Genomic DNA, 57,671 nt, shown 5'->3' with positions numbered 1-57,671 from the left:
ATTATTTGGCGATGATTGGCATATCGACACTCTGTCAGACACCACATCGACGCCGCAAGCGCAGACACCGACCGCTATCAGCATCGCGGCGAACTGAGTTTGACGCAAAACTCGTGCGTGCCGCCTTTTTTGGCTGACCTATAAAGTCTGACAGATGATGAGAAACCACAAATGTGTGCGTGGCATTATCCTGACACTTTGATCTCGCAATGATCGAGCTATCCTCAACTATCGATGGATAAGAAAGCGATGCGATACATACCGAATCCTCAAGGCGAATTTAAATTGAGTTGGCACACAATCGCTCTTTGCACCAAGATCGCTTTAAATCCTCCCTGAAAAACATGGCCTACCCGTTGATACTGCCGATTGACATATTGGGTATAAGAGCCATTCAGCAATTTCATACCGTCAGACACACTGGCGCGATTTGTCTCAATCAAGAGATGATAGTGATTGTCCATTAGGCATCAGGCAGTAGGCATGGCAATGCCAGTCAAAGCGATCTACTGCGGTTTTTAGCAGAGATAAAAAGCGCTGGCGATCATCGTCATTACCATCAACATTCACTCGCGCATTATCGCTCGCAGTAACATGGTCAACACACCCGCAAACTCAATACGCGAAACGTAACGGCCTCGCCATCTCACTCTCCCTCTGAATTATTTACAGATACATCTAGGATGCTAGTGGATGAATGTCAAATGTATGGACTGACCTCGCGCTTGCGCTCTAAAAAAGACATGTTGGCAAATTTTCTTCGGTCTTCGAACAACAAAACCCATTTATAATCGCCCTATGTAAGTCTCAACCACAATCGCAAACACAACGATTAAGGAAAATAATAAAAATGATGAATACCAAAATCACCCTGGCAATAGCTACTCTTTTGGCTCTAAGTGGATGCGCAGTCAAAAACCTAGCAGCAGACACATTAACGATCAAGGTAATACCACCAGCCAATTACACTGCCAGCGAGCCGATTCACGTGGTGGGCAGTTTTAATGAGTGGGCACTGGATGGAGAAAAGGCGTATGAACTTAAAACCGAAAACGGGACACTAAGCGCCACAATTCCAGTCACTGAAAAAAATGTATTTTTCACCTTGGTAAAAAACAAAAACTGGCAATGGATGCCCGCCAACGAAATGGCTAAAAGCCAGTGCATTTATCTGCATCAAAACACAGGCGGCGCCGCCAAAATCAATGTGCATATTCCGCTCTGGACCGGTGACAAACCCCTAACAAAAGCCGCGCCGAGTTTAAGCGGCAACATAGTACAGCATAAAGATTTTACTCTGCCACAATTTGCCCGCAGCAGTGACATACACGTTTACCTGCCCAAGTCTTACCAACTAAATGCCAAAAAAACCTACCCGGTTTTATATATGTTGGATGGTCAAAATATTTTTGATGCCCACTCAGCACACAGCGATGAATGGCGTATTGATGAACAACTGGAAGAGCTAACTACCAAGGGAACGTTGGCCGAGATCATTGTGGTGGCGGTGCCAAATAGCGCCCAACGCTGGGCTGAATACAACCCCTGGGATTTTAAAGACCGCGATGGCAAGGCTAGCAAAGGCCAAGGTGAATTAACCATTCGCGCAATTAAGGACACTCTGAAACCGTTTATCGACAGCAACTACCGCACCGATCCACAACCCGCTGCCACCGGTTTGGCGGGCAGTTCCCTGGGTGGGTTAATGGCCATTTATGCCGCGCTGGAGCACAGCGACACCTTTGGTTTTACCGCCGCATTTTCACCAGCGTTAGCCATTGAAGATATGGACGGGAAAAATGTGTTATTCGAAGCCATCAAAAAACACAAAAATAGTGGCAATAGCAAAGTCTATTTTGATATTGGACAGATGGAATATGGCAATTACGATCAGATCGAACAGTTAAATAGTTTGCTGCTCAAGCAGGGATTTAAACCGGAAAATCTTAAGTTGGTAAAGGATGATCTGGGCCGACATTGCGAAGTCGATTGGTCACGCAGGTTCCCTGCGGCACTGGAATGGTTGCTGGCAGGTATCTAATATACAACCAGGGGAGATTATATTTCACACTTCAAATGCACTCCGCCTGTATGTCATATCAAGACTTGTTCCTCGGCCTTGCTCTTAATTTCATCACTAGAAATTTCTACACCAACATGACAATAGCAACAGAAATCACACCAACGCCAGCATTCTCAATGTGTCTGTTTATTGCGATACTTCACGTGTTTTAAAGGCTTATAGGTTTAAGATAGAACGTATTCATTGAGATAATCCTCATTCTTTAACTATGCGAATTAAATAATTTCGTTCAGTAATTCAATAGAATCGTGAGATAAATTGTGAATTTAAAGAGGCAGTTCTGTAGTTAGTTCGCTTGAAATACATCATCAAAATGGACAAGGATACTCAGTCTGGAAATGTATGAACAAACAAATGCTCTCGCTGGCGAATTTCACAGAAGATAATCTGCGAGCCATACTTCAAGCACTGCCCGCATTGATTTGGCTGAAAGATGCCGATGGTGTTTATCTTGCTTGTAACGAGCGCTTCGAACAATTTTTTGGTGCTTTGGAAAAAGACATCATTGGTCGTACCGACTACGATTTTGTCAGCAAAGAACTCGCAGATTCCTTCCGCGCCAACGACCTCTTAGCCATGCAAAAAGGCGGCCTAAACATCAACGAAGAATGGATAAGTTTTGCCAATGACGGACACCGCGAGCTAGTCGAAACCAGTAAAACACCTTTACACAATGCCGACGGCAAGCTCATCGGTATTTTAGGTATTTCGCACGACATCACCAAACGCAAACAAATGGAGAAATACGAGAAATTTCGCAGCTCCACCTTGGAACTGCTATCCAAAAATACCCCCTTACCCAGCGTTTTAGAAGCCATCGTGCGTGGTGTTGAGCAACTGCATACCGACATCCTATGTAGCATCTTATTGCTCGATAAAGAAGGCAAACATCTGGTGGATGGCGTCGCCCCCAGTTTACCTAGCTTCTACAACCAAGCCATCAATGGCATAGCGATAGGTTTGGGCGCTGGCTCATGTGGAACGGCTGCATTTTTAGGTCAGCGTGTGGTGGTGGACGATATCGCCAGCCATGCTTACTGGGTGCCGTATGCCGAACTAGCAGCACAAGCAGGTTTGGGCGCATGTTGGTCGCAACCGATACTCTCATCTGATTTCCAAATATTGGGAACCTTCGCCATCTACCACCGAGAAAGAAATGCACTCGCTGATTTGGATGTCTACATCATTGAACAATCGGCACAGCTTGCCAGCATCGCCATCGAACGCAAACGGATAGAATCAAAAGTGGAACGTATGGCCTTCTATGATGCGCTCACTGGCCTGCCTAATCGTAGCCTACTCAACGACAGGCTAGAACAAACCAAAGCCGCTTGTAAACGTCATCAACGTTTTGCCGCCGTGCTGTTCATCGATCTCGATAATTTCAAACCACTCAATGATGAATATGGTCACAACGCGGGCGATTTATTGCTGCAAGAAGTAGCGCAACGCATCAGCCTCTGCGTACGCGAAGTCGATACCGTAGCGCGCTTCGGTGGTGATGAATTTGTGGTGATCCTCAGCGACTTAGATGCCGAGCTAACGCAAGCCGAACAGCTAGCTTGCAGCATCGCAGAAAAAATACTCGCATCCTTATCCGCGCCCTATCAAATCAGCATTCCAAACGCGCACAAAAAAACCAGCATTCAACACCACTGCACCGCCAGCATCGGCGTCGCCCTCCTGCGCCACCTGCAAAACAATGACATCGACATCATCAAATTAGCCGATCAAGCGATGTACCAAGCCAAAGCCACAGGCCGCAATAAGATTTACTTCTTAGACAGCAAACCCTAAGTTCAAGGTCGGCACAATTGACGGGGCACACGATCGACAGGTCGGGCTTTACATTTGCCCACAATGCCATGTCCCCGTGCCTACTCCTATCGATCTACTCTAAGTGATATCCTGCTCCTGCGATTTTTCCTTCAGCATTGATTCTGAAATTCATAATGTACCTATCTTTTTTGAAAACAAGCCGATAGCGTAGGCGTTTCATTTCACCATCGACTTCTCTGCTTAATAATTCGAGTCGATCTAAACTACCTGAGGCTTTTAATTTTCCTCCTGCTTCTTTGATGAGATCTGGAAATAAGAATGCCGCCATTTTTTCATCAAAAACTGCCGCTTGTATGCTGCCGTCGCTAATTTGTTGGACTATCGTTTGAAGATGTTTTGTCAGAACGGGTTCTGGATCCTTTATCGCTTTTGGTGGTTCTACTTTTAAGCCCGGCACATAGTCAGCGGCAACGATGTTGGCAATTTTTTGAGGACTACTGCCAGAGCGATTGGTCAATACGATAACGCTCAGTTTATCGTCGACGTAACGATCAATCGACGTGGTGAAACCCTGCCATGCGCCGCCATGCTCTATTTTTTTGTGCCCATTCACCTGCACAATCTCCCAACCGTATCCGTAGGGATGCGTCTTACCATCATTGAGTTTTACGGGCGTCCAACTAGCGCGTTTTTGCGCTTCGTTCAGAGGTGAATTTCCCATGAGCGCAATGTCCCATTTGGCTAAATCACGTGCCGTTAAATACAAGCTACCATCGGCTGTCGTGTTTAGTTTTGGCGAGACCCATTCTTGGTTTTTCCATTCCCCTTTTACCAGATCATACCCAGCAGCGCGATGCATGATGATGTCGCGTTCATTAATGATGCGGGTACTCATGCCTAAAGGTTGAAAAATGCGTTCGCGTAGTTGATCACCATAGAATTTCCCACCCGCCTCATTGCAGATAAAACCAAGTAAGTGATAGCCCATATTACTATACGACCAACGTTCGCCCGGTTGAAATAACATAGGAATGGTGGCTTCTAAGTCGATCAATTGTTGATCACTATAATCTTTACGGAAATCGATTTTTTGGTAGGGATCACCCAAACCTGAGGTATGCGTCAAGAGATGTTCGATCGTAATGTTCCTCCACGCTTCCGGCGTATTAGAAAGATATTTGGAGACAGGATCTTTCAGAGACAGTTTGCCATCTTGTTCCAACAATAAAATCAAAGCGGCGGTAAATTGCTTACCGACCGAACCCGATTGAAATATCGTTTCAGGTTTGACGCGAACTTGGTGTTCCACATTCGCTAAACCATAGCCTTTTTCACGCACTATTCTTCCATCTTTCACCACGACTAAACTCACCCCTGGAATTTTTTGTCGTTTCATTTCGGCTTGAATTTTGTCATCCAATTGATCAGCGTGAACCCCTGCTGCCATTGCTATGTTCAAGCTAATACCCGCCAATATTGAATACATGACTCGCATAAAAATACTTTCTTAAAAAAGGTGGAGGCGATTTATCAAGAGGAATATCCCGTTGAATAAACCTTGCGCGTATCTTACATTTAACTCATGACGATAGTATCGAAAAAGCATGCATAAAGTTCGTGCCTACTCTTCTATAACTTAGATTACGCCTAACGCAATCACTTTGGTCAAATCATTAATGTGTCATGTCAGGACTTGATCCTCGTATTTCGTTGGACACAAAGCGGTACTGAGATGCTTCTGGAATAGCGGCACTACTTGGGCGAAAACAGCAACACCATTTTCGCTAGAACCACATGGTTGACTGGTGCGATTCACGCAGCCACACATTGAAGCAAAAGGCACGACAGCATTTTGAAACGAATGTGTGATGGCGCTAAAGGAAAAATTTTAATCGCGGTAATTTGCGAGTATTTGGTTCGACTTCTTGACTACCGGGGCTAATGGGTGACCCCGTGCTCTGAATGAATTGATTGAGTAATTGCGTCCAAAGAGAGTATCAGTTTAATTAAGCTTGGATTGTGATTTGCAGAAATGGCAAGCTTATGCTTGTTTTATTTTTATGGCTTTTTGGATTAGATGTCTTCAAATTTTTTTTGGGTTGAACTTACACTTACGATCAGGCGATTGGGGTAGGATATTTCGGCTAAATGCGTTAATATATTAACGGTATACTTACAACATGCTGATTGTGTTGGTTTAATTTCCTATCTTTCTTGGTTAAAGGAAATATGATGAGTGGGTGTCTGTTGTTCTGCGCTTGTTCTGCGCTTGTTCTGATATACAAGATAAAAGTGCGATCTCGATAGCAAAAACTTCAGAGCTAGGCAGCACAAATCAATGGAGAGAAGTTTTGCGCCAGAAGGTATTTTTTTCAACAGTAGGGTTATTGAAACTATCCGAAGTCAAAAGAAAAATGATGCGCTCAGGGATCAACCGATGTTTAGCAACTTTTGGGATCCAATAGGCTTTGAGTGTTAACTTAAGCCCTTTGGTGGCGTAAGCCAACAAGCCTCCAGCTTTGCCAAAGGTGGTTTAATTCATGATTTTTTTGTGCAATTTATACAATAAAGTTTTTAGATAATAGGAAATATGATGGAAACAAATAGTAAAGATTGGCGATATACGGTTATGCCGGCCGTGTTTACATGGCTCAAAGAGTCAGAATCCGGTGCCCTTGAAATTGACTTTGATATAACAAAAAAGCAAGCCGTATCTGTTTTAAAAGCTCAGGGTAAGGGCGGAAGCAGATTTGGTGGATTAGTCGCTTCTGGTACTCTGGGTGAAAATAGTTATCTGAGTCACGAACAGCGTCTCGCTTTACTGAAATCCCTATCTGACGTTGCTAAAGAAGCCGATGTTCCTTTGATCAGTGGCGCTGCAGCTGAAACCAAAGAAGAGCTTGCGACAATCATCGAAGGGCTTGCAGCGGTTGGGGTTGATACCGTCATGGTCATGCCGCCAAAAACCAAGGCAACGCCTTCCGATGAAGAAATGTATGCCTACTATGCGCTTGCTGCAGCCACTGCAAAAAGAGTAGGTATAACAATTATGCCGTATAACAATCCTGATGCAGCCGGATATCATGCACTGTCAACAGATCTGCTTAGAAGACTTTCTGCGCTACCTGAAGTCGCTGCTCTTAAAATATCGACTCTCGATGTTTCGACGATTGAAACGCTGATGTTAGAGAACGAAGATCTAAAAATTTTGGCAGGTGTTGACTCCGTCACTGTGCATGCAGGACTTGCTGGAGCATGCGGTGGAATTACAGGTGTAGGTACTATCTTCCCCAAAGCAAGTATCACGATGCAAGAGCATGTTTTAAAAGGAGAATGGGCTGAGGCAAACAAAATTTCTCGGGCTCTCAATTCCATATCCTATCTTGATGCTCAGCCTTTGCTTATGGAATACCTTAAGCTTGCAATGGGAATTCATCATAACGATACCGAAGGTGGGCTTCGTACCTATGGTAAGAAATTAACGCAACAGCAAATTGACGATGTCCGCGCAAGATATCTTCTTGCAAAAGAAAGACTGGAACTTCTCAATTTGGCAGACTGATCCTTTCAAATAGAGGACTTACGCAAAATAGCGCTAGCTAAAGCCTGCCCTCGAATGCTTGAATCGAGGGCGCGTCGCCGAAGATAGGCTACTTGTACGGCGAGGGTGTAGTGGGGAATTCAAGCAGCAAGCCGCTTGCCCACGAAACAGATAGCACATGCCTGTGCTATCGCGCCCTGCAAGGGACCGCAACGCCACAAACGTCTGTTTTGCGTAAGTCCTAAAATATTCAAAAAAATGAACGTAACGAAAGTCATGAGCAGAATGGGGGCCGAGCCTTACCTCGAGCTGTGACACGTTACAACGCTCTGGAAAATTCATTCCGAAAGACTTCGCCATTTCGCTTTCCCGTTGATTTATTGGTTGATAAATAAAGAATGATGGCGGGTGAATGTCAAATGTAGGCCTGACCCTAGATTTGAGTTCAAGCACTTTGGTTAGATCATTAAAGTGTTATGTCAAGACTTGCCCCCACGCTTTGAAAATCCCCCTTCCGCCGCTCCGCCCACCGTCATGTAATGCACATCAAAATAGTGCGCGTTTCCACCATCGTGTAGGCACCTGATTAGTAGGCTACGACTATTGCGGCATTGCGATTACGTGATATACCACTCCAGCAAATTCTAATCGTAAAGGTCTCGCCATTTGCTTAGCTTAAGCTAGGTTGTTGATGAATGTATTGATGTTAGAAGTGACCCCGCATGTGTTTAGGTAAAACCGATAGCAGCGCTGATGTTTGCATTTAGAGGTATTTAAATTGTCCGCTTAGCACTTTGGCGTCGGGCGTCTGACAAATAAATTTCTATTCAAGTACTATCTTAAAATGGAAAAAATCAGGAGAGATCAAATGAAAAATTTACTAGTTGGTTTAATAGTTTTTTGGGGTGTTGCAATGAATGCATTTGCGATTGAAGAGCCTACTTTTGAGGTAGTTAAACGCTATCCACAATTTGAAATTAGAAAGTACCAAGCCTATTTAGTGGCCGAAGTCATTGTACCCGGGCCAGCTGAGAAAGCTGGAAATACCGCGTTTGAATATTTAGGTGGTTATATCTTTGGTAAAAATAAGGGGAGCAAAAAAATCGAGATGACGGCACCAGTCTCGCAAACACCCGTGCCAATAAAAATAGCAATGACCGCACCAGTGTCGCAGACTGCAACTGATGACGGCTATTTGGTTCAATTCGCGATGCCGAGAGAATTCACGATGGATACCTTACCAGAGCCGAATAATCCGAAAGTGAAATTACGGGAGATGCCAGCAAAAACCTATGCGGTGATTACCTATTCTGGAACCTGGTCTCAATCTCTCTACGAAGAAAAATTAAGCTTGCTTAAAAAGTCTGTGGGTGAGGCTGGATTAAAAATGGAGGGAGAGCCTATTTTCTCACGCTACAACGCGCCATTTTCTTTACCATTTTTGCGTCGAAATGAGATTTGGATTTCTCTTATTCTGTGAGCGAAAAGAAGACTAATACTTAGGACTTAAGATTTAGGAAGGAAAAACGGGGTCAAGGAAAAACTGGGTCAGGTCTTACAATCGACATTCAGTAGTCAATCAACACCACGTTCTTTCTGTTTCACTGCCCGACTAACCGTTGCGTAACTTACCCCAAAATGGGTACCTACTTGCTAGAGTGTGTAGTGCCCACTTAAGTATGCCAGTGCGATGTTTTCATTTCTCGTGTTTTCCAAATTGACAAAGTAATCCAATGGTTTGATCGGGGCTTGTTTTTGTTTTTTGGGGATATTTTTTGAGTGATTGTTCGGGATCGAGCTTGCATTGCATAGTAAGTACAAAATCGTCGTCACCGAGATAAATTTGGTTCTTCAGGCACTGCCAAGAAAAAAAGTGGGGTCAATTCTTGTCATGGAACATCATCACATCTCACTCACAAATTGAGTTACCGCCAATGTATACAAAATAAAAAGTGAGGAAGTAATGAAGGCGCCTACTCTCCGACAACCTACATTACGCCAAATTCCACACCGTGATCAAATCATAAATGTGGCATGTCAAGACTTGACCCCGTGCATGCTAATATGCACCAAAAACTCTGACTAAGGCATCAAGTATCTCTGTTTGAAATGCTGCAGCGGTATCAACTTTTTCCTTCAACTCTATCAATGGAATTGCGGCCAGCTGCGGAGTGTCTAGCAAATATTTTTTGCCATTGATCGTAATGATAGGAAACAAATCTGCGGGCGCTTCTACGTTCTTAAATGCGGTCAAGTTGCGTAATGGGATAACGATACGTGTCGCCAATCCACTGATCACATTACTTTGTACGTCGATCAAAAAAGGCGTCGTCTTTTGGCTTTTGCCCATATTCCCATACACATCAAAGCGTGCCATTTAAAACCCCCGCCACTCTGCTAATGCCACGCCATCTTCTTCTACTTTTTGATTATAGACTTTGATAAATGCGGCATTTTTTTCATTCCATTCACGCTCTTGTTCAGCGCGTATCGTTTCACGCAGACTTTGTTCGCACACTTGTGAAATATTAATTCCTAATTCCTTTGCGCTAAGGTAAACATCCATGGGCAAGCTGATGTTCGTTGCTTTTTTTGGTGAATTTACTTGCTTCATATTTAACTCCAGAATAGCAGAATCCCACAGTGGAATACGCATTCATTATACACAAATCAATGCGCATAAATATTGTTAAAAGTATTCGAAAAATAGGGGCAAGTCTTGCAATGCAACATCACCACATCTCACTCAAAATTAGCGCCACGACCGATACATACAAATCAAGAAAGCTGAACAATGACACTGAGTTTAAGGCAATGTAGCGCGCCAATTCAAGCAGGTAGGATTCTTTCTGCACCAAGATCGCTTTAGATCGCTCCGAAAAAACATGGCCAACGCGTTGATACTGCCGATTGACATACTGGGTATAAGAACCATTGAGCAATTTCATACCGTCAGACAAACTGGCTCGGTTTGTTTCAATCAAAAGGTGGTAGTGATTGTCCATTAGACAGTAAGCGTGGCAATACCAATCATAGCGATCCACCACGATTTTCAACAGCGATAAAAACCGGTGTCGATCATCGTCATTGGCATAAATATTCGCTCGGGCATTCCCGCGGGCTGTGAAGTGGTACAAAGCTCCTGCATACTCTACGCGTAATGGTCTCGCCATTTCAATCCCCCGTCGGGTTAATTACGATAGAGTCTAGGATGGCGAAAGAGTGATGTCAAATGTAAGGTCTGACCCCGTGTTCATGACCCCGTGTTCCTATCATTTCCAGATAATTACCTGTGCCGGAGCGAACGGCTTGCTACGGTCTTAATATCCTTGGCAAGCTCTTTTGCCAAAGCTTTCAGGTTTCCTCTATCCATTACAATGTCCATCAGTAAATTCCTCGCAAGAGATTTATAGAACGTGGACATTTTCAAAGGGCTTCCATAATACCTAGCCCTTTTTTTCTCAAATATTCTCGAATTTACAAATTAAAACTAAGGATGAGTTGGTAAATATTTAGGCGCTTTTCTTACTCTGCTTGCTTGCTCAAACCCATAAGCAATTTCTATTAAAGTCGCCTCACTAAATGCGCGCCCAAAAAATGAAATACCTACCGGTAGCTCATGTATAAACCCTGCAGGCACCGTAATATTCGGATAGCCCGCCACTGCTGCATGGGTAGAGCTGCTTATTAGTGAGCCGCCATTATTAATTAAATCTGTTACCCAAGCAGGGCCGCCTGTTGGTGCGAATAAGGCATCTAGTTTATGTTTATCCATCACTGTATCTATGCCCTCTTGCGTGACCTTTTTAACTAAGGCTAAAGCGTCAATATATTCCTTATCGGTGAGCTCGCCAGTCGCTTGTGCTTGTTCAAAACGTTCTTGTGCAAACCAAGGCATTTCTTTGTCTGCATGGGCTTTATTAAAGGCGATTAAATCTGCCAAACTACGGTGCGGCACAGCAGCAGGTGCGTTAGCCAAGTAAGCAGCAATGTCTGATTTAAATTCATAATTTAAAACAGTGCTTGAAGCAGCCCCATAGGCAGAACGTGGTGGTAACTTAATATCCTCAACTACTTCTGCTCCTTGCGCTTTAAGCGTCACGATTGTGCTTTCTAATAAAGCAGTAACTTTAGGATGATTACCAAATAACTCCCGCACAATACCTATGCGTTTCCCCTTTAAACCATCTACTTTTAGGGCAGCCAAATAATTGCGGTTTGTACTGTCTGGCACTTGCAGAGTGATCGCGTCTTTATCATCCTTACCCATCATGGCATCAAGCAAAATAACGGCATCTTTCACCGTTCTTGTCATTGGCCCAGCTGTGTCTTGGCTATGTGCCAAAGGAATAATTCCCGAACGACTAACCAAACCCAAAGTAGGCTTAATACCAACCAAGCCAGCCAAAGTTGCAGGGCAAACGATAGAGCCATTAGTTTCCGTGCCCACCCCAACCGAGGCAAGGTTAGCGCTAATGGCAGTACCTGTACCTGCACTAGAACCGCACGTATTGCGGTTTAATACATAAGGGTTTTTAGTTAAACCACCAACGGCACTCCAACCACTTGTGGAATTAGAAGAGCGAAAATTCGCCCATTCACTTAAATTGGTTTTGCCAATAATAATGGCACCGGCATCGCGCATGCGTCTCACAATTTCAGCATCTTGTTTTGCAAAATTATGAATTAGGGCAAGCGAACCAGCCGTAGTCGCCATTTTGTCGCCCGTATCAATATTGTCTTTAATTAAAACCGGAATGCCATGCAAAGGACCACGAACCTTCCCTGCTTTACGCTCAGCATCTAATTGCTTTGCAATTGCTAAAGCATCAGGATTAACAATCAAAACAGAATTAAGCTGAGGGCCAGCTTGGTCAAGAGTTTTTATACGACTCAAGTAAATTTGGGTAAGTTGCGTAGCAGTTAGCCTGCCCAATTGCATCGCCAAAGAAAGCTCATCAATCGATTTCTCTTCTACATTCCAAGAATTAGCAGCTTGGTGCGGCTTGGCCTTAGATTGACCAACGGCAGCTTGGTTTAATGTCGTACTCAAAACAGCGAAGCAAATAAGTTTATACACATATTTTTTCACGTTCATATCCTTTGGGGTAGGCATCAATAAGCAAAACTTAATAAGATATGGATAGACCAATGAACGAAGGAATTGTTCAATTAATGTTTAACAGCAAAATAAGTCGTGCATAGATGCAAAGTTCATATTGGTATTTTTAGTGGCATTACCATAAGTATTCGCTCGCATTACCGCGAGCAATAACATAGTACAAGGCACCGGCAAACGCCATACGTAATACGAAAGTGCCTCGCCATCGCAATCTCCCTCTGATTTATTTACAGATAAATGTTGGATGCTAGTGGTTGAATGTCAAATGTAAGGCCTGACCCCGTGCTCTTGTGCATATTGGTATTTTTAGTGGCATTACCATAAGTATTCGCTCGCATTACCGCGAGCAATAACATAGTACAAGGCACCGGCAAACGCCATACGTAATACGAAAGTGCCTCGCCATCGCAATCTCCCTCTGATTTATTTACAGATAAATGTTGGATGCTAGTGGTTGAATGTCAAATGTAAGGCCTGACCCCGTGCTCTTGTGTGACCCCGTGCTCTTGTGGGTTCAAGCAATGCTGTCGTCTTTGTAGTCACCGACCGAGGCTTGTATGACTTCCTGTGCGATGGCGGTTTCTTGCACGGTGTTGGTTTGTGCGACGAGTACAAATTGCCCATTGGCGATGGCGTCTTCGATTAGTGTTGAGAGCCAGCCGGATTTACTTTCTTCGGTAGTGCCAACTTCTGGTTTCATCGCCCCTGCTGCTGCACCGATCAAAGCGCCTAAGCTGGCACCCCAGCCCATCATGACCAATGGCGCGACTAAGGGGCTGGCAATAAATAAACTCACACTGCCCGCCACTAGCGCCACTTGCGCCAAGGCGCCCAAACCAGTGCCAACTGCGGTGCCGATCGCACCATCGACCAAAATGTCCTTCAAAGAGGCGTCACTACCGACTTCGGTCGGTGCTTGATGCGGGGTTGATGCAGCCGGTGGCGCTGGTTGTAGATTGGTGTCGAATATTTGCAATTGTTCGCGTGCCAGACCTCTAGCTACGAGGATGGCGAGGGTGGCTTCGGCATCCTTGCGCTGTGCAAAAAAGCCTGATACGTGGTGACGATGGATGTCCATGTTTTTCTCATTGTTGTGATGCTGATGGGTTGCGACTGGTTTAAATTACTTGGGTCGTGGTCGTGATAAATGTGCCTGTGTGCTCTGCAAATGTCCGGCACGTAATTCGACTACCGCCTTAGCGACAGCTCGCGCCACATTGCGGGTTTCTTCCTGTACCGCCAGATCTTGATCGAGTGCCTCGTGGCTGTTGGCATACGATTCGTAGTAGCCGATATAGCGACCTAAAGAGGCGAGGCTTCCAGCATTAATCAAGCCCATCCAATCTAGCCAATCCGATAGCGCGCGCTTGGCTTCACCGACACCAGCCACATCGCCATGCACGACCAACCCATAGGCGCGCCCAGCTAAATGCTGCGGGTAGGGCCAGTCTGCCAGTTCCAATTCTTTCGCCTTGCTAGCGTTCTTGCCTGACGTTGCCGTCGGGTCGGGGTTACCGCCATCGGCGCACACCAAGCGGTCTATCATCAGTTTTAAGGGACTCGGACTTTGATACCAATACACGGGCGTGACGATGATCACCGCATGTGCGGCAGTCCAGCGTTCATAAATTTCTGCCATCTGGTCATTAGTTTGATTTAAGGCATGATTGGGATAACAGCTGCAAGGCCAATGGCACAAAGGCATCGCGGTGGAGGCGCAGCCTTTGCAGGGGAAAATGTTGCGACCATATTCAGAAGTGATCAAACTCAGATCAAGAACGTCGGGAACGATGCCAGCATGCTCTAGCGTTTCTTTAGCGATCTGTAGTAAACGAAAACTCTTGGACATCTCACCAGGGCAGCTGCCATCATTTCTGGCAGAGCCGCAAATTAATAATACTTTGCTTGGACTAGACGCCTCGGTCCAATTGGATTGCGCCGCCTCTATGCGCTGTTTAGTGGCGATCCATTCGCAAGATAGTTGGTATTCTGGGTCGGCATATCCGACCCCGGCTTGTTGCGTAAACGGTGCTTTGCGACCCGCGTGATAAGCCTGCCAAGCAATCTCTTCTAGTCTGGCAATGGCGAGGTCTTCCGCACCAAATGCAGGATCGATAAAGCTGGCGCGGTAGCGTCGACCAAACTCGGTGCGCGTGAGTTGATTATGTGCTTGACCGGTGCGTACTATAGGTACTATAGGTATGGTGATCGTTGTCGGCTCAGCGTTCGCTAGTGGCTCTACACCGGGAACAGAAGAAAAACTGCTCATGAAATACTCCTACTTTGCTCATCCAATTCTGATGATTGAATGTTGATTGGACCAGCGTAACGGAAGCTGTCAACAGCTTCTGTGCGTTGCCCAACCCACGGGCAGAATAGGATGCGATCTTGACCTCCGGCGTATTCATGTTGCGGCTCGTGCCCTCACAAGCATTACACACAAAGGTGCACGAATTGTTCTTGTAGACGCTGAGTTAGCGGGCGGCGTTGTCATTGTTCCAGCGTGATTTCTTTGAGGCGCGCAAAACCTGATTGAACTGCTTTGCAGTTGCCCACCAAAAGCGACACTTAGGTGCGACCATGTTTAACCGAGATGTTTCATTAGAATTTGCGATGTATTTGCGATGATAAGGGATGTATTTTTCGAGGCAGTTTTGACGAGAATGATGACAGCTCGTCGCTCGAAGGTTTTCAAGTCTGCGTGCAGCAAGTCGTCGTAGCTCGCGTGGCCAGTTTGCAGCACTAGCCAAGCAGTAGTTTGCCGTGGCAGGATCAGCGTGAAAGCAACGCCGCGCTTGGCGGAATCTATTAAGTCAAAAACCTATGATTCGATACCTGACCCCGCGCTTTTGATGTTAGAACTTACCCCGTTTGCACTAATTACCGGATGGGGCAAGAATTCTGAAAGTATCAGGAGATATACCATAGGTCACTTTGAATGCGTTTGCAGCCCAGACTTTAATCTCATCTCGAGAAAATTTGCTTGTCAACCAAAGAAAATCCATTTCAAATTCACCATCCTCTGTTATCCATTGTCGTGTGAGCTCATATGAGGCAACCCACTGATAAAAATCATTGAAGACCTCGTGAACTATTTGCTCGTCACGACAAGGGAGAATTCGCGGATAAACATCCCCGTCAGGTTTGTCAACAAACAGCGCTGCATGTTCGTCAAAAAGCTGCATTGCACGATCGAGGTCTATGGGACCTCGATGCGAAGTAGTGCATATCCCAGGCCAGCAAAAAAATTCAGGAGTCTTCAATTTGTCGCGTTGAAAGCTGAGAAATTTGGCTATGATTATGCGAATTGGAAGGTTGGTTCTATTAAATTCAAACGTCGCATCCTCTTTCAACAAACTTCCCCATCCTTCATGAGATGTACTCCATTCTAAAACTGTTTCCGCTATGAGTCGTGGACTAGGAGTTGCGAGGGCAGTGCTTAATCGATCAGTAACATCCCAATATTCTTCAGACGTGTAACTTTCTATAGCTGACTGAAGTGAGCTGTCACTTTTTACGGCTTCGCAGAATCGGACGAAGCGCCATCCTGGATCCGTTGACATTATTAGTGATGCAGGTGCTTTGAGTTCAGTGAGGAACCCGTCAGCTGGATTCATTGCAAGGTCGCAAATTACCAAGAAAAGACCCACAAGTGAATGATCGGGTGTAGCTGGCCATTCCTCTATTTCAAGTATGCTAAGAAAGCATATAAAAGCATCGATATATCCGCTATCAAGGAGTGCGCAGGATTCGAAATCAAGCCATGTCAAAGTCCCACCTGATCCCCCATATAGATATTGAATCTGAGAAAAGCGAGCCTGACCTTCTAGTATTTCAAGTGCTCCAAGCGGCGCGACTCGAACAGGCGAACCTTTATAAAATCCTTCGCGGCGCTCAGCCTTCAATCTTGCAAATACTTCCTCTAATGGACGTGGATCAGGTAGCCTTTCCAAAGTTTGGTCTACAGTGGATGCTAGGAGCCAACTAGCTGCACCGAGTGCTATTTGATAGGCATGCCCAACCGAGATGAAATATTCGTCCTGTACCACGGACTTCGTTCGCCTTTTTGGATCAATAACCAGCTGCCGGAAAAATTCCATGTCATGCCAATTATTTAGTACATAATTAAGTGACTCATCCTGTGGTAAATCGTCCTCAGCCAACATCTCCGCCAAGCGCTTGAGAGGCTTTATAGGGCCATGAATCTCGGTGACCTTTACCAGACGTTTACGATTGAGGTGCGAATGAGCCGGCTGCAGCAAACTAAGTACGAGGCCCATCGAGGTTCCGACATGTTGCCACCAGTGGATTGTTTCGTGAAGATAGGTAGAAAAGGCTTGCGCTTGTTCAAATGACGTCGACTTGATCTGAATTCGCCCTGAGTCCTCCAATAGCGCATGAATGTCAGGGCGAAGGCGAAGTACAAATCGAAGCGAACTATATGAGCCACGAGCGCTCCAGGCACTGGTCGACTTCCAGCTGGATTCGCTATCCTGAAGCAGATTCCGGTCTAATTTCAATTCGATCTTGCTCCAAAATAATTTGTAATTTTGAGTTCTTACAATCTAAGTGCCATGCGCCGCGATGTTTCGAATTTGCAAAAGAGATCACCCTCAACATTAGTAGCTTTTATCCGCAATGTTAGAACTGCCCCTTTTGCTCTTCCGTTCATGAGCACTTTGGGGTCAGGCCTTACGTTTGACATTTAACATCATCCAACGCCACTCTCCCTCTGATTCATTTACAGATGAATGTCAAATGTAAGGCATGACCCCGTGCTTGAGTATTTGGTTTGACTACTTGACTACCGGGGCCAAATGGGTGACCCCGTGCTCTTTTTATCTATTTATCAGATTTGTGGATAATTCGTGTTTCGACCTTTACCGTTCCAACTTGAAATTTCTGTCGGCTTGCGGCGATTCGTTCAGCCTCGGCGGCACTACTCGCGTCAATTGAATGAGTATTCCCATTTAATCTCCGACCATCTTTATCATAAGCGACTGCCTCAACTCCATACCTAGCCATAATCAATCTCCAAAAAATTAAATAGCAGTTAAAAATAAATAAGTTTAAGTAATATCATGAATTGCTCAACGTCAAAGCTGGCCAAAATTGATCAATCTTTAATTCTTACGTCAATAGCGACTGGTCCCTTATACGAAAATCCTAGACTAAATTCAATGATTGCGCCACTTGCGACTACTGACCAATCGGTTTTACTAAGTGATTTGGGTGTGAAAAAAATATGAAATCTTAATTCACTTGAATAAATAAATCCGTATCCAGCTTGCTTGCTTTGAACTGTGCCAAGATAACGTCGTAGCGCTCCGTCAGGTAAACGTACTTCATAGCCAACTCTATCTTTATTTTGCAAATATGTTTGACGTAAACTTTGGAACTCATCCTTTCCTTTAGAGACATCGCCATACAATAAATTACATCGCGCATAAATTAACCTTGCCTCATAATGACTATCACCATCAGAGAAGCTTCGTCGGAGATGCGACAAAATTGAATCTGGTGTTTCAAACTCATTTTTCTTAATGAGTAATTTGGCTAAAGATAGGCAAGCTTGTTTATCATTAGGAGATACGAGTACCGCACTTTTGAGGACTGCAATTCCTTCATCAATTTTGTCAGCTGAAGATAGCGCCTCTCCTAATACTCTAGTGATCGAAGTGTTTTCAGGATTTCGATCGTGAAATCTATTTAAGACATCAAGCGCTTGCGGTTGCTTACCCATTGCTTTTAAAAACTCTGACCTCAATATGGTCATCGGGCCATCACCGGTATTTAATTTCAAATAATTTTCAATTAGTTGTGATAGCTCGTTCGTGATTCGAATAATTGCTTGTTCTCTTATTTCGCGACGATCCTCAGTCTCCTTACTAAAATCTTGACTGAAATAGTCCTTTAGTTCATCCAATAATACCTGCCCAAGTAAATGCTCTGGATGCGAATTTTTTCTTTGCAATTGAGGCTTTAAAATACTTCTAGCATCCGCTCTATAACGTTCACGCTCCACACTAGACTGTGACGCAAGTGCTTTTTTCCTTAACAAGTTTGCTTTTGTATGTTGGATACCCGCATCACTGAATCCAGTTCCCTTATTCTCAATCTCGGCTTTTCGCAAATATTCAGATGCTAATTCAGTACTCCCCTCACGATGAAATAATTCCAAAATCGCGCGTTGATGCCAAAGGTACGAGGGAGATGGGTTTGCCTCCTCAGCTGCATCAAAAACTGCTATTGCAAATTGTTTTCTCTCGAAAAGATCTGCTAACCGCCGCCCCTTCACGAGTTCAAAATATGATTTTCTATCGCTAGAGTAATCTAAATCAATCTTAGACAAAATTCTTATCAACTGAAATGTTCTCGCCTCAGGATCTGCTATGGCAAGCGAAAATACCATTTTTGCAATCTCATTATGCCTACTTTTATAAACCAGATCTCGGTAGTGCCTATCAAAATTCGCCCGAATAACTCTTGCTAACGGTCCGTGTAAATATTCGTTTAATGTTGAAATTGGTAGGCCGCTTATTCTAGACAACAAACCAGCACGAACCCCAACACCGGATTGATGTAAAGAACAAATGTCTAAATAAAGTTGCTGGGCTTCGCGCGGTTGGATTTTCTCGAATTCACTAATTAAAATATCTTCAAAACTATCTCCAAAGGTTATTTCATGGAGCGCCACTAACAATTGTTGATCGTAGAATTTTTCAATAAATATTTTTCTTTCTGATTCGGAATACTGTTCCAGTGGGCCAAGTATTTTACTTTGTGATAGTTTATCTAAGAGGCTATTAACTTCGTTTTTCTCAAGATCATGAATTTCGAACTCGCGGGAGATCCTTCTCTGCAATTCTTGTCCATAAATATTTAATTCATTTGTTCGCGCACAAACGATAATTGTAATTAGGAGCTTCTGTTGAAACGCCATTTCTACAAATCTTACCAACGACTCTTGATGCTCAACAACATCATCAATGAAGAAATAGATTCGACTTTGCACCAATTTCTGTAGTTCGAATACTAGGCTTGGTCGAATTACTGCCCCCTCATTTAACCAAACCGTAAGGGGTGAATCAAGTAATTGTGATGTTTCAATTGCCACTCGCTTTGCCAACACTGATTTTCCACAGCCAGCATAGCCTTTGATGACAAAAAGTTTTGACTCAGTACTATTCAGACTATCCAATACAGCGTGATTAAGAACTTCGGTTGTCGCATTTCGTGTTATGTCTAGTCCTTCATATATGGGATTGAATGAGACGTCTAGGCCGCAATAAAAGTTTTTAGGGTTGATTGCACTTCCATTTTTAGAATCTGGTGTTACGTGCGTTAACTCGTTAGTTAAATATTCAAGAAGCTCTAGCGATGGATTATCATGCGATGGAATCCATTTGCTGATAGTCAAGTCAGATCTAGAAAAAAGAGATGCCAATTTTCGATTCGTTTCAGGGATTTTTGTATCTAGGGCGTCTAGGAAACCCTTAAAATCTGCCTGAAACGGCGTAATCCTCCTACCTTGCCAAAATCTCTTTTGAATTTCATCGAATGAAATATCTACATACAAATATGAGTCTCTACTTTGACTTGAATCACCTATATCAAAGAGAATTTCTTTAATGTTTTCATCACCCAAGCTGTAACCACAGAAGATGATAGGAGATTGTGTAGCCCACTCTTTAAATGTCCTTACTAGATTTCCACGCCCTTTGGTAAATTTTGCGTATTCGTTGGAATCAAGGACTATTGGGACGTCTTTATCATTGAAATTATTTATACAGCCATGCAGCTTTAAGTATGGCACTGTATTTTGTCCAGCCAATGCCTTTTCTAGTTCATCTCCATCTTTAGTCACTGCGACAAGGTTCTGAAGACGCTCCGGAGAGTTTTCGTAAGCACGTTCAACAACCAAATCGTAGTTTGTCGAAACTATTGCCCTCCAACGAAAGGTCGGTATTTTGAGATGAAATGGTGCTGGTCCTAAATCTATAAATATTTTCCTTATAAAAATCTGAACTTTTTCTAGAGATGCCTCACTTCGGGCATAATCAGCGACGGTCATTAAAGACTTGCTCTTATGTGAGCCGTCGAGAAATTCATCAGAAAGCCTATTTCGCACTATATCTGCAGTAATTCGTGTAGCGCTCCCGCCCAAGATTGCATCGTAAGATGCTCCTGCTCCTAAAAACAGTATTGCATTCCCAGATTCAATCGCTTTTATTATTGGTGACGGAAAATCGTTCGACATTTGTGCTCCTGAATTGAGATGAAGCCTGAAATTATTAGTTGTTATGTATTGAAACGAGACTGAATGCTAATTGAGAAATTTCAATACATCGGAAAAAATGGAAGCAAATCTTGAAATACAACATCATCACACATATTTCACACTGTGAATCTTTACCAATTCACAAAAACAAAAAGGGCGAACACACAATCCGTGCTCGCCCTTCAGGACTCAACAAACTCAAGCCAAACTACGCAACTCCCGCAAAGCCACAGACACCGGCGCCAAATCCGCACCCTGCGTGGTAATCGTCGCCAACAATTGATTCAACTTCACGATCGCTGCTGTGTGTTGTTCGCGCCATGTTGCGATGTCTTCTTGGCGTGATAGCAGTGATTTGGTGACTTGGCTGGCGATGGAATACACGTCGTCGCGGGCGCTGCCGCGGGCTTGTGTTTGCCATAGCGTGTCGGTTGGCAGGCGGTTGATTTGATCGCGCCATCCGGTTAAGCCTAATTCGGCATCGACGCCAAAATAGGTGCGGGCGGTTTTTTCTAAATCACTGCCTGTGCTTTGTGCCAGATCGACTAAATCCAAGGCTGGGAAGATGAATTCCAGCGCGGCTAAGTTTTCTGCTAGGCCTGCTTCGACACCGGCTTTGACCAAGGCTGCGCTGGCTTCTTGTAAGCTGGCGTAGGCGGCGGCTGGTAACCAGGTCGCTACGTTGGCGCGGAGTTCGCGTGCGCCTGGTTGGTAGCGTTGGATCAGCGTTGGTAAGTCGGCGTTCGCAGTGCGGGCGCGTAGCATCCAACGTGAGGCGCGTTGGGCGATGGCGGTCAATTTGCTGAGCAGGTCTAACTGCAATTTAGAATCGACTTTGTAATCGAGCGCATCGATTTGATCCCACAGTGCTTCCAGATCAAAAATCTCGCGTGCCAGCGTGAAGGCGCGGATCACATCGGCAGCGGAAGCGGCGGCTTCTGAGGCGATGAAATTGACGAAAGTTGCGCCAGTGCGATTGACCACGGTGTTGGTGATAAAGGTCGCGATGATTTCACGTTTCAATTGATGATTGGCGATGGCATCGGCAAACTTCTCAGACAAAACTTGTGGGAAATAGGCTTTTAAAGCGCGGCTAAAGAATGGGTCGTCTGGCAAATTGGAGGCGACCAATTCATCAAACACGGCCATCTTGGCGTAGGCTAAGACGACGGCGTTTTCTGGTGCGGTGAGACCTTGTTTATGCGCGCGGCGACGGGCGATTTCTTCATCGGATGGGAGGAATTCAATCGCACGGTTTAAGCGGCCTTGGCGCTCTAAAGTTTGCATCAAGCGTTGTTGACCATCGAGTACATACAAAGGACGGTGGCAAGCGATGTCGAGTGCCTGGCCTTGGTAGTAGTTGTCGGTTAAGACTAAGTGGCCGACTTCATCGGTCATCGAGGCTAACAAGTCATTGCGTTGTTTGAGCGTGAGATCGCCTGCTTCGGTGATCGCGCCGACCAAGATCTTGATATTGACTTCGTGATCGGAACAATCGACACCAGCGGAGTTATCAATCGCGTCGGTATAGATGCGACCACCTTTTTGCGCGAATTCGATACGGCCGTTTTGGGTGCAACCAAGGTTACCGCCCTCTGCCAAGACTTTGCAACGCAGCTCGTTACCATTGACGCGGAAGGCATCGCTGGATTTGTCGCCGACTTGGGCGTGGGTTTCGTAGGTCGCTTTGACGTAAGTACCGATACCACCGTTGTAGAGCAAATCGACTGGCGCTTGCAAGATCGCTTTGAGCAATTCGACTGGCGTGAGCTCTTCAGTCTCTATGCCTAAGACGGCGCGTGCTTCGGGTGTCAGGCTAATCGATTTGGCACCACGTGGATAGACGCCACCGCCCTTGGAGATCAGGCTCTTGTCGTAATCTTCCCAGCTGGAGCGTGGCAGATTGAACATGCGCTGACGTTCGGCGAAGGATTTAGCGACATCCGGATTTGGGTCGATGAAAATATGGCGGTGATCGAATGCGACTAGCAATTTAATTTGTTCGGACAAGAGCATGCCGTTACCAAATACGTCACCCGACATATCGCCGATACCCGCGACCGTGAATGGTGTGGTCTGCGTGTTGTGACCGAATGAGCGGAAATGACGTTTGACCGATTCCCAAGCACCGCGTGCAGTGATGCCCATTTTTTTATGGTCGTAACCGACCGAGCCACCGGAGGCAAATGCATCACCTAACCAGAAGCCGTAATCCGCAGAGACGCCGTTGGCGATATCGGAGAAGGTTGCCGTGCCTTTGTCGGCAGCAACGACCAAGTATGGATCATCTGGATCATGACGCACGACTTTGGTCGGTGGTACGACATTGCCTTTGACGATGTTATCGGTCACGTCCAACATGCCAGACAAGAAGATCTTGTAGCACGCCACGCCTTCGGCTTGATAGGCTTCGCGGTCGCTCATTGCCGGTGGGTTTTTGAGGACGAAACCACCTTTGGAGCCGACTGGCACGATGACGGTGTTTTTAACTTGCTGCGCTTTCACCAAACCGAGAATCTCGGTACGGAAATCTTCACGACGATCTGACCAGCGCAAACCACCACGAGCGACTTTGCCGCCGCGTAAATGCACGCCTTCGACACGTGGGGAATAGACCCAGATTTCGAATAGCGGTTTTGGTTCTGGCACGCCAGGGACTTCGCGTGGATTGAGCTTGAAACTCATGTAGGATTTGAACGCGCCTGTCTCTGTGGTCTGCCACAAGTTGGTACGCAGTGTTGCTAAGATCGTTGCGATGAATTGGCGCAAGATGCGGTCTTCGTCGAGGCTGGCGACTTGGCTCATCGCGGCTTCGATTTGTTCGCGGATGTGCTTTTGTGCTGCTTCACGATCACCGACATAATCTGGTTTGAAACGTGCGCCGAATAATTCTGCGATCAATTGCGTGATGCCACAGTTTTTGTTCAATGCTGCTTCGATATAGTTTTGGCTGTAAGCGAAACCGAGTTGTTTGAAGTAACGTGAGCAAGCGCGCAAGACGCCGATAGAACGTGCGTCGAGGGCTGTGTTCAAGACTAAGCGATTCAGATCATCGCTTTCCACTTCACCGCGCCAAGCTTGGCAGAATAATTCTTCAAAGCGGGCTTTCACTGCAGTCAAATCAGTGGCGACTGGCAATTGCAAACCCAGATCATGAATCCACAATTCGCTGTCGCCATCGGCCACGTGGTAAGGATGCTCGTCGAGCACGCGAGCGCCCATGCGTTCTAACACTGGCAGAGAGTCTGACAATGCCACTTTGGACGTGTTGTAAATCTTAAAGCGCAACAAACCTGCGACTGCGTCGAGTGGGCGATACAACTTGACCGCTAGTGGAGATGCTTTGGACAGATGCGACAAGATATCCGCATCTTCGGCACCGCCTTGCGGGGTGAAATCTTCGCGATAGGCGCTTGGGAAAGCATTGGCAAAACGATTTGCCAGATCCAGACCACGACCTTCGCCGTGCGTGCGCAAGAGCTCGGTGCTGCAATCGTCTTCCCAACGCTGGGCGAGTTTGGCGATGCGGGCTTCGAGTACGGAGACGTTCACATTGGTGCTCATCGGCGCATCGGTTTTGGCACGTACCAAATAATGGATACGCGCTAATGGGCTGTCGGTCAGCATCGGTGTGAATTCGATGGAATGCCCATCTAATGCTGCCATTAATTCGCTACTGATCTTGACGCGCAATTCGGTGTTGTAGCGGTCACGTGGTACGAATACTTGCGCGGAAGTGAAACGACCAAATGGATCACGACGCAAGAACAAACGTACACGCTGACGTTCTTGCAAACGCAAAATACCAATCGCGTGATCGGTCAGTGTTGCGGTATCGACTTGGAATAATTCATCACGTGGGTAATCATCGAGAATCGATTGCAAGGCTTTTGCTGCATGGCTCTCGGGCACGACGCCCGCTGCGCTCATGACTGCCGCTGTGCGTTGACGTACTTGTGGGATTTCGCTGACTGGTGCGGAGTAGGCTGTGGAGGTGTAGAGACCGAGGAAGCGTGATTCACCGATGACTTCACCGGCATCGTTAAAGCGTTTGACCGCGATGTAATCGAGCCAAGCTGGACGATGCACGGTGGCGCGCGTCATGGCTTTGGTGACTAAGACGGTTTCTTCGGAATCGATCAAAGCGACGACTTCTGGTGGCAAGAGCGTTTCGTTGGTTTGGACTTTGCCGCGCAAGATGCCGAGGCCGGAATCGGCTAAGGCGACTAGGCTGACTTGATTGCCACTACGTTTGAGTTCGTAATCACGCGCACCGAGGAAGGTGAAATGGCGGTCTTCTAACCAGCGCAGGAAGGCAATGCCTTCGCCATGACTTTGGTGTGTGCCTGTGAATTTTTCTGAGGCGGTGATCAGTTCTTTGACGCGGCTTAACATCGGCTGCCAATCGACCACAGCGCCACGCACGTCTGCCAAAATATGGGTCAATTCATCGACCAAAGCTTTTTGCTCGGCGGCGCTGACGATGCGGTCGCATTCGACCAAGATCAGGGATTCGACCGCATCATTGCGCCCTGCTGCTTGCGCTGCGGCGACGGTGCTGACGGTGTCAATACTGCCATCGGCATTGCGCGACACGCTCATTAAAGGATGGACAATCCAATGCGCGGTACGACCGCTGCGGTTAATCGCCATCGTGACGGAATCAACCAGGAAAGGCATATTGTCATTCACGATCTGCACGACGGTGTGATCACTGACAAAGCCATCTTCGGCCAAACTAGGATTAAACACGCGGATCTTCGGGCTATTCGCCGCACGGGGCGAATCTAATAAGCGCCAATGCGCGTTCGCCAAGGCAAACAAATTCGCCGCGCCACGCGTGGTGATTTCATCAGGATCGGTGTTTTCAAAATAAGCAGCGATGAAGCCGCCTTGACGTTTACTGGCTGTGCCAGAGTGTTCTTGGGCATATGCCATCAGTTCGGCAAAATGGGATGAGGTCATGCTTGTTCCTTACTTGTTTAAAGTTCAAGAAGTGCCAATTTGTTTTAGTTTTATCGGTTTCGCAGCAGGCGTCTTCTGGGTGAGAAGGCGTGCCACCAACCTTAGTGGAAAGTCTCTAGAAATTCCCATATTGCAAGTATCCTCCATTCGAGAAGGATTGACAAATTTGAGCGAGAAATTTCAATAGAAACCATGCCACTTTGGCGCGTGGCGCTAGTGTAGCTTTAATTGCATCTATCAGGCGGTAAGACCAGTGGGTGGAAGGACTTAGTTTGGCTTAGATCAAATTGCTGATCGGTGATTAGGTATTGCCATTGAAGTCAACATACGAATTGGTAGGGCGGGTGCAACCCGCGCTGCTCAGATGCTCAAGAGCTTGGCGGCGCGGGTTGCACCCGCCCTACGAGATCTGTTGGGGAGTTACAAACTACATTTGTCAAAAATATTGTTCTGGACAGCAGTGTGTCTACGCAGGAATGGCATACTTTACTTTTATTTCGCTGCTGCGCCTCTTAGTTCGGATTGGCTTAAGCCCGTCTTACAGCATCAAATTCCTGCAATGTCCGTCATCAAAAACCCATAAAAAAAGAGCCGCTTGCACATAATGCAAACAGCTCTCAAATGATAGCCGACACCCCCTCGGCTATCGATCACAACGACATGTCACAACTCGAACTCATTCAACCTTACAACCTCATAATTTCATGGGGTTTGGCGAAACTAACTTAAAACTTCTTGTTATATTCGACGCGCAACTTGACAGTCAATGGATCCGCATACTGACGCACGCCGCCATACGTGGAGCCTATTTTGGCGTTGGAACTGCCATAAGTTTCATTACGGGTTAGGGCAGATTGGTCATTCAAGACATTGAATACATCCACACCTAACACCATGCCTTGGAACTGCTGCGGTTTGTAGGTGAGGCTCAGATCTAAACGCTTTTCTGCTGGCATACGACCTAAAGAGCCGCGTGGCGCTGGTTTGCCATCGCAAAAACTATAGGCCGAACCGTAACCCGGGCCACCCCACTCTGCACCAATAGGATAGTTTGGATTCTCACCATGCTCGGAAACCAGATCGGTGCCACGGCAGGTTTTTGGACGACCGGATTGCAATAGCAGATTCGCAGCGATATTCCATTCAGAATTCAACTCATAGAAACCGAATGCTTTGACTTGATGGGTACGATCATTCGGCAAAACCCCGTTGGCGAAGGTCATGAACTCAGGAAAATCCCAATTGGCTGTCACGGCAACGTCGAGCTGGCCTGTATCAGAATTGGTTTGACCTTCCATATTGCCCTTGCTACGTGACCAGGTGTAGTTGAATTTACCGTACCAAGAATTGCTCAAAGGATGCTCGGCGAACATATCAATCGCGGCATATTTGCGCTCAGCTTTTGGATAGCCCATTTCTTTTGCACTAAAAGTCACCCAACGGCCGTTGCCAGTGGCATCGCCTTGATCATTATGGCTTTCTACCCAGATCGTCGATGCTTCACCCGGATTGAAGATCCAGCATGAAAGATAGTCGCGCGCAGCGCCATCTTGTTTGAGACCCGCTTTTTTGGAGTAATCAGCGATCAAACGCGTGTCGCAAGTATCATCGATGCCCGCACCGAGATTACGGTAAGTGAACTTCAAGCCCAAATTCAAACTTGGGTTCACCGCCTTTTCAAAACCCAAAGTCATTTCATCTTGGAAGTTAGGCTTGAGATCACGCGATGCAATCGAGCGCGGATCTTTGCGGGTACCAGATTCACCGTCAGGGGATGAAGCGACGTTAATCGCTTTCAAACCGGTAGGCTGCCCCTTGCTATCGATGCCAGTGTAAGTGAAATCTTGGTTCATAAAAGTAGAACGACTGGCTGCACGGGCGGCTACTTGGGTTGGCAATTGCAAGAAGTAACGACCGGCACTACCAAATACTTTCAAACTTGAATCACCATTGACGTCCCAAGACGCCGACAAACGCGGTGCAAGTTGGTTTTTCATACTGATAAATTTCTCGCCATCACCGTTAGAATTGCTGTACTGATCATTCCGCAAACCAGCGACCAGCAAGAGATTTTTTGTGGCTTGATAGCGATCTTCCAGATACTGCGCAGATTGTGTGGCTTTGGCTCCAGTCAAGCTATCGAAAATAAATTCGTTCACATAATAGCCCTGGGTACCGTAGCCGCCATAATTGGCCACAATCGCCTGACGACCATTCGAGACTTCTGCTGGCTTAGTCGGATCACCATCGACTTTGAGATAAGTCCAGGTACCATTTCCAGAGCTCTTCACACCCGCCATGCCAGATTCAATCGCATTGCGATCCAGACCCGCACGCAAAGTATGCGCCCCTATTTTGTATTCAAGATCGAGACGTAAAGAATCTAACTGATCTTCACCCGGACGGCTCAAACTTCCAGCGTAGCGATTCGCATTGACACTATACAAACCGAGTTTGTTTAAATCAGGCTGGCGTCCGTCGACGGTTGAAGTCACGGTATGGATACTGCTATTGTTTGGATCGCTACCGTAGTACGTCACGCCGCGTGGTGCTTTCAAACGCCCACCCATCGCCGTCAAGGTTAAATCTTGCGTCAATTGACCTGTGTACTTCAGCATATTGGTTTGCGCACCAGCGCCGAGTGCGGCAGGATTGGTCGCCGTGGTTTCGGTGAACTTGACGTTGTTATGGGTATCGCTGACTTTGTCGTAGCCATAAGTCCCCACCACTGACTTGGTTTTGTCGCCGATCGAAGTCAATTCCAGACGATGATCATCGGTGATATTCCAATCAATTTTGGTCAAAAAGCGCACCGTCTCGCTATTGGTTTTTGCCCAGCCATTGTCCTTTAAAGAATTGCTGGAAACCAAATCGCCGTTGACTTGCCCGGTATAGCTATCGACTTTTTCTACCGCACCGAACACGAATAATTTATCCGCAATGAGTGGGCCGCCCAAAGTCAGGCCGTATTGCTTAACACTATCTTCACGTGAAGACGTACGAAAGCGAATTTTGCCATCCGGTGCCGTGACAGTGCCGTTATATGGATAGTAAATATCCGCACGTTTAGCACGTAAAGAATTCGGGCTGATGCTAAAAGTAGCGCCGGCTTCCCAATTATTGGTACCGTTCTTGGTCGTCATATTCATGACGCCACCGATAGAACGACCAAACTCTGCACCAAAGCCACCCGTGATGACGGAAGTTTGTTGTACTGCGCCCCAAGGCAATGCAGTGGAACCTGTTTGTGACAAAGGATTGGTGACCGGAAAACCATTCACGTAGTAAGAGTTTTCAGACACACCACCACCGCCGAAGCTAGCGACATTGCCATACGCGGCATCGCCTTTCGTCGTATTCGGTGCTAACAGAGCGACCGCGGTTAAGTTGTTTTGTATCGGCAAACGTCCCAGATCTTTGGCGGTAAAAATCGCGCCATTATTCGTGTTCGATACGTCGATACGGGACCGGACGGCAGACACGGTGACGGTTTGCGTTACGGCACTCAAGAACGAAGCCTCAATACCTTGGCCGATAATCACGTCGAGCTCTTGTGTGTTCGCGACTTTGCCGTCTCTTAACAAGTCAACTTTGTAGTGTCCTGGTGGTAAGGCAGTCGCCGTGTAGCGGCCTTCCGCATCCAAAGTAATCAGGCGTTTTAAGCCGGTATCGGTGTTTTGTAATGCGACCGAAGCCCCGGCTGCGCCATCGACTTTGCCGTAAATGGTAGCGCTGGCGTTCGATTGTGCATAGGCGATTTGCATACCGCCTATCGACGTCAGCGTGACGCCGAATGCCACCACTAAAGCGTGTGCTAATAAAGTTTTTTTAAAGCGATGCGTCTGGTTCTGCATATTTTTCCTTGATGTGCAATTGATGTGCTTTAGATGTATTAATAACGGGTGTGACAGGTGTGTTTGCTGGAAGTATTTTTAAGCAGCGCTTGCAGCAAAGCCTGATGCTGCAAAATGTCTGCCTTGGCACTGCGCTTGTCGGAAGAGGAATTTCTGGCCGCCATACCTTCGGAGCTGGATTGAAAAGAAACCCGCGTCAAGCCGCCGCTACGTCTTTTTTTGTACATACATAGTCCTGTAAAAAATCAGTGGAGCTGAAGTTTTATATTGACAAAATCACGCGTTTTTCATCACGAGGTTTTTTCAATTATCAAACTTCAACGTCATCCAGCGATGAGAACTTTGGCATAGGGATTTTCATCGCACCAGCTTGGCGGGATGAACATCAATAACTTTGGGAGAGTATTTTTCGAGCTGGGATAAAACGAAAAAACGGGGGGATGAAGTGTAAGAATTTGTGGTGTTTTTGCACGGAGGTTTAGCTAACATCGACTCAACAAAATCGCTTCTAGGAAATCGAGAAATTCTAAGTAGCAAAAACTATTTCTGCTGTCTTACCGAGCTTGATTCCATAGGTACTAATTGACATAAAGCTTGTCATGTATCAACTTCCCTCCCGTTCAAGGCATAGGTATCTACATAAGTCGAATGAACAGCAAATTTGATTCACCGTCACTCCTGCGTAGGCAGGAGTCCAGCGTCTTTTGTTGATCAATGGTCGCCCCTGGATTCCTGCCTACGCGGGAATGACGAGTCTTGCTTTTACTTTTACTTTGCGCTCTCCTCGCACTACAGAAAAACTTGTGTAGATAACGATGCCTTCAAGGGGGCGGAGAAAAACTTGCCTTATCGCGCTAAGATCTGCTTCACTTCTTTGATATGACTATCACTCACCCTGACCGTATCACCGTTGCTCAGCAAAACCACATACGCACCGTCGTGCGAAATTTCTAAAGTGCGAATCGCGTCGGTGCGCACCAAGGCGGTTCTGTGCAAGCGTAAAAACTGCGTTTTTGGCAGGCGTTGTTCCATCGCTGAGATGGTAGTCCTGTGCAAAATCACGCGATCGACTAAATGCAATTCCACATAATTGGCCGCCGCACTTAACCAAATAATTTCATGAATGTCGATACGTTCTATCTTACCGACAGAGCGCACCGCAACGTGACTTAGACTTGGTGTGGCTGCACCGGATTTCTCCGCATCTTTCTCTAAGAAATAATCCTGCATCACCGCACTTTGCGCTAATTGTTGCTTGGTCTGTAGGGCATGTTTGGCGCGTGCCAACATCGCGGCAAAGCGTTCGTCATCAAAAGGCTTGAGTAAATAGTCGAGTGCAAAAATTTCAAATGCACTGACCGCATGTTTGTTGTAAGCCGTGATAAAGACGATCAAAGGTGGCTGCGGATATTGGATCAATTCGCGTGCAAAATCCAAGCCGGATTGGGTCGGCATTTCTATATCGAGTAAGACCAAGTCGATCGCTTCGTTTTGCAAAATCAAGCGGGCTTGTGCCGTGGAATGACAACTGGCGACCAGCATCCATTCTGAATGATCGGCTAAGACGTATTGCATATTGGTCAGAGCTGGCAGCTCATCATCGACCATCATGACTTTATATTTTTTGGTGTCCATTTGCTTGTCCATTTTTGTCCGCTTTTGTCATTCCACTTAGACGCTATGGGGTGTCAACGACGCCTGATCAAATTGACGACATTGAGGAATACTGATCTCGGCAACAAATTCACTTTCGGTCTGTGTCGTCACCAAACTCGCTTGTCCCCGGTACAGTATCTGCAAGCGTTCACGCGTGGAGGCAATACCTAAACCGTGTCCACTGCCGGACTTGGCAGGAGCAAACACCGCATTACGAATACGGAAAAGCGTTTTGCCATCAACCATACTCAGTTCTATCTCAATGCGGCATTGCTCATGGTGCGTTTCTACCCCGTGATGTATTGCATTTTCGACCGAGGGTTGCAGCAGTAAAGGCGGACAAGGTACCGCCTGCCAATCTCTATCTTCCACATGCCAGACGATTTGCATGCGGTCACCAAAGCGTAGTAATTGCATATTCAGATAGTCACGCACAAATTGCAATTCATCAGCCACGCTCAGCCATTCATGTTTACTCGAATCGAGCACGTAGCGCAATAAGGCATTGAGTTGGTTTAAGGCGGTGCCGGCTAATTTTCGGTCTGCACCACGGACTAGTGCGCTAATGCTATTGAGTGCATTGAATAAGAAATGCGGCTTGAGCTGCCCTTGCAAGAGTTGCAGGCGCAATTCCATACTTTCATTTTGCGTAGAGATTAGTTCCAGTTCCCGTGCCACCGTGCGCTGCCACGCAGCAAAACCCGCTTGCAAAAAATAGGAGAACAAAATCAAGAACAAATCGATCCACAAAATAAAGGCCGAGGATTTTTTCAATTCAGATAAAAAGAGTGACAATGGTTGATCCGCGAACAGCAGAGTAATCATCACCTTATTCGCGGTCAGCAATGGCAACCCTAAAACGACGATCAATAAGGCGCTCAGAAACATGTAGCGTGGCTTCATCATTTGATCTGGTTTGAGCCACATGGCTAAGGCGAGCAGGCAATTTCCCAAAGACAGCGGCGAAAAAATCAGTAAGTATTGCATTAGTATCGACGCTTTGGATTGCGTCAGCGTACTCGCTTCGGCATCCAGAAAAACGGCCAATACATGAAACAACGCAATGCAAGTCCACAGGCTAAACGAGAGCGCACAAACCACGAGCAGCGATTGGTAGCTGCGAGTCTCGCGTGTGGATATTGAGCTACTTGCGTTAAGCATCACTGAGCTCCGACAAAGGAAAATCTACTGTTATTCCATGGGCGAACGTCTCGGAAGCGGTGTAGCGCACAAAGCGAATCGCGGCGTCTTTGCCTTGCAATAGGGCGATACGTTGCTGCGCCGCCTGCAGTTCGTCCGTCACGGTTGGGAGCTGATTGGCGTCGCCGCTGAAATCCAACGCCAGGTGTAAAACATTCCGCACAATACCAGCCTGAACACGGAGATGCCCACTCGCATGTTGCAACTGCGCTTGCATATTGCGTACCGCGTAATCGAACAAGGGATACAGTAGCAAAGGCGGAATTTGATGCGCCGACCAATCACGCTCTTCCAAGGCCCATTCAACTTGCAATCGGTCAGCGAAACCTAGATTTTGTAGGCTCAAGTAATCTTTTGAAAAACGAATCTCACTATCAATACTTATTTCGGTCTCTTGCGAAGACTCTAAGACATAACGTAATAGATCACTCAGTCGGGCTAAGGCGCGTGTGGCCGTCGGCCCTTCTGCATTGATCAGTAAATTTTCAATTCCCTCCAGCGAGCTGAACAAAAAATAGGGTTCAAGATGCGAGCGCAATTGCAGTAATTTCAGCGCGAGTATGTCTTGCCGTGATTGACTGGCGATCATCAATTGCTGACGGCTACGTTGCCAATAGCTGACAGCCACATGCGCTGAAAGCGTGAACAAGAGAACCATCACGTCGACCCAAATTTGCATGGGCGACAGGATTTGCATAAGCTCGTCCCAACTCGGTGCATGCTTATTGATACGAAACGCGAGAAATGCATGTTCATACAGAATATGCACCGGCAAAAATGCCAGCACCAGCACAGCAAAAATCTTCAGCGCCAACTGCCATCGAATACCGTTTCGCAAGGTAGAAAAATACAGCATCAAACCCGTACTCAGTAAAGGCCAAGGCAATAAGACCACAAAGAATTTGGACAACTGTCGTTGAATGTTGACCGGCACGCCCACATTGCGCAAATCATAAAGATTCGCAAACGTCGCCAGAAATAGCAAGGCAGTCCACAACAACCAGACAAGCGCAATCGACCGCCACAAACTCCTGGTAGAGCAAGCGGTATCTGGAACAGTGATCAATTTAGCGTGGTCGAAGCTAGCCAGCATGGGCATAAAGACTGAGTACGAGGAGAAAGTTACAGCTTGCCACGACTTAGGGATAAAAGCATCTGCCTTGGGATCAAGTGAGAGAAATTGGGGACGGATTGAGGCTACAAGACGAGTGACTTGATTTGGTGCGGATCAATTTTCTGCTGTGACACAAAACGCGACGTACGATTGTCGATGTGCTTAATGGCTAACATCGCGGTCGAGAACTTCATATTGTTTGCTTGACGCGGTGAGATGACTTGATAGAATGACACCTTTTATTGAACGTCGCTTTTGAAAAAATTTTTAGTACCTTGAAATCTGTCGCATTTTTCTAAGAGTGAGTATTCATGCGTGTTTCGAAAGATTTAAGGAAAAGTGTTATGCGTCACGTTAAATTGTTATGCGACATTGTGTCGCCTATATCTAGTTAAATATCAAAAATGAGAGATCCGGCTCGAATAGACGACATTGTTGAATTGCTTAGCGAAGTTTGGCGCCATGAGCCAGATTTACGGCTCGGGCAATTAGTATTTAATGCTGCACGAATACGTTCTCCAAATATCGATGATGTGTTTTCAATTGAAGATGGTGATCTTAAAAAAGGGCTGATTCGCTATCTCGAAATAGTGAAGAATAAAGGAATGGCCGATGACACCGCCTGATGCAAGTAATCGAATGCATTCATCTGTAGCGGGCCAAATGACGTCCAGCCTGATATTTAACAAATCGTTCGAGACGAGCGCGCGAGATTGCTTTACCTCGATTTATATTTCCGAGGCGCGCGCCTCTCAACTCAATCGTTAAAGAGCTATGCCGTCCATTTCGATTAGAAAGCCCGAAGATGTATTGGTTGGTTTGACCGCCGACCGCTGGAGCAATGCACCGGTGTTCGCGAACATTCCCACTTATTGGTGCGCACATTGCGATGACATTACGCAGTTCAATCTTAAAGTTAAAGAACCTCCTCAATTCACTTTCGCTATTCGCAAAGCGATGGATCAAGAGAGCGGACCAGCCGTTCCATATGAGATTAATTACTGTGATTTCTGCTGCAGAATATGTGGGCAACCAGTGCGCGTGAAGTACGAAGAGCACGAATTCGCCATGTCCTCTTATCGTTATCTTCCAAAAGTCGTGTACTTATATGAGTCAGCTCTTTAACAGGACGGTCGGCGGGGAATCGCCGATGGCAATTTCTCTATTTATTAATTTTATGGTGGCGGCGATCCCGGCACCTCTGCGTTAAATTTAAAAAATGACCTCGACGGTATTTCCTAAGCTCCACTTTCGCGAACCTTTCGAGGATCTCGTTGCGTTTGAAGTGCCGTATAAGGGGTGGTACAACGGTGTGACTGTTGAATTAGAAGATGGGCGGAAATACCCGCTTTTCTTCTACGATCCAATTCGGTTGGCGCAGGATCTAGAGGCGGAAGTAGCACAAGGTTTGCCATTTGTCGCGGAACCGTTCATGATCGTGGTTCCCGAGATCACTGAAGCGGCGATACGCACTGCGATTTTTCTTCTACATAAACGAGGTTGGTTTAATGAGCACAATCCAATTTAACTCGACGCTCGACTGCGAATCGCAAATGACGATAGCTTTCTTATTTAATCCGCTGGCGGCGATCTCGTCAGCTCAGCGTTAGGCCGCAGGCGTCATGCGAATCCCAAGCAGTGTCGCTAAGGCCGTGCTCGTTGGAGCACTTTTCAGTACTTCGATGACGGCGAAGGCCGCAGAAGTAGTGATCACGGCGCGCCTCATCTCAATCGAACCGCAGGCAGGATGCGGGTATCTTCACGTCGGCAGCCTAGCCAAGTACCTAGTTCTTGCAGGGCCACAAAACCTTGTGTCGACTGAAATTGAAGTCTTCGTCCCTTGCGCTGAAATGCCGCGGATCATGTATTCGCCTGATGCGGGCGACCTGCAAAGATTCGAGGTCGGTGCGACACATGATTTGACGCTCTCGCGGAAGAACGATTCCGGAGCGACCTTGACGTTGCAGCAGAATCATTCGGGTATTTACTTCCTTCGTGCGGCGTCATCGAACGTGGAGCGGACGCGTGATAGATAAAGTGCCAAGTTCTCACGTCGGCGTGCACGCCGCTCAGCTCAACCGTTGCGGCCAACGAAAATGAGGATATTAGTACTTCTGATTTTGGGCGTGATTGCAAGTCCCGTTTTTGCTGGAGGAGACTATGTAATCGGAAAATTAACTCGATTTAGTGAATCGAAGGGAAAATTCTCGTTTCATTTTATTCAGTCAGATAGCCGAGTTGAATTGTTACAGGGTTGTCGAGAATTTGACGTGGCCGTTGATTATGAGCGCGTACCTAGCGATTCTTGGATACCATTTGTAAAAACTACTCATCCTACATATGAACAGAACACGAAAGCATCTCTATTTCTGTTGAAAGCATATATGAAAAAAACGCGAAGTATTTTTCGGCTACATGGGTTCTGGGCTAGTCGAAATGAAGGGAAAGGAAAAGTGTTCTTTTGCAAGCCGTGGCTTATTGCTAGATGGAGATGAAAAAATGCAATATGTTCTTTCGTTTTATCACACAGTATGATCATCGCTAACAGGATGGTCGAGCAGACTCGTCGTGATGGAGCGTGGTACTCAATAATTGTGTGTGCGGCCATCCGCTCACCGTTGCGTTATGCATCAATGTAACTCATAGGAAAATATGCCTTTAGCACTATCATTTATTCTTCTCAGTGAACAAGCTGAGCCGTCTGAGTCCGACATTCAAGACTTTGTTGCCACGAATTGGCCAGATCTCCCAGCCGTTAATAATTTTTCTGCCAGTGAAGGATCTATTGCGTTCGATATCGGTGGTTCACAAGTAGCTTTGGGAATTATGCCAGCGCCATTTCCTTGGTCAGATCTCGAAGGACCATGTGCGACCAGCATATTGTGGAAAGATGCAGAAATTGCCGTTAAGGCACATAAGGCGCATATTATTGTTACCGTTAAAGGTGAGCTAGAACCGATCGAATTATCAAAGATTCTGACGCAAGTTACTGCCGCGACAATACATGCTACCGCTACAGCATTGGGAGTTTACTGGGGCAATGCAACATTGTTGATACCAAAGGCGATTTTCAATGACTTTGCCGTTGAAATTCTTCCAAATGAACCGCCACTCCATATTTGGGTTGATTTTCGAGTTGGCAGCAATGAAAACGGACTTACATCAGGTTTCACGACAGGCATGGATGCCCTAGGTCATATGGAGTTCGAAACTGATAATTGCCCAGAAACACCAGGTGAACTAAGAGAACGTTTTTTAACGCTATGTAGTTACGTGATTGAAAATGGACCTGTGATTCGTGACGGAAATACAGTCGGTGCAAACGCAGAAGAAAAGATTCATGTCGTTTATTCCAAATCAAAATTTGGATGCAAAGGGAAGGTTATGCGGCTAGTCTACGAAACATCACAATCAAAAAAATTTAAATGGAAATTTTGGTCGTGAATGCATAACTGGACGTTCGAGGATGAAGCCGTGATATTGTTTTACTATTAAGTGAGCAGCGTCGTGCGGCTTACCTCAATTTAACTTTAAATGCCATGTTGAGAATTGCTACATTAATTTTCTTTTTATTCTCATCCGAAGCAGCGCTATGTTGTGGCTGCTCGAAGCCGCAGGTTCCTGAAGCAGTGAAATCTTATGCGCACATATTTGAAGGTCAAGTAGTCGCAATAACATTCACAAATAGCAGTGATGGAAAGAACGCTCCTTTGGTCGTGGCGACGGTCGAATTTCACGTGCGTAGAAGAATAGCGGGTCCAATGGCGGAAACGATTCAAGTACAATTTGGGGGATCTACTTCGTGCGACCTTGAAGAACCTCAATTTATGGTTGGACAGACTTGGTTGATCTCTGATCACCACGTCTATTTGGAACGGGAAAACCATGGAATTGCTGATCACAAAAAATGGAAGCCCAGTGGTACTTTCCATGCAAATTATTGTAGCTTGCGAAAGCTGATAGCGTCTGAGACAAAGTCAGAATTGTATTTGACATGACACTCGATTCGGAAACTACGCACTTTGCCATGTCGGAATCCGTATTTTTTTCAACCGTCTGCTTTTCGGATGCCGCACATTGTGCGCAGTTCCGATCAGCTTAACCTTAAATATCACAGATGCGCCAACTACTGCCATTTTTCTTCGTTACTATTTTCACGTCGATGGATGCTGCGGCCTCGTGCCACCCAAGTTTTTATTCATTCCTTCATCGATTTGAAGTCAATCCAAGCCTGCAGTTATCACAGACTAAATTCCCATTGATTTATCGCAGTATTGATCATGACGACGAATACCTTAAAATGCAGGAGGTGCTGGTTCGGAAACATGAAGTCGATAAGTTCGAGCGATTTCCTTCAATAGTCGAGCAACGAAAACTGAAAGTTTCAAAGAAATTCAAATCTACAAAAATTAATCAGTGTTCTGTCTTGTTCAATGTGCCAGATTCAGATATCTACGCTTTTGAATTTAAGTTCAAACGTCTCGCTAAAGGTTGGATGCTCATTGAAATTAGGGATAATTCATTGTGATATTTAACTGGACGATCGGTAGAGAATCGCAAATGAAAATTTCCGCTCTATTTTATCCACGAAGGCTATCCCTTCATCTCGGCGTTAGCTGTCTATGAAAGCTATCAATGGATTAGTTTTACTTGCAATAGCTGGTTGCCTTGCAGCCTTTGTCTGGGTCAGCGCACGCGAGAAGATGTGGGACTTAGAGCACGCACCACTGGGAAGTGAGAGTGCGCAAGCTTCTCCCGGTCTATATGTAGCCCAAGTTCGTTCGCTCTCCGAGGGAGACTCGGCAGCACCCTACGGCCAAGGAGTATTCTTGCGTCACCGACAGATGCCACGTTGGTCAACTTCCACTCTTGTATTTGCCGGCTATTGCAAACCCGAGATGAAAGTAGCTTGGGTGTCTGCGCATAAGCTTGCCGTTAAGTGCACGATCGCTGAGGGTAATCCCAAGTTGTTGCCAGCGCCCGCAAATATCGTTGTCACAGTCAACGCTGGCGGCAGCTGACAATTCATTCAAGCCGAACCCGCTTTGCCAGTCGGCTCAATTAAGGCGTCAAAGTAATGAAATTCCTAAAACTAATCGTCATAACGCTTATTTTCTACATGGCTTCATTCTCTGCCGTGTATTGGCATTGTCATTCTCCGAAGGGTTGGGAGTACTCATCTGTTCGGGCGTTAGATTTAGCGACCTTTAGATTTTATTGGCCAATTTATGTGATTGGTCGCAACGTGGATGTTGTTCTCCCACATTGGCTAGATCCTGTTTATGATTATTCTCGCATGCAATATCAGTAAACTAGCCATGTAGACCGGATGCAACCTGCGTTGAGGAACGCTTAAGAATTATCAAACCTTGATTGTGCCGTGTTAGATAAATCCTAGTGAATGCATCAGGTACGTTTCGACCACGGCGCAGGTCACACTCGCCCTACATCGCGGAGCACATCAAAAACCGATATTGATTGTCGCCAAATTAGGTTTGCGCAAATTGACGCTAGGCTCGTCGTAAATAATCTCAATCATAGTGTCGTCACTGTAGGTTTGATCGTGAACTGGCAGGACAAAACTATATTTACCTGCGTTGAGTGGCAGATTTATGCGACGATCGGCGAGCACGAGCGCGACACTCTGCGCACCAAGATAAGGGGTGGGAATACTGACAGTCAATTTGCCAGAGCGACAAAAACCACCTATCGCGTTGAGGAACATTCTGAACACAAACGGCGCGCCGTCTTTTTCCATGGCCCATTCCATTTCACAGGCTAATCTCAGGTCGCCTAGGCGCAATTGATCGCTCGGCAATCCTGGCGTACGAATTGCGGGCTGCCAGCGGTATAGTTTTTTCTTTCGATTGAGCATCAGATCGGCATCGTCAGCATCTGCCTGCGCATCGCGCGGTAACACAAAATAGCCACCTTCAGTCAAAGGAATGGCGAGCGAACTATGGTCGGACTTTACATGTAGGGTCAGACCTTCCATCGACAGCCCCTGGGCTCTTGGTCTGACGACAAATTTCGCCTCGGCCAATGGTGCTTTGGCATGAAAGCGATCAAATGCATCCAATCCTTTGAGCATAGACCGATAGGATTTCCACTCGGGGTTTTTCGTATTACTAATTTCAATTGATTGCTCGGCATTTTGTTCGACGGTCGAGGACGCTGACTCCGCGACCACAGGTTTACTCGAGGCAGCGACTTCCTGCGCCCGCGTCACATTGCTACCGAACGCCAGGCTAAGACTAGCAATCAAAAAAACATTCGAGCTGGCATAGTATGATCCAATCATCCAAAAGAAACCGATTCTAAACTATTGACATAGGCCACACGGAAATGAATAGTTGGTATCGTCACAGGCTACGCATTGAAGGCTAACCCAGTACCCTCACTAGGTTTCCTATAAAAATCAAACCTTCAAATCTCTCTGCGTAGTTTCAATCAAATTTCAGGCAGTCTAAAATGAGGACGTTTCGCTTCAGGCAGAAATGAAATAGCCCGCCGGATAGAATGACTATCTTAGATGAACGGCACTTTTGTAAAATGTCAGTAGCATGCATGCTGTCATGCGTTTCTAACCGTCTATAATCATGCTGCTTTCTAGAGATGTGATGCGAGGTGCTTTGCATCACCCTAAATCATTTTGCGACATAATGTCGCCGATTCTAATCATGTGTGACTGCCGATATGTTCGTTGATTTCAATAAATTACATGCGTTTTGCGGATGGCATGAAGAAGCAGTCAAAGCGAGCAACAAATGTGGCTGCTTTCACTGTATGAACATATTCAGTACCGCTGAGATTGAAGAATGGATTGAAGAACCAGAAGACTGTCCGCGTGGAGCAGGAAAAACTGCCATTTGCCCGAAATGCGGTATCGATGCAGTTCTTCCAGACTCAGTTGATTGTCCCATTACATTAACGTTGTTAAAGGCGATGAATGAAATATACTTTTAGTCCACAGTCGTTTGCGATTACACAGAGCTCGACTCTCACGCTACACGTGAGTCAGCCTGGCGTTAAGAATTCTCGCTAGGTAAATTTAAATGCGTAAATTACTTTTAATACTTTGTTTTCTTTTTTCGGGCTGTGTCTCTAATTCAAACAACCCAATCGCAACCTTTAGTGTGGTCGGAGAAAGGTATGAATTAACTCTTAGTGGCAAACGAGAAAATATGGCTCATGACCCAATTTCATTGATGTTTCGCGGAACTTCACCGGTATCAGAAACCTTAATACTACCTAGAATATCAGGTGAAGTTCTTGGAAATGAAATACCAGTAAAAAGTGGCTCCTACAACTATTTAGGTAAAGTCACTTTTAAAGACAATCAAATGTTGGTTGAGCTTTACTATGATAACAATGACGATAAGATACAACAGCCTACTCAGTGGAATGGAAAATATTTAGTGCAGGAACTTAAAAAGTAATTCATATCAAGTCGTAGCGTCCGACCTACATGTCTTATACCTGCCCCCGACATAAACATCTCTAACCCAACGGAGCACATCATGCCAACTGAACCAAAAGTGAAAGGCCCAGCGTCGTACTTCCCATCGATCGAAAAGAAGTACGGACAGCCCATCGATCATTGGTTGGGGCTCGTCGAAAAACTTCAGGACATGAAACACATGGAAATGGTTGCATGGCTCAAGTCTGAACACGGATTGGGCCACGGTCATGCAAACGCTATCGTTGCCCACGTTCTCGCTAGTAAGTCGAAATGAAGCAACTACTATGCGCAAATTCCTTCTATTCTTTATCGCGAATGTCACACTGACACTCGCTGTTTTTGCTCAAGGTTCCTCTGAGAGAATTCTCAGCAAAAACAATATTGCGGTGCTTGAAACCGAATCTGCCAAGTCACTTGCCGATATTTTCTCTTTCGATTTCAACATCCCAAAGCATGTCAAAATCTCTTCGTGTTCCGAAGTCGACATCGAAGAGATCTTATCGACACTTCCAGCGCACATAAAGTCGACCAGACCAGACATTTACAAAAAACTGGGCACTACGCGCCTACAACTTGTGGCAATCACCATCAATGGCGAGCGATTTGCACTCGTCAGTGGCTTTGCGGAAATACTCACTAGAGATTCTGATTCGTGGCGTCATTCGCCAGTGGTCGTGGAGGATGGAGGTTCATCTTTCTGGCGCGTTCGTTACTCATTCAAAACGAAGAAATTTACAAAACTGTCTACCAATGGAGTTGCATGACCGATTCATGATAATGCGACTTTTTCGGGCTCGAACTGGGCTGGCTACCGCCATGTGACCGGATGCGGCCCACGCTAGCTAGCGCTTGGAAATTAGTGAATTTGCTTGGACTTTGGTAGATACGATTGAGAAGAAATAACGTCTAGCCTCTGCTGCAGCGCGGATTGTACCCGCCCTACATGACGAATGAAAACACAGCTTAGCACCTAGGAGCTTGCTTCAAATCCAGCTAACTTCTATCCAACTCCTCCAATCGCAACAAAATGGCTAGACGCCGCTCTCGTTTGATCTCTTGCCAATGACGATTTTCTTGCGCGCCCATGATCGCGTAGAGCATGTTCAAGCTAGTGGAGGGAAATGTTTGTTTAAGTTGTCGATATAAAAGATAAGGATCTGCTGCGCATAATTTAGCCGCGGTATCGATACCGATTTGCTGCAGCATGGCGCTGGATTTGGGGCCTAATCCAGGCAATTTTTCTAGTGTGCTTGGTTTGGGCGGTTTCATGTTGCAGGGTTTCTCACTTACTGTTCACATGGACGTTTATTATTCAAACCTGAACTGCCTGCGCTTGCTATGCGAGTTTACTACGCTGTCGATCAGCAGGCTGATCGATAGCCTATCTGCGCCCCTAGCCCTCTCCCGCAAGCGAGAGAGGGTTGGTCTACAACATCTCATCTATAGAGATTACACGCCGACGTTTTAGGTCTGACAGAACTAGTTACCCACGCCTTTTTTCAAAGCATCTACCCCACCGACTACCGGCAGTATCAACGAAGTCTGCTTCAAATCAACGCTCAGCTCTGTGCCCGCTTTCGGCCACAAAGTGAAATCCTGATCGCTGGACATAATCATCAACGCCAAGCGCTTACCTGCGGGAATCACTCTGTCCATAGGTTGTAAGTCGAACGTCAGATCCACAAATTTGCCGGGCACTAAAGGCGTGCCGGGTAACTTTGAATCGTAGTTGCCTGGCTTGGTTAATGAACGATAATTTTGCGGGTCTGCCCAGCCACGGGTGACGACACCAACTTGCCCATTCGAGCCGACGACTTTGTCATCGAATGGCAAGGTGACCAACCAGACCGATAAATTGGCGGCGGGTTTATTGGCGGCGACGCGGATTTTAATCGTTGGTGTGCCGGACAAATGCAAAGCTTCGCTGAGTTCGGGTGTGGCGTACAGTAAGCGATGTGGTGATTGCTCGGCCTTGACTAAGACGCCGCCTTTGTATTGCACATCGTCGATGAGTTTTTCTGTCTTTGCTTTACTGGACGATTGCAAACTCAGCATGCCAGCGCTATTGCCGCCTGCAGCCAAGTACAAATTCACAGCACTAGCTTCGGGATTTGGATAGTCCAGATACGGGGTTGGTGGAGTACCGCGTTCAGCACCTTCGCGGACGATCATGGCACGCGCATCGCGTTCTACGCCGTTATCGATTCCGTACAGATAATGTGAGAACCAGCGATTACGCATTTCTAGCGGTGGTGTGCCGCCACCGTGACCACCTTGATGCAAGTAGAGTTGCGTTGCAACGCCCTGCTTTTTAAGTGCGTCATAGATACGGATCGTATGTTCAGGCACGACGTTCCAGTCTTGCTGACCATGTGCGAGTAACGTCGCTGCTTTCACACCTTTGATCTTGGTTAGTAAATCGCGCTCTGCCCAAAAGTCATTGTAGTCACCATGTTTGCGATCAAACTTGGCGGGATACAAGCCATCGCGTATGGTGGCGTTGCAATAGTCGCGTTTCTCTGGCGCACCGCTATAAATAAAGTCATACAATTGATCGATGTCTTCACCCAGATAACCACCCGGATGACGCACTAAGCCATTGCTTCGGTAGTAGTGATAGTAAGAAGTGTTAGGTGCAATCGGAATGATCGCTTCTAGGCCTGCGACACCCGTAGTGGCGGCAGCGAGTGGGATCGTGCCGTTGTAAGAGGTACCTGTCATGCCGACTTTGCCGGTCGCCCAAGTGGCTTGCACTTCGACATTGCCATCGAGGGAGGTATAGCCCTTAGCGCGACCATTCAACCAATCAATCACCGCTTTTGGAGCCAGCTCTTCTGGTGCGCCGCCAACGGTGGGGCAGCCTTGTGATAAACCAGTCCCTGGTGCTTCAGAATGCACGACGGCAAAGCCACGTGGCAGCCAGGTATCGATTTCAGTTTTGGAAATTTCTGGGCGTACTGGGATGAATTTCGCTTGTTCATTCACCGGGCGTGGCGGCGATGCTTCGCCAAGTTCATGTTTGACGTCCCACATCTTTTGATTCTTCATGGTGCCCGCGAAATACGGTGAAGATTCATACACCACCGCGACTTTCAAGCCTTCGGTGTCGGTTTGTACAGGACGCGTAACAGCAACATGCACGCGATCTTTTTTGCCATCACCATCGCTATCGAATTCTGTTTCTACCCACAACTCTTGCTTAATCCATTTAGCTTTATCTTGGAAGCCAGGCACGATTTGCGCTTGGCCGTTAAAGAAAATCGGCACTGATTTCTCAGAGGTTTTCTCAGGACTCATGGTGGAATTTTGCGCGAAAGCAAACCCGCTAAAGGCGGCGGCTAAGGCCAATGCCAGCAAACGTGGTTGAGCAAAGGCTAATGTGTTGGCGGGGAGCTTGGTAAGTACACGGTGCATTTTTTTCATAGTAATTGTCCGAGAGGGATGAACTTAACGATGGCGGCATGCGCTGCAAGCAGCGGAAAAGCTAAGACAGTGATTATGCCAAGAAGTTTAATTTAAATATATCTATAGTTTTGTTTCGCCCCAGCCTGCGTAGATTTGTGCGATTCTGATGCGGAATCTGGCACAGTTGTCATCAAACTAAACACGAACAAGGCTTGCAAGTTGCGCCGAACTTGTTATGCTGCGCGTCCCTTCTATCGTTTTTTTCACTCACTCATGCAACGTCGTTCTGTTCTGATACTGTCTACTGCCCTGATCGTTTCCGGTTTATCATTTTCTGCGTATTGGTGGTTGCAACCTGAAGCAACGCGCCCTGCTATCCCGCTGTTGAAAAAAAAGCCTTTGGCGACCAATTTTGATTGGGAAGCGGAAGTATCCTTGTTCACAGATAGCGCGTACTTTGAAGCCCCCAGTGCGACGACTATCCTGCCCGACCCCGCGTTCAGCGATCCGTTTGGTATCGCCATCGATCGGCAAGGCAATCTCTACCTTGCCGATGCGGGCGAGCATAACCGCATCTTAAAAATCAATAAAGCAGGTGTTGCCACCGTCTTTGCGGGTGGTGAAGAAGGTTACCTAGATAATGCGCAAAACAATGACCAAAAAGACGGAAACGTCACCGCTGCCAAATTCAATACGCCGTCTGGCTTAGCCATCGATCAAAAAGGCAATCTTTACGTTGCCGATACCGGCAATCATGTGATCCGTAAAATTGACCCAAATGGCAAAGTCTCTACCCTTGCTGGAAACGGTCAGGCGGGATATCGCGACGGCGCAGCTACACAGGCGCAATTTAATGCCCCTATCGGCGTAGCCGTCGGCAAAGATGGCAAAGTGTATGTCGCTGATGCTTACAACGACAAGATCCGTGTGATTCTGCCGGATGGTCAGGTGCAAACCATCGCGGGCGGCAATCAGCCTGGTTTTCTCGATGGTGCTAGCAACGCGGCCTTATTTGATACACCGAGTAGCGTGGTCGTGAACAGTCTGGGGGAACTCTTTGTTGCCGATACTCGCAATAACGCCGTCCGTAAAATCGACATCAATGGTCAAGTCAGTACCTTGATCGCTAGCGATCCCAAAGATTTTGATGCCTTACTGCGTCGTCCAGTCGGACTGACGATCACGCATGATGATTACCTGTATGTCGGTGAGCTGTCGCACGGCAGAATTATGCAAATCGCGCCTGATGGCAAAAGTCGTGGTTTGACGGGTGTGGACATCGACATCATTCCTGGCGACGATACTAGTCCGCGTATGAGCAATCCGGTCGCACTCGCGGTCAACGCGCAAGGTAATCTAATCGTCAGTGACAACGCCAAAAACATTCTGCACCAGATCAAACACAAAGGCGTACGTGATACCGAAGTACAAACACCAAGACCAGTCAGACTGGTCGAAGCAGTTGCCCCTATTCTTCAGCCATCACTCTGGCCTTTGCTGCCGCAAGATAAAGCGCATGAAGTGGTCGGTACGATCGGCGAGGTGCGCGGCAACTACGATGGTGAAAGTCGCGACCATTTCCATCGTGGCGTTGATATGCAAGCGGCGATGGGTGATGCTGTCGTTGTAATCAAGGAAGAAAAAGTCAGCTCGCCTGTACCAGCTTGGGGCGCCACCACAATCAATGAAGGTATGCGCGTGAACAAGCTATCGTATATCCACATGAAAGTCGGACGTAACTTAAAGGAAGCGCCGCTAGATCCGCAAAAATTCCAATTCGTCAAAGACGCGCAAGGCAAATTGCAGCAAGTGCGCATACGGCGTGGCACGCGCTTCCATGTCGGCGAAACCATAGGCACGGTCAATAGCATGTACCACGTGCATTTGAACTATGCACCACAAGGTGATGTGATCAATCCCTTGGCGTTGAATTTTATGGGATTTCAGGACAGTGTTGCGCCGCAGATCACGCGCATCGATATCGCCGATAAAGATGGCAAAATTTTAGGCAAACCAGCGGCTCAGCCGAAGCCGATTACAGCAGCGAAAAATTCTAAGACGAACAAGGGAAAAAAGAAAACCGCAGAGCCAATACCGCAGGTTGCCACCACAAGTGGTTCACTGAAACTGGCGCGTAGCCTGGGACAAGTCAGCATCATCGTGGATGCTTTTGATCAAGCGGATGGCAATATGGCTCGACGCCGGTTAGGTTTATACGAACTCGGTTATCAAATTCTGCAAGCCGATGGCACGCCCTTGGCGGGATTTGAGAAGCCGAAAATGACGATACGTTTCAATCATCTGCCTGCCGATGAAGAAGCGGTCAAAGTAGCGTATGCCGAAAATAGTGGCATCACCGTGCATGGCAATGCCGCGACCAAATTCCTCTACAACATCACGAATGAAATCCATGATGGCCACGCGATTATCAATTTTTGGAATATCAAAGATCTGGCATCAGGCGACTATCTGATACGCATCACTGCCAAAGATTTTGCTGGTAATCTGGCGGTAGGTAAGACCGAGTTAAAAGTGAAAATTGAATAGCTTGAACTAGCGTGGAATCACCGCCGCCTTAAATAATCTGTGCATTGATAAGCTACGACCAAGCCCAAACAGCAGCAAGAAAACAGCCGCGCCAACCATGAGCCGTCAAAGTGGACGAATCGGCATATTGGTGCCACGGGCATTCTACGCACCTTAATCTAACTGTGCTAAGGTACTTATGTTCCTAAATATTCCAGTTTATTCAAGAGCCAACATTGTCATGGAACGTAACATTTGAAGACAACTGTTAAGCCGCAACAATTCGATCTTGCGGCCGAAAATAAGTCGTAGTCAGTTGTGACTTATCAACATAAGTTAACAATTTCTATTCACATAAAAATATAGATGGAGACAACATGAAAAAAACAGTTCTGCAATGTTTCATCGCGCTCAGTCTTGCCAGCTTCGGCAATATCGCAACAGCACAAATCGACTTGAACCAAGCACATCGTACGAGTGCTGATAAAGTGCGTGATGTCACCAGCAAGCCCCTCGAAACAATTGCCTTAATGCCGATCAAAGAAGGCATGACGGTGTTGGATCTTTTGGGTGGCAATGGCTATTTCAGCGAACTCCTGTCGCAACAAGTGGGTGCCACAGGTAAAGTCCTATTACACAATAATAAGGCTTACATGCCTTTCGTCGGCAAAGATCTAGAAGCGCGCTTGGCCGATGGCTCGTTGAAAAATGTGGTGCGCTATGACCGCGAAGTGGATCAATTAGGTCTGGCAGAAAATAGTCTGGATGCGGTGTTTTTCGTGATGGGCTATCACGACATGTATCACGTCGGACCGGGTTGGAAAATTGATGACAAAGATTTGATGGGCCAAATCAAGAAAGCCCTCAAACCTAACGGCATGATGCTAGTGATCGACCATTCTGCACCACTCGGCAGCAAACTTGCGCAGACCCAAGACAATCATCGCATTGATGAAGAATTTGTGAAGACCTCACTCACAGGTTTTGGTTTTGAAATCGTGAAGCAGAGTGACTTGTTACGTAATCCTGCTGATCCCAGAACCAATCTGGTTTTTGAACCAAGCGTGCGCGGTAAAACGGATCGCTTTGTGTATGTGGTGAAAAATGTGAAAACGAGCAGCACCGGTTATTAACAGTAACCCATCCCAACCTTCCCCTTGAAGGGGAAGGGGCCGAAATCAATTTGCAGCGCGGTCAAGAAAATTATTCCAGGCAGCAGTGGGAGCTAGGACAAGGTTTTCAACGCAATGCCGAATGCGCGCGCAAAGCCTGCGCCATAAAATCAACAAAGCTACGTACCTTAGCTGAGCCGTCCCGCCCTTCTCTGTGCACTATATGAATAGGCAGCGGTGCTGATTCATATTCGCTCAATACCGTCTTCAATGTGCCCTGTTCCAATTCGCGTGCCACTTGATAGGACAAGAGGCGTGTAATACCGGCTCCCTTTAGCACGGCAGCAATGGCACCATCATTGCTGGTGACAGTCAGGCGCGGTTTGATACGAATCGCAGCCGCGTGATCGCTGTCGCCAAATTTCCATTCGACTGAAGGACTCACGCCCGCAGCGGCTACGATATGATGCTGCTTCAAATTGTCGGGTGTCTGTGGTATCCCATGCTGCGCCAAATAGTCTGGTGAGGCGCACAAAACGCGCCGCACTTGCCCCACTCGTAGCGCACGCATGCTGGAATCGGGCAGCGCGCCGATACGCACACCGACATCGACGCCCTCTTCCATCATATTCACAACACGGTCTAAAAACATGGCCGACACATCGACCGCCGGATAGCGCTGCAAGAATTCCACAATGTGTGGCATGACAAATATTTTGCCAAACAGAACCGGTGCGGTCACAGTCAAATGGCCGCGAGGATCAGCATTAATCCCTGCTGCTGCTTCATCGGCTTCCTGCACCTTGACGAGAATCTGCCGAGCATCATCCAAATAGCGCTGTCCGGCATCAGTCGGTCTGACAAAGCGGGTCGTACGATTGAGTAATTTCACTCCCAGACTCTCTTCCAATGCTGCGACCGCACGTGTGACTGCAGGTGGCGACATGCCCAGACGGCGCGCCCCAGCAGCAAAGCTTTCTTCCTCAGCCACGGCGACATAGACCGCAATTTGATGAAACCTATCCATATGCTTGCCTCCCCACAATTATTCCGAATATTGAAATAATCAATTGTAATCCATGAGTATTCTTCATTTCAATGAGTATAGGCACAATGCATGCATTCGCTGAACACCAACCAGAATACAGGATCGAAGCGATGCAAAACAAATCGACATTCACTTATTGAAAAGGAAATACCATGAGTCGCATTAATCTCGTCACCAATGAAACAGCCACTCAAGAACAACAAGCTTTATTCGATGCGATCCAATCGCAATTGGGCGTAGTGCCTAATTTCTTGAAAATCTTTGCGAACTCACCTGTTGCTTTGAAATCTTTCCTCGGCTTATACGGTGTAGCGAACGAAGGTAGCTTGGAACCTTTAACACGTGAACGTATTGCCCTCGCTTTAGCGCAGCAAAGTTCCTGCGAATACTGCCTGTCAGCGCACACTGCTTTGGGCAAAAAAGCGGGCTTGAGCAACGACGAAATCACAGCAAACCGCGCAGGCAGCAGCCAAGATGCAAAAGCCGCTATCGCTGTGAAATTGGCGCGTTCCTTAGCAGAACACAAAGGTGAAATCACCACCGCAGAATTGATTGAAGCCCGCAATGCCGGTTTCACTGATGGCGATATCGTCGAAATCATTACTCACGTAGGCATGAATTTGCTGACCAATATTTTGGGCAAAGCCAGCCGCGTCGAAATCGATTTTCCAAAAATCGCTTTAGCGTAATCGTCCTAGGCTCATTGAAGATTTTTCATTGAGCCCAACGAACCAAAACATTTAACCACTCCTCCATTTCATGGATTAAAAAGGATACGCCATGTTTCACTCAACTTTACGTCACACCATTTTGGTTTCCACTCTGTTGGCGGCATTTGCTGTTTCCGTTGGCACGCCGCTGACAGCGCAAGCACAGGATCAAAACTCCACCGCTGCAGTCAATCTTGATACACAAGGCGTAGCTTTGCACGGCTACGATCCAGTCGCTTACTTCACGTTAAAGACACCGACTTTAGGTAAAGCAGCTTACACACAGTCTTTTGAAGGTGCGACTTACCGCTTTGCGTCGAAAGAAAATTTGAAAAAATTTAAAGCTCATCCAGCGCAATACGCACCCCAGTTCGGCGGTTTCTGCGCCATGGGCGTGGTCTTGGAAAAGAAGCTCGACGGTGATCCACAAGCTTGGCGCGTGGTCGATGGAAAACTGTATTTGAATGTCAACAAAGACATCCAGAAGAAATGGTTAGAAGACGTTCCAGGTCATATCGTCAAAGCAGGACAAGCTTGGCCTGAGATCAAAAACAAAGCGCCGAAAGATTTGTAATCTGATCCGCATTTTGATCTGAACAAGTGAGCAAAGTTTCAGTATGCTAAAACCGATTTTACACTTACAACAGCGCCTACAAATCTTGCGTCCATTGGCAGATCTGCTAATGCGACTGTATGTCGGCAAGATCTTCTTCATGTCGGGTTTAAGCAAGTTACGCGATTGGGAAATGACCGTTTCCTTGTTTACCGACGAATATCATGTCCCGCTTTTGTCGCCGGAGATCGCCGCCTATTTGGCGACAGGGGCTGAGCTCGCTTTGCCCATCTTATTGGTGCTTGGCATGTTCAAACAGTTCGCTGCTTTTGGTCTCTTGTTAGTCAACATTTTGGCAGTGGTTGCCTACTACAGCGTATTACAAGACATGCCCGCTGCGCTCCACGATCATGTCGAATGGGGCTTGATGCTGCTGTTGATCGCTTGCTCGCCAGCAAATCTATTTCAAGTCGACCATTACTGGGAGAGAATTTGGGCGCGTAATCCTCGTGCTGTTTGACGAACACACTCGACCGGATCGCCGGCAGGTCATGAATAATCCGACTCTGTCGGAAAAAATGACCTGCTGACTTAGGTCAATACATCCTAGTAAGCTAGGCTTATGCTGGCCAAGTCGCCATACAGATAGTCATACATTCTTTGTATTCTGGCGATCCTTTTGGTGCTTCCCATGAGCATTCTTTATTACAGAAATAGTATGGCGGTGGATAGGCAAAAGCAGCACTGCAAGTCGCGGCCAAGATGAAAGCACTCAGTCTTAAAACAATTTTCTTCATGTGAATCTCCAAATGTAAAGAGGCGAATAATGAAACTAGTATGCGTCGCCTTTCCGCAAACCCTTTGTTACGAATACGAGGTGAGAATCTTCTACGCACTATCGGCAGTGAACCTAAGAGGGAGAATGGCGCGGGAGCAGCTTTAACGCGGCGTCAAACTGGTCGGGATGAAAGCCGCGGATTTTTCTGTTACCGATCAAGACGACCGGTACCGATTCGATGCCGATCTGCGCCAATTTTTCTTGTTTGATTGCGGTGTTTGTGACATCGACGTCGGAAAACGCGATGCGATTTTGCTGAAAATATTCACGGGTTTTTGCACAGAATGTGCAGGTTGCGCTGCCATAAACGACAACGCGAGTTTGTTTATCCGGAAAGAACTCAGCGTAGTTTCCCTCCACATAGCCGGGTTTCAACCACTTGTCTAATCGAGGTGCGACGTAGCCTATGGATAGTCCGAAACCAATGATGAATAGATATGGCAGGGCTGACTTAGCATTCATTTTTTTCGCATTGATTCTTTTCATCGAGAACTTTCCAAGGTTGTTCCGCTGCCATTCATTACTTGTGATTTTTAACGCGGCGATAGCTCGCAGGTGGCTGCACAAAGTAGAACGAACTGTGCCATCTGCTTTCACAAGCGACAATCAAAATGGGATAGAAGTAGATAGATTTGTGATGAAAAAATCTAGTAGGGATGACATGGCATATTAATGAGATGAAACCGCCTATTAGGAATTTTCACCACCATCATCTGTGATCTAAGAAACCGCACGGCAACGAATCTAGTCGTCTCCCGCGATAATCAATTGCTTTCAGTGGTGATTCTCTTAAACATGGCCAATCGATACACTGCATTCTCAAGATACACCCGAGTTCAAAATCCCAATCCTTTTGGAGAACAACATGCCACGTGCATTCGCCGCCATTAATTTCACGCCTAGCGTCAAAGCTGCGCAAACCCGTTACCACAGCCGTGAGGCGAATATGGGCTTTGAGCTGGCGGACGACACGCGCAGTGATCTGACACTACGTGAAGCGGAATTCATCGAAGCACGTGACAGCTTTTACCAAGCGACCGTGAACGAAGACGGTTGGCCATACGTACAGCATCGTGGTGGACCAATTGGTTTTCTCAAAGTCTTGGACAAAAACACCATAGGTTTCGCCGACTTTAGCGGCAATCGCCAATATCTGAGTGTGGGCAATTTACAAGCGAATGAACGCATCGCCATGATCTTGATGGACTATCGCGAACAAAGACGCATCAAGATTTGGGGTCGCGTCAAAATCGTCCACGAACATGAAGCACCCGAACTCATCGCCCGCTTAGAAATGCCAGCCTATCGCGCTCGCATTGAGCGCGCTTTCATCATCACAGTCGAGGCGTGGGACTGGAATTGTCCGCAACACATCACGCCGCGTTATACCGACGAGGACATCGAACAATTGCTGGCACCCATGCAGGCAGAAATCGCCAAGCTCAAGCAAATACAAAAGTCTAACGACATTGCGAAAACAGCCAACACGCCGAACACGGCGACCGTGCCTGCTGCTGGTCTTGGCAACGGCCCCTTGAGTCTGGTCGTGAGCGGTATCCGCCAATTGACACCAACAATTCGCGCGATTGAATTGCGTGATCCACAAGGCGCTGATTTACCCAAGGTCGAGGCTGGGGCACATCTTAAGCTTCCCGTCATCTTAAGCAACGGGCAGGCAGCGGTACGTCATTACTCGATCGCCTCCAATCCAGCGCGGCGCGACATTTACGAAATCGCCGTGCTACGCGAAGATCAGGGCGAAGGCGGCTCAGCCTTTGTGCATCAACACTATCAATTGGGAAGCCTGCTGCTTTGCGAACTACCAAAGAATGATTTCCGTTTATCAAGCACCGCCCGACCTGCTCTCTTAATCGCGGGCGGGATCGGTATCACCGCGATTAAACCCATGGCGCAAAACTTAGCGGCAAGCGGCAAAACGTTCGAGATGCACTATGCGGCCGCATCGCAAGGCGAAATGGCCTTTGGTGATCGCCTACGCCGCGACTTGGGCACGCGATTGCATTGCTATTTTTCGGATCAAGGACAACGTCTGGCCATCGACGAATTACTACGAAAGACCAACAAAGGCAGTGACATCTATGTGTGCGGCCCGAGTCGCCTGATTGATGCGGTCATAAAGGCAGCGAGTCGCTATGGCTTTGCTGAGGATCAAGTTCATTACGAACATTTTTCCGCGACAAAAACGACAGACAATCGTCGCTTCGATGTCGTACTCAAACGCTCGAATAAAGTTATTCCGATTCAAGCCAATCAAACCGTGCTGCAAGCATTAAACGACGCGGGGATTGATACGCTCTCCGATTGCGGCGTCGGTAATTGTGGCACCTGTGCGGTCAAAGTGCTGGACGGTGAAGTCGAGCATAGAGACCATGCGCTCAACGCCAAGCAACGACAAAATAATTTGATGTGCGTATGTGTCTCCCGAGCCCATACCGCCTCGATTACCTTAGATCTTTAAGCCAACCCGACACTACATCCGGAACAACACCAGACCACCATCAAGCTGCTTTCGTCTGAAATATAGATTTGGTTTGGTGACTCCAGCGATCATCATGACGATGAAATTCGTTGGAAATTGTTTGAGCACGTAGTCGACTAAGACGAGGTGGCCGCCCCAGGTTCTAGTTAAACCAGGATGAAGTCTCGCTTCCCTGCAATATCGGCAAATAAGGCCTCGCGATTAAGTGCTAGTGATAGTGCTAGTGATAGCGCTAGTGATACAAATACCCCCCAATTCAAACGTCTGCTATTGAGGTACATCAGGCTTTTACGCCGCTGGACTCCCGCTTCATAAGAATGACTCAACTTGAAACAAGGGTGCAACTCAAGGACTCTATCCCTCGATCCGTATTTTTTGATGAGTTTGGATAGGATAAATTGCTCGCACGACGAACAAACATTCGTGCTAAACCACGCAAGCATTGCGCAGGTTTAGCACTCAGTTTTTCGCTCACGTGTCTGAAAATCTCCCAACCGAACAAAAAGCAACTACCGACAAAAAAACCTCTCTCGCACGATATTGCTTTGATTTTCTCAATACGTATCGCTTAACATCAGATTGGCAACAACTTACGATTTGCCTTACCAGGTAAAACTTTCAAACTTTTCCCATTCAACATGGTATAAGTTTTTGATTTCACCGTACTCACATAACGCCACTCAGCACGTGTTTCCGTTGGAGTTGCAGTGACGATCATAAAGCCACGACTCTTGGTGTCGGCATAGACCAAGGGTTCAATGATTTGTTCCAAACCTGCTGCGACTTTAGCAGGGTCTTCCTTGGCAAAGATCTCCTCAAAGCCTGGCGATGTCACCGAGGTCACGCCGAACTCAACACCTATCGCATTGCCACCCATATCATTGAGATCACTCGCCCACGTATTGTGGGTATCCCCAGCTAGCGCAATGAAGTTTTTATCCAAAGCCTTGGCAGTAGCAAATAGCGTTTCACGCGCAACGACGTAACCATCCCAAGCATCAAGGTTATATGGAATCGCTGGCTGCGCCAATATCGCTTTTTCAGTCGCAGTCAATGTAGCTGGTGCTAACTGGGCTTTACCAAGGAGCGCGGTGTAATCAGAAAAATTAATTTTACCCAAGACCAAAGGCGCAGGAATATTCATTCTCGCCATCAGTACTTGTTGGCCCAGAATTTGCCAGACCGCACTCGATTTGGTGAATTGAGATTGCAACCAATTTGTCTGTTCAGCCCCCATCAATTGACGTGCAGGATTACCCATATCAGTGCCAAATTTGACGGCATCGAAGTTTCCACTTGCATCAATATAATTGGTGTAGGAAAGTTGTTTATCACGGCCAATCAAACGTGTATCCAACATGTGCAATGAGGCCAAATTGCCAAAATCAAATGAGCGATAGATGCGATCATTTTTGCTGGCATCTGGCAAACGGATAGGCATCCATTCGTTATAGGCTTGCAGTGCCGCGGCGCGGCGGGCGCTAAACGGTCCTTCCGTCGCTGGATCGTGATTTTCTGCACCACCGATCCAAGTATCATTCGCAAACTCATGATCGTCCCACACCGTAATAAAGGGTAGTTTGGCATGCACGGCTTGCAGATCACTATCAGCGCGATAAATCGCATAACGGCTGCGATAATCAGTCAAAGTAATAATTTCCGTTTTAGGTTCGACTAGTCGATTCAGACTGGCAGCATCCTGGGAAGCGTAACCATCGCGTGGATATTCATAGATATAATCGCCAAGATGGATCACTGCATCGATATCCGCGAGTTTCGCAACCTCTGCATACACATGAAAGTAACCTGCTGGGTAATTTGAGCAAGTAACAACCGCCAATTTCACTTGCTGCACATTGCCAACGGGCAGCGTCTTGGTACGACCCACTGGGGAAATGCGGCTATCAAAATTGAACCGATAAAAATAGACCGTGTTCGGACTCAAACCCGTGACATCCACCTTCACCGTGAAATCGCGACCTGCATTTGTCACGACATTACCGGACTTCACGATTTTAGAAAATTGATCATCGCTGGCAACTTGCCACGTTATTTCAAAATCTCTGCCATCATAGTTAAGCGAAGGTGTGACCCGGGTCCAGATAATAACGCGATCACTCAACGGATCGCCACTGGCAATACCGTGTTCAAAACTAGCGTAGACAGGCGCAATCCCAGCGCCACCGCAAGCAGTCAGCGCGAGGGTAGTGGAAGCTGCCGCAGTGGAAGCCGCAAATTGGCGAATGAATTGGCGGCGAGTATGTTGAATTTTCATAGAGAGTTCCTGAGTGAAGAAGCTCTTAATACTATGAATTGATTATTACTTATTAATGACCTTTGTTAGAGGGAACGCTCCAATCCTTGCCAGACCTGTTCCGCTTGTTGCGAGGTTTGTTGCGAGCCATGACTGCGCTTGAATGCTACGTTAGCGCAGTGGTGAAAATGCCTCTTACGCCCACATAGTTTCGGTGGCTTCTTGCTTTCGCAGGATGACTGCACTAGCATGCTTGACTTAGGTTAACTTTTAGTCCTCTGTCTTGCATGTTTCTGAAAGTCTGCATCAAATATGCCTGCACTCCCAGAATTACTAGAACTTGAACGTCTGATACACATCGGGAAAAACCATCTCGAGGTCAACATCGCGTGCGAAGTGCAAGTCAAACATAAACGATTTCCTGTCTATCAATTAGCACTCGGCAATCCCGATCCGGATCTACCCGCGATCGGTTTTTTTGGGGGTATTCATGGCTTAGAGCGGATTGGCACCCAAGTATTACTCAGTTATTTGCGTGGTTTGCTATCGCAGCTAGCATGGGATAAAAGTCTCCAGCAACTCTTGCAGCATGTGCGCTTGGTGTTTATGCCATTGGTCAACCCTGGCGGCATGTGGAAATCCACCCGCGCCAATCCGAATGGGGTCGACCTGATGCGCAATGCGCCTATCGAAGCCCATGGCAAAGTGCCTTTTCTGCTGGGTGGTCACCGGATAAGTCCCCACTTGCCGTGGTATCGAGGCACCAGTGGTGACGACATGGAAATTGAAAATCAGGCACTCTGTAGTGTGGTTAAAAAAGAACTCTTACATCGTAAATTTAGTATGGCCATCGATTGTCATTCCGGTTTTGGCCTGGTCGATAGAGTCTGGTTTCCGCATGCGCATAGTCAACATCCGATTCCCCATTTAGCGGATATTTTACGGCTTGAAGAACTGTTTCAAGAAACACATCCACATCACCGTTACCTGTTCGAGCCACAAAGCCTGCAATACAAAACCCACGGCGATATCTGGGACTATCTCTATCTACAGCATCAAGCGCTAGCCTCGACGCCTTCTTCGACGACAGTCGCCAATACTTTTCTACCATTAACTTTAGAAATGGGTTCATGGCTATGGGTGAAAAAAAATCCTCGACAATTATTCTCACGTCACGGTATGTTCAATCCAACTGCAGAACATCGCTTGCATCGGGTATTGCGGCGTCATGCGTCTTGGTTAGATTTCCTCGTAAGGGCGAGTTGTGGCTATCAGAATTGGCTAAGTACGGGCCCCCAGCGCTGTCGTCTACAAGAGCGAGCCGTCGCGCGCTGGTATCGCGGATGAGGCTAGCACAATGACGACCTGGGTTTTATTACGTGGCTTAATGCGCGAATCGCGCCACTGGGGCACTTTCCCTCACCAGTTACAAAAAGTGGCGGGAGATGCGAATATTATTTGCATTGATTTTCCTGGCAACGGCGTGCTTTGCGAACAATCCAGCCTAGCGACGATTCCTGAAATGGCCGAATATTGTCGTCAACAATTGTTGGCAAAATCCCTTGCTCCACCTTACCATGTGATGGCAATTTCACTTGGTGCTATGGTGGCGGTGGCGTGGGCCGAACGCTATCCCAACGATCTTAATTCAATGGTTTTGATCAATAC

Annotated in this window: 45 protein-coding genes (2 of these 45 only partly in view); 21 read left to right on the top strand and 24 right to left on the bottom strand. The window is 46.8% G+C overall.

The window, feature by feature from the left end:
- A protein-coding gene (locus tag ACO0KW_RS11920; protein ID WP_423053470.1) for a DUF3079 domain-containing protein crosses the window boundary here: on the top strand, nt 1–97 show its 3' portion. It extends 125 nt beyond the left edge of the window; 97 of the gene's 222 nt are visible here — the last part of the coding sequence; its start codon lies off the left edge, out of view; it ends in the stop codon at nt 95–97.
- 172 nt (nt 98–269) lie between these two features.
- Here the strand turns inward: ACO0KW_RS11920 and ACO0KW_RS11915 are convergent, their stop codons facing one another.
- Nucleotides 270–464, bottom strand: coding sequence for a transposase (locus ACO0KW_RS11915; protein WP_423053290.1), 195 nt, complete (start codon nt 462–464; stop codon nt 270–272).
- Between the two features lie 386 nt (nt 465–850).
- Between ACO0KW_RS11915 and ACO0KW_RS11910 the strand changes: the two genes are divergently transcribed.
- A complete protein-coding gene (locus ACO0KW_RS11910; protein ID WP_423053289.1) occupies nt 851–2,041 on the top strand; it encodes an alpha/beta hydrolase in 1,191 nt (396 codons plus the stop codon).
- Between the two features lie 384 nt (nt 2,042–2,425).
- Nucleotides 2,426–3,880 carry a diguanylate cyclase gene (locus ACO0KW_RS11905; RefSeq protein WP_423053288.1) on the top strand — a complete coding sequence of 485 codons (1,455 nt, stop codon included), beginning with the start codon at nt 2,426–2,428 and terminating at the stop codon, nt 3,878–3,880.
- Nucleotides 3,881–3,974: 94 nt separating this feature from the next.
- Here ACO0KW_RS11905 and ACO0KW_RS11900 read toward each other — a convergent pair whose 3' ends face one another.
- Nucleotides 3,975–5,348, bottom strand: a complete 1,374-nt coding sequence (locus tag ACO0KW_RS11900; protein WP_423053287.1) for a serine hydrolase domain-containing protein — start codon at nt 5,346–5,348, stop codon at nt 3,975–3,977.
- Between the two features lie 1,104 nt (nt 5,349–6,452).
- Here ACO0KW_RS11900 and ACO0KW_RS11895 point away from each other — a divergent pair.
- Nucleotides 6,453–7,424: a dihydrodipicolinate synthase family protein gene (locus ACO0KW_RS11895; protein WP_423053286.1), complete on the top strand. Its 972-nt coding sequence runs from the start codon at nt 6,453–6,455 to the stop codon at nt 7,422–7,424.
- Nucleotides 7,425–8,247: 823 nt separating this feature from the next.
- Nucleotides 8,248–8,883: an SOUL family heme-binding protein gene (locus tag ACO0KW_RS11890; protein ID WP_423053285.1), complete on the top strand. Its 636-nt coding sequence runs from the start codon at nt 8,248–8,250 to the stop codon at nt 8,881–8,883.
- A 579-nt stretch (nt 8,884–9,462) separates the two neighbouring features.
- Here the strand turns inward: ACO0KW_RS11890 and ACO0KW_RS11885 are convergent.
- The 15 genes from ACO0KW_RS11885 to ACO0KW_RS11815 all read right to left on the bottom strand — a co-directional run bounded on the left by ACO0KW_RS11885 (nt 9,463) and on the right by ACO0KW_RS11815 (nt 33,580).
- Nucleotides 9,463–9,780, bottom strand: coding sequence for a CcdB family protein (locus tag ACO0KW_RS11885; RefSeq protein ID WP_423053284.1), 318 nt, complete (start codon nt 9,778–9,780; stop codon nt 9,463–9,465).
- A complete protein-coding gene (locus tag ACO0KW_RS11880; protein WP_422993126.1) occupies nt 9,781–10,017 on the bottom strand; it encodes a type II toxin-antitoxin system CcdA family antitoxin in 237 nt (78 codons plus the stop codon).
- Between the two features lie 118 nt (nt 10,018–10,135).
- Nucleotides 10,136–10,576, bottom strand: a complete 441-nt coding sequence (locus ACO0KW_RS11875) for a transposase (protein WP_423053283.1) — start codon at nt 10,574–10,576, stop codon at nt 10,136–10,138.
- Between the two features lie 317 nt (nt 10,577–10,893).
- Entirely contained in the window at nt 10,894–12,495 is a 1,602-nt protein-coding gene (locus ACO0KW_RS11870; protein ID WP_423053282.1) for an amidase, read from the bottom strand.
- 544 nt (nt 12,496–13,039) lie between these two features.
- Nucleotides 13,040–13,603 carry a hypothetical protein gene (locus ACO0KW_RS11865; RefSeq protein ID WP_423053281.1) on the bottom strand — a complete coding sequence of 188 codons (564 nt, stop codon included), beginning with the start codon at nt 13,601–13,603 and terminating at the stop codon, nt 13,040–13,042.
- A gap of 45 nt (nt 13,604–13,648) precedes the next feature.
- Complete coding sequence (locus tag ACO0KW_RS11860) at nt 13,649–14,794, bottom strand: flavodoxin family protein (RefSeq protein WP_423053280.1); 1,146 nt, start codon at nt 14,792–14,794, stop codon at nt 13,649–13,651.
- Nucleotides 14,795–15,401: 607 nt separating this feature from the next.
- The gene (locus ACO0KW_RS11855) at nt 15,402–16,805 is read right to left on the bottom strand and encodes a hypothetical protein (protein ID WP_423053279.1); all 1,404 of its coding nucleotides are present in this window, start codon (nt 16,803–16,805) and stop codon (nt 15,402–15,404) included.
- Nucleotides 16,806–17,367: 562 nt separating this feature from the next.
- Entirely contained in the window at nt 17,368–17,550 is a 183-nt protein-coding gene (locus ACO0KW_RS11850) for a hypothetical protein (RefSeq protein ID WP_186922962.1), read from the bottom strand.
- 91 nt (nt 17,551–17,641) lie between these two features.
- Nucleotides 17,642–20,785, bottom strand: a complete 3,144-nt coding sequence (locus ACO0KW_RS11845) for an SIR2 family protein (protein WP_186922961.1) — start codon at nt 20,783–20,785, stop codon at nt 17,642–17,644.
- A gap of 219 nt (nt 20,786–21,004) precedes the next feature.
- Nucleotides 21,005–25,771 (bottom strand): NAD-glutamate dehydrogenase, encoded by a 4,767-nt coding sequence (locus ACO0KW_RS11840; RefSeq protein ID WP_423053278.1) that lies wholly within the window; start codon nt 25,769–25,771, stop codon nt 21,005–21,007.
- Between the two features lie 725 nt (nt 25,772–26,496).
- Nucleotides 26,497–29,625 (bottom strand): TonB-dependent receptor, encoded by a 3,129-nt coding sequence (locus ACO0KW_RS11835; protein ID WP_423053277.1) that lies wholly within the window; start codon nt 29,623–29,625, stop codon nt 26,497–26,499.
- A 38-nt stretch (nt 29,626–29,663) separates the two neighbouring features.
- Nucleotides 29,664–29,852: a hypothetical protein gene (locus ACO0KW_RS11830; protein ID WP_423053276.1), complete on the bottom strand. Its 189-nt coding sequence runs from the start codon at nt 29,850–29,852 to the stop codon at nt 29,664–29,666.
- A 619-nt stretch (nt 29,853–30,471) separates the two neighbouring features.
- Nucleotides 30,472–31,260 (bottom strand): LytR/AlgR family response regulator transcription factor, encoded by a 789-nt coding sequence (locus ACO0KW_RS11825; RefSeq protein ID WP_423053275.1) that lies wholly within the window; start codon nt 31,258–31,260, stop codon nt 30,472–30,474.
- 36 nt (nt 31,261–31,296) lie between these two features.
- On the bottom strand, nt 31,297–32,442 hold the full coding sequence (locus ACO0KW_RS11820) for a sensor histidine kinase (protein ID WP_423053274.1): 1,146 nt from the start codon (nt 32,440–32,442) through the stop codon (nt 31,297–31,299).
- A complete protein-coding gene (locus ACO0KW_RS11815; protein WP_423053273.1) occupies nt 32,435–33,580 on the bottom strand; it encodes a histidine kinase in 1,146 nt (381 codons plus the stop codon). Before ACO0KW_RS11815 ends, ACO0KW_RS11820 begins: the two co-directional genes overlap by 8 nt.
- A 419-nt stretch (nt 33,581–33,999) precedes the next feature.
- Between ACO0KW_RS11815 and ACO0KW_RS11810 the strand changes: the two genes are divergently transcribed.
- From ACO0KW_RS11810 to ACO0KW_RS11790, 5 genes are all read left to right on the top strand, one after another.
- A complete protein-coding gene (locus ACO0KW_RS11810) occupies nt 34,000–34,221 on the top strand; it encodes a hypothetical protein (RefSeq protein WP_423053272.1) in 222 nt (73 codons plus the stop codon).
- A 593-nt stretch (nt 34,222–34,814) separates the two neighbouring features.
- Entirely contained in the window at nt 34,815–35,123 is a 309-nt protein-coding gene (locus ACO0KW_RS11805; RefSeq protein WP_423053271.1) for a hypothetical protein, read from the top strand.
- Between the two features lie 94 nt (nt 35,124–35,217).
- Entirely contained in the window at nt 35,218–35,631 is a 414-nt protein-coding gene (locus tag ACO0KW_RS11800; RefSeq protein WP_423053270.1) for a hypothetical protein, read from the top strand.
- Nucleotides 35,632–36,247: 616 nt separating this feature from the next.
- Entirely contained in the window at nt 36,248–37,039 is a 792-nt protein-coding gene (locus ACO0KW_RS11795; protein ID WP_423053269.1) for a DUF4261 domain-containing protein, read from the top strand.
- A gap of 1,178 nt (nt 37,040–38,217) precedes the next feature.
- Nucleotides 38,218–38,616 (top strand): hypothetical protein, encoded by a 399-nt coding sequence (locus tag ACO0KW_RS11790; RefSeq protein ID WP_423053268.1) that lies wholly within the window; start codon nt 38,218–38,220, stop codon nt 38,614–38,616.
- Nucleotides 38,617–39,056: 440 nt separating this feature from the next.
- Here ACO0KW_RS11790 and ACO0KW_RS11785 read toward each other — a convergent pair whose 3' ends face one another.
- Complete coding sequence (locus ACO0KW_RS11785) at nt 39,057–39,860, bottom strand: hypothetical protein (RefSeq protein ID WP_423053267.1); 804 nt, start codon at nt 39,858–39,860, stop codon at nt 39,057–39,059.
- A 790-nt stretch (nt 39,861–40,650) separates the two neighbouring features.
- Between ACO0KW_RS11785 and ACO0KW_RS11780 the strand changes: the two genes are divergently transcribed.
- From ACO0KW_RS11780 to ACO0KW_RS11770, 3 genes are all read left to right on the top strand, one after another.
- Nucleotides 40,651–41,034, top strand: coding sequence for a hypothetical protein (locus ACO0KW_RS11780; RefSeq protein ID WP_423053266.1), 384 nt, complete (start codon nt 40,651–40,653; stop codon nt 41,032–41,034).
- Between the two features lie 81 nt (nt 41,035–41,115).
- The gene (locus ACO0KW_RS11775) at nt 41,116–41,331 is read left to right on the top strand and encodes a DUF4287 domain-containing protein (RefSeq protein ID WP_423053265.1); all 216 of its coding nucleotides are present in this window, start codon (nt 41,116–41,118) and stop codon (nt 41,329–41,331) included.
- Between the two features lie 10 nt (nt 41,332–41,341).
- The gene (locus ACO0KW_RS11770; RefSeq protein WP_423053264.1) at nt 41,342–41,821 is read left to right on the top strand and encodes a hypothetical protein; all 480 of its coding nucleotides are present in this window, start codon (nt 41,342–41,344) and stop codon (nt 41,819–41,821) included.
- Nucleotides 41,822–42,050: 229 nt separating this feature from the next.
- On the opposite strand, the gene ACO0KW_RS11765 is transcribed toward ACO0KW_RS11770, so the two are convergent.
- A complete protein-coding gene (locus tag ACO0KW_RS11765) occupies nt 42,051–42,326 on the bottom strand; it encodes a TfoX/Sxy family DNA transformation protein (RefSeq protein ID WP_423053263.1) in 276 nt (91 codons plus the stop codon).
- Between the two features lie 210 nt (nt 42,327–42,536).
- Complete coding sequence (locus tag ACO0KW_RS11760) at nt 42,537–44,480, bottom strand: Xaa-Pro dipeptidyl-peptidase (RefSeq protein ID WP_423053262.1); 1,944 nt, start codon at nt 44,478–44,480, stop codon at nt 42,537–42,539.
- Nucleotides 44,481–44,735: 255 nt separating this feature from the next.
- Between ACO0KW_RS11760 and ACO0KW_RS11755 the strand changes: the two genes are divergently transcribed.
- The gene (locus ACO0KW_RS11755) at nt 44,736–47,009 is read left to right on the top strand and encodes an NHL repeat-containing protein (RefSeq protein ID WP_423053261.1); all 2,274 of its coding nucleotides are present in this window, start codon (nt 44,736–44,738) and stop codon (nt 47,007–47,009) included.
- A gap of 356 nt (nt 47,010–47,365) precedes the next feature.
- Nucleotides 47,366–48,121 (top strand): class I SAM-dependent methyltransferase, encoded by a 756-nt coding sequence (locus ACO0KW_RS11750; protein ID WP_423053260.1) that lies wholly within the window; start codon nt 47,366–47,368, stop codon nt 48,119–48,121.
- Nucleotides 48,122–48,227: 106 nt separating this feature from the next.
- On the opposite strand, the gene ACO0KW_RS11745 is transcribed toward ACO0KW_RS11750, so the two are convergent.
- Nucleotides 48,228–49,127: a LysR family transcriptional regulator gene (locus tag ACO0KW_RS11745; protein WP_423053259.1), complete on the bottom strand. Its 900-nt coding sequence runs from the start codon at nt 49,125–49,127 to the stop codon at nt 48,228–48,230.
- 173 nt (nt 49,128–49,300) lie between these two features.
- On the opposite strand from ACO0KW_RS11745, the gene ACO0KW_RS11740 reads away from it, so the two are divergent.
- From ACO0KW_RS11740 to ACO0KW_RS11730, 3 genes are all read left to right on the top strand, one after another.
- Nucleotides 49,301–49,837 carry a carboxymuconolactone decarboxylase family protein gene (locus tag ACO0KW_RS11740; RefSeq protein WP_423053258.1) on the top strand — a complete coding sequence of 179 codons (537 nt, stop codon included), beginning with the start codon at nt 49,301–49,303 and terminating at the stop codon, nt 49,835–49,837.
- Nucleotides 49,838–49,928: 91 nt separating this feature from the next.
- Complete coding sequence (locus tag ACO0KW_RS11735) at nt 49,929–50,432, top strand: YHS domain-containing (seleno)protein (RefSeq protein WP_423053257.1); 504 nt, start codon at nt 49,929–49,931, stop codon at nt 50,430–50,432.
- Between the two features lie 43 nt (nt 50,433–50,475).
- Nucleotides 50,476–50,931: a DoxX family protein gene (locus ACO0KW_RS11730; RefSeq protein WP_423053256.1), complete on the top strand. Its 456-nt coding sequence runs from the start codon at nt 50,476–50,478 to the stop codon at nt 50,929–50,931.
- A 100-nt stretch (nt 50,932–51,031) separates the two neighbouring features.
- Here the strand turns inward: ACO0KW_RS11730 and ACO0KW_RS11725 are convergent, their stop codons facing one another.
- Together ACO0KW_RS11725 and ACO0KW_RS11720 are read right to left on the bottom strand one after the other, a co-directional pair.
- The gene (locus ACO0KW_RS11725; RefSeq protein WP_423053255.1) at nt 51,032–51,208 is read right to left on the bottom strand and encodes a hypothetical protein; all 177 of its coding nucleotides are present in this window, start codon (nt 51,206–51,208) and stop codon (nt 51,032–51,034) included.
- A 113-nt stretch (nt 51,209–51,321) separates the two neighbouring features.
- Nucleotides 51,322–51,735, bottom strand: a complete 414-nt coding sequence (locus ACO0KW_RS11720; protein ID WP_423053254.1) for a glutaredoxin family protein — start codon at nt 51,733–51,735, stop codon at nt 51,322–51,324.
- 379 nt (nt 51,736–52,114) lie between these two features.
- On the opposite strand from ACO0KW_RS11720, the gene ACO0KW_RS11715 reads away from it, so the two are divergent.
- Nucleotides 52,115–53,728: a 2Fe-2S iron-sulfur cluster-binding protein gene (locus tag ACO0KW_RS11715; RefSeq protein WP_423053253.1), complete on the top strand. Its 1,614-nt coding sequence runs from the start codon at nt 52,115–52,117 to the stop codon at nt 53,726–53,728.
- 595 nt (nt 53,729–54,323) lie between these two features.
- Here the strand turns inward: ACO0KW_RS11715 and ACO0KW_RS11710 are convergent.
- Nucleotides 54,324–56,024, bottom strand: coding sequence for an alkaline phosphatase D family protein (locus ACO0KW_RS11710; RefSeq protein ID WP_423053252.1), 1,701 nt, complete (start codon nt 56,022–56,024; stop codon nt 54,324–54,326).
- 291 nt (nt 56,025–56,315) lie between these two features.
- On the opposite strand from ACO0KW_RS11710, the gene ACO0KW_RS11705 reads away from it, so the two are divergent.
- On the top strand, nt 56,316–57,350 hold the full coding sequence (locus tag ACO0KW_RS11705; RefSeq protein ID WP_423053251.1) for a M14 family zinc carboxypeptidase: 1,035 nt from the start codon (nt 56,316–56,318) through the stop codon (nt 57,348–57,350).
- Between the two features lie 10 nt (nt 57,351–57,360).
- On the top strand, nt 57,361–57,671 hold the 5' end (the start) of the coding sequence (locus ACO0KW_RS11700) for an alpha/beta fold hydrolase (protein WP_423053250.1). Its footprint extends 451 nt past the window's final position; only the first 311 of its 762 coding nucleotides appear in the window; its start codon is at nt 57,361–57,363; its stop codon lies beyond the right edge, outside the window.

The sequence above is a fragment of the Undibacterium sp. Ji22W genome (assembly GCF_049340305.1).
Classification (GTDB): Bacteria; Pseudomonadota; Gammaproteobacteria; order Burkholderiales; family Burkholderiaceae_D; genus Undibacterium.
Note: the sequence above shows the minus strand (reverse complement) of the source record. Positions and strands in the feature narration are given on the sequence as shown.

Excerpts from the sequence above, each read along its gene's own strand:
- ACO0KW_RS11915 (WP_423053290.1), bottom strand. The coding sequence starts at position 464 with ATGGACAATCACTATCATCTCTTGATTGAGACAAATCGCGCCAGTGTG.
- ACO0KW_RS11910 (WP_423053289.1), top strand. The coding sequence starts at position 851 with ATGATGAATACCAAAATCACCCTGGCAATAGCTACTCTTTTGGCTCTA.
- ACO0KW_RS11905 (WP_423053288.1), top strand. The coding sequence starts at position 2,426 with ATGAACAAACAAATGCTCTCGCTGGCGAATTTCACAGAAGATAATCTG.
- ACO0KW_RS11900 (WP_423053287.1), bottom strand. The coding sequence starts at position 5,348 with ATGTATTCAATATTGGCGGGTATTAGCTTGAACATAGCAATGGCAGCA.
- ACO0KW_RS11895 (WP_423053286.1), top strand. The coding sequence starts at position 6,453 with ATGATGGAAACAAATAGTAAAGATTGGCGATATACGGTTATGCCGGCC.
- ACO0KW_RS11890 (WP_423053285.1), top strand. The coding sequence starts at position 8,248 with ATGGAAAAAATCAGGAGAGATCAAATGAAAAATTTACTAGTTGGTTTA.
- ACO0KW_RS11885 (WP_423053284.1), bottom strand. The coding sequence starts at position 9,780 with ATGGCACGCTTTGATGTGTATGGGAATATGGGCAAAAGCCAAAAGACG.
- ACO0KW_RS11880 (WP_422993126.1), bottom strand. The coding sequence starts at position 10,017 with ATGAAGCAAGTAAATTCACCAAAAAAAGCAACGAACATCAGCTTGCCC.
- ACO0KW_RS11875 (WP_423053283.1), bottom strand. The coding sequence starts at position 10,576 with ATGGCGAGACCATTACGCGTAGAGTATGCAGGAGCTTTGTACCACTTC.
- ACO0KW_RS11865 (WP_423053281.1), bottom strand. The coding sequence starts at position 13,603 with ATGGACATCCATCGTCACCACGTATCAGGCTTTTTTGCACAGCGCAAG.
- ACO0KW_RS11860 (WP_423053280.1), bottom strand. The coding sequence starts at position 14,794 with ATGAGCAGTTTTTCTTCTGTTCCCGGTGTAGAGCCACTAGCGAACGCT.
- ACO0KW_RS11855 (WP_423053279.1), bottom strand. The coding sequence starts at position 16,805 with ATGGGCCTCGTACTTAGTTTGCTGCAGCCGGCTCATTCGCACCTCAAT.
- ACO0KW_RS11850 (WP_186922962.1), bottom strand. The coding sequence starts at position 17,550 with ATGGCTAGGTATGGAGTTGAGGCAGTCGCTTATGATAAAGATGGTCGG.
- ACO0KW_RS11845 (WP_186922961.1), bottom strand. The coding sequence starts at position 20,785 with ATGTCGAACGATTTTCCGTCACCAATAATAAAAGCGATTGAATCTGGG.
- ACO0KW_RS11840 (WP_423053278.1), bottom strand. The coding sequence starts at position 25,771 with ATGACCTCATCCCATTTTGCCGAACTGATGGCATATGCCCAAGAACAC.
- ACO0KW_RS11835 (WP_423053277.1), bottom strand. The coding sequence starts at position 29,625 with ATGCAGAACCAGACGCATCGCTTTAAAAAAACTTTATTAGCACACGCT.
- ACO0KW_RS11830 (WP_423053276.1), bottom strand. The coding sequence starts at position 29,852 with ATGTACAAAAAAAGACGTAGCGGCGGCTTGACGCGGGTTTCTTTTCAA.
- ACO0KW_RS11825 (WP_423053275.1), bottom strand. The coding sequence starts at position 31,260 with ATGGACACCAAAAAATATAAAGTCATGATGGTCGATGATGAGCTGCCA.
- ACO0KW_RS11820 (WP_423053274.1), bottom strand. The coding sequence starts at position 32,442 with ATGCTTAACGCAAGTAGCTCAATATCCACACGCGAGACTCGCAGCTAC.
- ACO0KW_RS11815 (WP_423053273.1), bottom strand. The coding sequence starts at position 33,580 with ATGCCCATGCTGGCTAGCTTCGACCACGCTAAATTGATCACTGTTCCA.
- ACO0KW_RS11810 (WP_423053272.1), top strand. The coding sequence starts at position 34,000 with ATGAGAGATCCGGCTCGAATAGACGACATTGTTGAATTGCTTAGCGAA.
- ACO0KW_RS11805 (WP_423053271.1), top strand. The coding sequence starts at position 34,815 with ATGACCTCGACGGTATTTCCTAAGCTCCACTTTCGCGAACCTTTCGAG.
- ACO0KW_RS11800 (WP_423053270.1), top strand. The coding sequence starts at position 35,218 with ATGCGAATCCCAAGCAGTGTCGCTAAGGCCGTGCTCGTTGGAGCACTT.
- ACO0KW_RS11795 (WP_423053269.1), top strand. The coding sequence starts at position 36,248 with ATGCCTTTAGCACTATCATTTATTCTTCTCAGTGAACAAGCTGAGCCG.
- ACO0KW_RS11790 (WP_423053268.1), top strand. The coding sequence starts at position 38,218 with ATGAAAGCTATCAATGGATTAGTTTTACTTGCAATAGCTGGTTGCCTT.
- ACO0KW_RS11780 (WP_423053266.1), top strand. The coding sequence starts at position 40,651 with ATGCGTAAATTACTTTTAATACTTTGTTTTCTTTTTTCGGGCTGTGTC.
- ACO0KW_RS11775 (WP_423053265.1), top strand. The coding sequence starts at position 41,116 with ATGCCAACTGAACCAAAAGTGAAAGGCCCAGCGTCGTACTTCCCATCG.
- ACO0KW_RS11770 (WP_423053264.1), top strand. The coding sequence starts at position 41,342 with ATGCGCAAATTCCTTCTATTCTTTATCGCGAATGTCACACTGACACTC.
- ACO0KW_RS11765 (WP_423053263.1), bottom strand. The coding sequence starts at position 42,326 with ATGAAACCGCCCAAACCAAGCACACTAGAAAAATTGCCTGGATTAGGC.
- ACO0KW_RS11760 (WP_423053262.1), bottom strand. The coding sequence starts at position 44,480 with ATGAAAAAAATGCACCGTGTACTTACCAAGCTCCCCGCCAACACATTA.
- ACO0KW_RS11755 (WP_423053261.1), top strand. The coding sequence starts at position 44,736 with ATGCAACGTCGTTCTGTTCTGATACTGTCTACTGCCCTGATCGTTTCC.
- ACO0KW_RS11750 (WP_423053260.1), top strand. The coding sequence starts at position 47,366 with ATGAAAAAAACAGTTCTGCAATGTTTCATCGCGCTCAGTCTTGCCAGC.
- ACO0KW_RS11745 (WP_423053259.1), bottom strand. The coding sequence starts at position 49,127 with ATGGATAGGTTTCATCAAATTGCGGTCTATGTCGCCGTGGCTGAGGAA.
- ACO0KW_RS11740 (WP_423053258.1), top strand. The coding sequence starts at position 49,301 with ATGAGTCGCATTAATCTCGTCACCAATGAAACAGCCACTCAAGAACAA.
- ACO0KW_RS11735 (WP_423053257.1), top strand. The coding sequence starts at position 49,929 with ATGTTTCACTCAACTTTACGTCACACCATTTTGGTTTCCACTCTGTTG.
- ACO0KW_RS11730 (WP_423053256.1), top strand. The coding sequence starts at position 50,476 with ATGCTAAAACCGATTTTACACTTACAACAGCGCCTACAAATCTTGCGT.
- ACO0KW_RS11725 (WP_423053255.1), bottom strand. The coding sequence starts at position 51,208 with ATGAAGAAAATTGTTTTAAGACTGAGTGCTTTCATCTTGGCCGCGACT.
- ACO0KW_RS11720 (WP_423053254.1), bottom strand. The coding sequence starts at position 51,735 with ATGAAAAGAATCAATGCGAAAAAAATGAATGCTAAGTCAGCCCTGCCA.
- ACO0KW_RS11715 (WP_423053253.1), top strand. The coding sequence starts at position 52,115 with ATGCCACGTGCATTCGCCGCCATTAATTTCACGCCTAGCGTCAAAGCT.
- ACO0KW_RS11710 (WP_423053252.1), bottom strand. The coding sequence starts at position 56,024 with ATGAAAATTCAACATACTCGCCGCCAATTCATTCGCCAATTTGCGGCT.
- ACO0KW_RS11705 (WP_423053251.1), top strand. The coding sequence starts at position 56,316 with ATGCCTGCACTCCCAGAATTACTAGAACTTGAACGTCTGATACACATC.